Here is a 56,371-nt window from a genome sequence, read left to right as displayed (position 1 = left end):
AGCTCTCCGGTTCCCTCCGGCGCTCCGGGTCTGTGGTTCAGTCAGGATTCAGAGAAAGAGTGCTTAGTCCATCTCAACGATGGTAGCGCAGCCCATGCCGCCGCCGATGCACAGGGTAGCCAGACCCTTGTGAGCACCACGGTGCTTCATAGCGTACAGCAGGGTGACCAGAATACGAGCGCCGGAAGCGCCGACCGGGTGACCCAAAGCGATTGCGCCGCCGTTGACGTTCAGCTTGTCCTTATCGAAGCCCAGAGCCTCGCCGACAGCGATGGACTGTGCTGCGAATGCCTCGTTGGCCTCGACCAGATCCATATCAGCAACGGTCATGCCGGTCTTGGCCATGACCTTCTTGGTAGCAGCGATGGGGCCCAGACCCATGACCTCGGGCTCAACGCCTGCCAGAGCACCGGCAACCCAAGTTGCCAGAGGCTTCACGCCCAGCTCCTTAGCCTTCTCCTCGCTCATGACGACCAGAGCAGCAGCGCCGTCGTTGATGGCGGAAGAGTTACCAGCGGTGACGATGCCGTCTTTGGTGAAGGCGGGCTTCAGCTTTGCCAGAACCTCGGGAGCGCTCAGACGGGGGCCCTCATCGGTATCGAACACGGTGTCGCCCTTCTTGCCCTTGATGACAACAGGAACGATCTCGTCCTTGAAGGCGCCGTCCTTGATGGCCTTGTCAGCCTTCAGCTGGCTGTTGTATGAGAACTCGTCCAGCATCTCGCGGGTGATGGGGCTGTAGCCGTACTTCTTCTGATAGGTCTCGTTGGTGCAGACGTTCTCAGCGGTCATGCCCATGTGCTTGTTGAAGCCGCAGGCATCCCACAGTGCATCGTTGACCATGGTATCCACGATCTCGCTCTTGCCCATGGGAGCGCCCATGCGGTAGCCGTAGCGAGCCTTCTGCAGTGCGAAGGGAGCCATATCCATGTTCTCCATGCCGCCTGCAACAACGATATCAGCATCGCCTGCCTCGATCATCTGAGCAGCCATGTTCACGCAGTTCAGACCAGAGCCGCAGACCACGTTGACGGTGACGGCGGGGGTCTCGATGGGCAGACCAGCCTTCAGGGCAGCCTGACGAGCGACGTTCTGGCCCAGACCAGCCTGAATGACGCAGCCCATGTAAACATGATCGACCTGCTCGGGCTTGACGTTTGCACGGTTCAGAGCCTCCTTGATGACGATGGAGCCCAGCTCAGCAGCGGGAACGTTGGCCAGAGTGCCACCGAACTTGCCGATGGCGGTGCGGCATGCAGATGCGATAACGATCTTTTTCATGTGAATAGCCTCCTGAATTGTGTATGTGTGTTACTTATCGGTTACCCATTTATCAAAACGCCCTGCGGCATTTTTGCGGTATCAGATCTCTTTCCTCTCCCGGAGCTGTGCGTATTTTTCGCTGACGGCCTTTTCCACATTGGGTGTGACGAACTTGCTGATGTCACTGCCGTAGTACGCTGCTTCCTTTACGATGGTGGAGGAAAGATAACTCCATTTGATGCTGGTGGCAAGGAACATGGTCTCGATGCCGGGCATCAGTGCGTGGTTGGTTTGCGCAAGCTGGATCTCGTTTTCAAAGTCCGTTACTGCCCGCAGTCCCCGCACCATTACGGATGCGTGGCGCTTTTTTGCGAACTCCACGGTCAGGCCGTCGAAGCTTTCCACGGTCACATTGGGGATGTTCTTGCAGCATTCCTGCAGCATAGCCACCCGCTCCTCCACTGTGAACAGCGGATGCTTGGCGCTGTTGATCAGCACCGCCACAATGAGGTGGTCGTTGATCTTTGCTGCGCGTTTGATGATATCAAGGTGTCCCTTGGTGACCGGATCGAACGACCCGGGATAAACTGCTGTTGCCATCGGTCAGTGTCCTCCTTATGCGCTGCAATTATTAAGCGCGATGTGGTTCTGCCATGATAGCACTTTCCAGCCTTGGGTGCAACCTGAAACTGCTGCGGTGCGTTTTATCGTTAAATTTTAAACGAATCATCTCGCACTGCTCCGCAGTTGCTTCCCACGCTATTAGTAAAGCACATCGTCAAAATTTTATCAAGTCTTTTTCTCAACTTTTTTGTTTTTTGCGTACCAAACAATCCCCACATAAAGCCAAGAAAACTGTTTATTATGCTATACTGGTTGTTTTTTAGCCAAAACTATTGATTCTACACTTTGTTAATGTTATAACTAAGTTGAGCTGTTCTGCGCAGAGCGGAGCACACACTGCTGCCTTGTTTATAAGGTTACCATACAGATGTGGCAAAACGGTGTGCATTCCGCAAAACAGGCGTAAAACAGCCGCATAATTTGTCCGCACAGAATTGTTTACAATTCTTTTATGTATTTTAAGAGAGGATGGTTTATAATGGATTGCAAGGAACTGTACGCACAGAAGCTTATGACTGCTGCGCAGGCTGCCGCTCTGGTCAAAAGCGGCGACTGGGTGGATTACGGCTGGGCCGTGAACACCCCTGTGGCCGTGGACGCCGAGCTAGCAAAACGCCTGCCGGAGTTGGAAGGAGTCAACTTCCGGGGCGGCATTCTGATGTGGGTGCCGGAGATCTTCCAGATCGACGACCCTGCTGCCCACATGACCTGGAACAGCTGGCACATGGGCGGCATTGAGCGCAAGGCCATTGCGCAAGGTTTCTCCTTCTACTCCCCCATCCGCTACTCTGAGCTGCCCCGCTACTACCGCGAGAGCAGCGACCCCGTGGATGTGGCAGTATTTCAGGTGACCCCCATGGACGAGCATGGCTACTTCAACTTCGGTCCCAGCGCTTCGCATCTGGGTGCTGTGTGCGAAAAGGCCAAGAAGATCATTGTGGAGGTCAACACCAATATGCCGCGCTGCCTTGGCGGCATGGAGAACAGCGTACACGTTTCTCAGGTAAGTGGCATTGTGGAGGGCACAAATCCCCCCATCGGCCAGATGGCAGCTGCCGGTGCCGCTACCGAGGTTGACCTGAAGGTAGCCAACCTCATCGTGCCGCAGATTCCTAACGGTGCCTGCCTGCAACTGGGCATCGGCGGTATGCCCAATGCCATCGGCGGGCTGATCGCGCAGAGCGATCTGAAGGATCTGGGCGTGCACACCGAGATGTATGTGGATGCCTTTGTGGATATTGCCAAGGCCGGCAAGATCAACGGCAGCCGCAAGCAGCTGGACAAGGGCCGTCAGGTCTACGCCTTTGGTGCCGGCACCCAGAAGATGTACGATTACCTGAACGATAACCCGGAGTGTATGTCTGCCCCGGTGGACTACACCAACGACATCCGCAGCATTTCCGCACTGGACAACTTTATTTCCATCAACAATGCCGTGGATATCGACCTGTTTGGTCAGGTGAATGCCGAAAGCGCCGGTGTGAAGCACATTTCCGGCGCAGGCGGTCAGCTGGACTTCGTGCTGGGCGCATACCTTTCCAAGGGCGGCAAGAGCTTTATCTGCCTGTCCTCCACCTTCTTTAATAAAAAGACCGGCCAGCTGGAAAGCCGTATCCGTCCCACGCTGGAGAACGGCAGCATCGTTACCGACACCCGCGCCAACGTGCACTATCTGTGCACCGAGTATGGCTGCGTGAATCTGAAGGGCCTGACCTCTTGGGAAAAGGCCGAGGCTCTGATCAGCGTGGCACACCCGGACTTCCGTGAAGAGTTGATCCGCGAGGCTGAAAAACTGCACATCTGGCGCAGAAGCAACAAAATTTAATAAGCGCTGTGGGTATTCCCGCTGCCCGCAGCAGGAATGGAGTTTGTCATGATGGACAAAAAGCCGCACATCAAACCGTATCTCTATGGGATGCTCGCAGGGTTTGGTGCCATTGCACTGAGCATCATCTTCTTTTTCCTCATTTACCGCTTTGACGGCTTCGGCTCGGCCATCTCTACCCTGACCGGCATCTTGATGCCCTTTATCTACGGTGCCGTCATTGCCTATCTGCTCAAGCCGGTGTGCAACAGCATCGAAAACTTTCTGCGCCGGTTCATCCCGGAAAAGATGAACGGTCTGATCAACGCGCTGTCCGTGGCGCTTACCATCCTGTTCGGGCTTTTGCTGGTGTATGCGCTTGTCATGATGATCGTGCCGCAGCTGATCACCAGCGTGACTACCCTGTACTACACCGCGCAGGCCAACATTACAAAGTTCATGAACTGGGCAAACCATCTGGAGTTTATTGAAAAGAACGAACAGATCACGGAGCTGCTCAATTCGGCTTACGCTGCCCTGAATACCAATCTGGACACATGGAACACATGGCTCAAGAACACCCTGCTGCCCTCCATGCAGAATATCGTAAGTGGTGCAGCCATTGGTGTGCTGAACGTGGTGACGGTGGCCAAAAACCTGATCATCGGCATCATCGTGGCGGTGTATATGCTGGCCAGCCGCAAGCGGTTCGTGCAGCAAGGCAAGCTGGTGCTGCACAGCATCGTCCGCCCCCGCTGGGCGCAGCTGATCACTGAGGAAGTGAAGTACGCAGACAAAATGTTCGGCGGCTTCATCAACGGCAAGATCATGGACTCTGCCATCATCGGCGTGCTGTGCTATATCGGCTGCCTGATTTTCAAGTTCCCCAGTGCGCTGCTGGTATCGGTGATCATTGGTGTGACCAACGTGATTCCCTTCTTCGGTCCCTTCATCGGTGCCATTCCCGCCACGCTGCTCATCCTCATCCAGAGCCCCATCAAGGCGCTGTGGTTCGTGCTGTTCGTGCTGGTTTTGCAGCAGCTGGACGGCAACATCATCGGACCTAAAATTCTGGGCAACACCACCGGCCTTTCCAGCTTCTGGGTACTGTTCGCCATCCTGCTGTTTGGCGGCCTGTGGGGCTTCGTGGGCATGATCGTGGGTGTGCCGCTGTTTGCCGTTATCTACGATGTCATCAAAAAGCTGGTCATCCACGGCTTGCAGCGCCATCAGGAGCTGACCCTGCTGAACAGCTATCACGACCAGTTCGGCGACCCCGCAGACGATGCAGCCGCACAGCCCACTGCACCGCAATCTGCTGAGAACCAGTAAACCTTCCCTGCCCCGCATCAGAGCACTTCCGATGCGGGGTATTTTTTAGCCATGCCGTATCATAAGAACGTATATAAAGGAGAACGATTTAATGGGTATTAAAATGATGTTATTGGGTATCGCCGTTATTCTGGCTGGGATTGCCTTATCTATAAGTAATATTTTTGCTTTTGTTGGTGGAGCCGCAGGTCTTTTAATCACAATTGCCGGTATGCTTGTACGGGGCAAAAACACAACCGAGAAATAATTCACGAAGGTTTGACAAATGACTTACACAATCGCGATCATTTCTACTTTAGCGGCATGGTTTGTTGGACTATTTGCAGACGTAAACATCGATTTTGGAGACCCACAAGGTTTTTTAGCTCTCAGAGTGCTGTTTCCTGTTTTAGCTATGGGAATTTGTATTCTAAAGGCAATTAAAGAAAGCGATAAGAAATAAATAGCCGCCAACATGCACAGCAAGACCCCCGCCTTATGTTCCGGGAAGGAACACAAAGCGGGGGTCGTTTATTGCTTTGATTCAGATTTCAGCTCAGTCCAGCGGATGAGAGGGCTTCCAGTCCTTATAGTTTTCGTACCGGCTCTCGCGGACCTTGTGGTGGGACCACACTTCGTCAGCGGTGGGCTGCCAGTTGGCGGCGTAGCTCTTGCACTTCTCACACAGGTGCTCGACGCTTTCCGGGGACTGCAGGTCGGTGTTGTGGGCACCGGTCTCGTGCACCATCTTTTCCAGCAGCTCGGGGTTTTCCAGCATCGGGCAGGGACGCAGATGGTTCTTGTTGAAGGGCTGACCGTTGTGGTAAGCCCTGAACAGCGGGCTGTGCAGAATTTCCAGAATAGACTGGTCGTGGATATTGGCGTTGGAGTAGTGGATGAACACGCAGGGCTCAGCATCACCGGCAGAGTTGATATGGAAGTAGTTGCGGCCACCGGCGATGCAGCCGCCCACGAACTCGCCATCGTTCTGGAAGTCCATGGGGTAGAACGGGATATCGCACGCAGAAGAGCGCAGATAGCGGATACGGTCAATCATATACTTGCGCTGTTCCGGGGTGGGCATCAGCTCCGGGGCGGCCTCATTGCCCACCGGCATATAGTGGAAGTAGAAGCCGAAGTGTGCCCCCTTCTCGCACAGGAGCCGCATGAACGCATCGTTGGTGACGGCCTCGATGTTCTGGCGGGTGTAGCAGATGGAGGTGCCGAAGATAATGCCGTACTTCTTGAGCAGATCCATGGCGTGCATCACAGCGGCATAGTGGCCTTCGCCGCGGCGGGCATCGTTGGTCTCCGGGGTACCCTCGATGGACAGCATAAAGGCGATATTGCCCAGACGCTGCACTTCTTCACAGAAGGGCTCGTCGATGAGGGTGGAGTTGGTGTAGATGGCAAACTGCACATCGTTGTGCTTTTCTGCCAGCTTGAGCACGTCCATCTTGCGCACCAGCGGCTCGCCGCCGGTCAGCATATACAGGTACACGCCCAGCTCCTTGCCCTGCGTGACGATCTTGTCCATATCCTCAAAGCTGAGGTTGTTCTTGTGGCCGTACTCGCCTGCCCAGCAGCCCACGCAGTGCATATTGCAGGCAGAGGTGGGGTCGAACAAGATCAGCCAGGGGATGTTGCACTGGTACTTGACACGGTTCTCACGGATCATCTTAGTGCCGCGGAAGAAGGCTTCGTAGCCCAGATTCAGCGCGGTGGTACGCGCCACATGGGGGTCGGTCTGATCCAGCACGCAGTTGATAAGTTTCGTCCACTTGCTGTCGGGGTCGGTCAGCACCTTTTTGGCGTTCTCGTAGGTCTCATCGCTGAAGCCGCTGCCGTAGAACTGCTTTGCAGCATCTACCAGCTGGTTCATCGTCTTTTCACGGTCTTGCTCGGCGCGGGAAAGCGCCACGTCCACTATTTTACCAAGCGCAGCACGCTGCATCTTGTGAGTCAGATTATCAAGAGATGTATTCATAACTTTTTCCTCCCGAAATGATTCCTTTGGAAATCCTTATTTTGCTTGACCACATCCTACCACTTTGCGCGTTTTTGTGCCATAAACAGAAAATACGCCGTGATGGAAAACCCATCACGGCGTATCCTTTGATAAAATTTTATTGAAGCCGCACAGCCACAAAGCACATCATTCCTCTATTTTCAAGCTGCCGCTGCTCAGGCGGCACAGCGCCCGGCGGAAATCTCCGTGGATCATGGTGCTCACGCGCTCCACCATCTTCTTGGGGTCGCCTTTCATATCCCGGCGGGTCCATTCCAGCGTCATACCCACCAGTGCATACTTGTAAAAATCGACAACAAACTGCTTATCTGCGTCCTGCACGGTGATATCGTGGCATTCACGGTCCGCAAAATCCTTCAGGATGGGGTCCAGCAGCCTATAAAGGTACTGCTCCACCTGTTCCCTGCCCACCGAGCGGTAAACGTTGAGCACAAGGGTCTTGTTATCCTGCAGTTGGCGCAGAACGTCCAGATAGGCTTCGCTCCATGTACCAAAGCCCCGGCGGCCTTCCATCGCCTTGGCGGCATCCTCCGCTAAGATCCAGTCCACCAGATCGTAAATATCCTTGAAATGGTAATAAAAGGTCATGCGGTTTACCCCGCAGTCCTCGGTGATATCGTTGATCGTGATCTTGTTCAGGGGCTTTTCCAGCAGCAGCTTCTTGAAAGATGCCTCCAGTGCCCGTTTTGTCGTTTGTGACACAAAAACCCATCCTTTCCCGGCAGACTCCTCTGCCGTTTCCGTAAATGATACCCCATAGTTTATTTTACCGCAAAATACGACCTTATTTCAAGTAGAGATTCTTACCTTTTTATGAAGTTTGTGTGTGCGCTGCCCGCCCCGAAAGTGCTGTTTTTACATTATATCCGCCCAAAATAAGACAAAAGTCTTGATTTTCTCCCAGCGGTTGCTTAGAATGAATAAGAAGCAGAATTTTATGCAGTACATACCTGCCGAGGGAGGGTTATTATTATGATGAAAACCATTGGGTTTTTAGGCTGTGGAAACATGGGCGGCGCTATTGCACGCGCCGTATGCAAGGCTACCGAGCCTGAGAATGTATTTCTGGCCAACCGCACGGCGGCCAAGGCCGAAGCGCTGGCTGCAGAGCTGGGCTGTCAGACAGCCACCAACGCCGAGGTGGCCGGGAACTGCGACCTGATCTTTCTGGCGGTGAAGCCCCAGATGATGGAGGCCATGCTGGAGCCCCTGCGGTTCATCCTTGCCGAGCGCACCAAGCGGTTCGTGCTGTGCACCATGGCCGCCGGCCTGCCGGTGGCACGCATTCAGGAGATGGCGGGCGGCGACTACCCTGTCATCCGCATCATGCCCAACACCCCGGCATCGGTAGGCGAAGGCATGATCCAGTATTGCTCTGCCAACGTGACCGCCGAGGAAGAGGCTGCATTCTGCCGGCTGATGGCTCCCGCCGGGCGTCTGGACGCCGTAGCCGAGGGCATGATCGATGCTGCAAGCTGCGTCTCCGGCTGCGGCCCGGCATGGGTGTACCAGTTTATTGAAGCGCTGGCCGATGGCGGCGTGGCCTGCGGTCTGCCCCGGGCAAAGGCACAGGAATACGCCGCACAGATGGTGCTGGGCAGCGCAAAGCTGGTGCTGGAAAGCGGCAAGCACCCCGGTGCGCTGAAGGATGCTGTGTGCAGCCCCGGCGGCAGCACCATTCAGGGCGTGCGGGTACTGGAAGAACATGGGCTGCGCGGTGCGGTGATGGATGCCGTGCTGGCTGCTTACGACAAAACAAAGGAAATGGGAAAGGGTTAATGGAATCATGCGCATCGTTGTGAAAGTGGGCACCTCCACATTGGCATACCCCACCGGGCGGTTGAACATCCGCCATGCAGAGGAACTGGTCAAGGTATTGAGCGATTTAAAGAACGAGGGACACGAGGTCATTCTGGTGTCCTCCGGCGCTATCGGCATGGGCGTGGGCAAGCTTTCGCTGCCTGCACGCCCAAAGGATACCACCACCAAGCAGGCCTGCGCTGCCGTGGGACAGTGCGAGCTGATGTACACCTACGACCGGCTGTTCAGTGCCTACGATCACACGGTAGCGCAAATTCTGCTTACCGGCGTGGACGTGGAGCACACCGAGCGCCGGGTGAACATCCAGAATACCCTGACCCGTCTGCTGGAACTGGGTGCACTGCCCATCATCAATGAAAATGATAGCGTTGCCACCGATGAGATCACTTCCATTGGCGACAACGACACGCTGGCCGCTATTGTGGCCTGCTGCTGCAAGGCCGACTTGCTGGTGCTGCTGAGCGACATCGACGGCCTGTACACTGCCAACCCCCACACCCACCCGGATGCGGCGCTCATCCCACTGGTGGAGGAGATCACCCCGGAGGTGATGGCGCTGGCAGACGGTGCAGGCTCTGCACTGGGCACCGGCGGCATGGCAACCAAGCTGCGGGCTGCCCGCATGGTGACCGGCAGCGGTGCGGATATGGTCATCGCCAACGGCGCACACCCGGAACTGCTGTATGATATCGCTGCGGGCAAGCCCATCGGCACCCGCTTTGCCGGGCACAAGCAGCCCGCGCTGTCCACACAGGAGGTTTGAGCTATGACCACACAGGAAATTCTGGAAGCCGCCCGCGGGGCAAAGGCTGCGCTGGCACTGGCTGATAGCGCCAGCCGCGCACAGGCACTGTGCAGTATGGCTGCGCAGCTGTGCAGCCCGGCAAACATGACGGCTATCCTTGCCGCCAACGCTGACGATATGGCCGCCGCAAAGGGACACATCAGCGAGGTGATGCTGGATCGTCTTGCCCTGACCGAGGAGCGCATCCGCGCCATGGCAAAGGGCATTGAAGAGGTCGCTGCCCTGCCCGACCCGGTGGGCCGGGTGCTGAAGCGGGTGGAGCGCCCCAACGGGCTGGTGATCGAAAAGACCGCCGTGCCCATGGGTGTGATTGCTATCATCTACGAGAGCCGTCCCAACGTGACCAGCGATGCCGCTGCCCTTGCCATCAAGAGCGGCAACGCCTGCATCTTGCGCTGCGGCAAGGAGGCATGGCGCAGCGCCAACGCCATTGTACAGGCGCTGCGGCAGGGACTGCGGGAGAACAGCCTGCCGGAAAACGCGGTCTGCCTGATCGAGGACACCACCCACGCCTCTGCCAACGCCCTGATGACCGCCGTGGGCTATGTGGATCTGCTGATCCCCCGGGGCGGTGCAGGGCTGATCCGCGCCTGCGTGGAGAACGCCAAGGTACCCTGCATCCAGACCGGTACCGGCATCTGCCACATTTTTGTGGACAACACCGCTGATCAGGCCAAGGCGCTGGACATTATTGAAAACGCCAAGGCCAGCCGCCCCAGCGTGTGCAACGCCGAGGAGGTGTGTCTAGTGCACTCTGCCATTGCGCAGGAGTTTCTGCCCAAGCTTGCACAGCGTCTTGGCCCCGACCGCGTGGCTGCGGGCAAGCTGCCGGTAGAACTGCGGCTGGACGCACGCGCCGCCGCCATCATTCCCGGCATGCCTGCCGGCCCTGCGGACTTTGACACCGAGTTTTTGGACTACATCCTTGCCGTCAAGGTGGTGGACAGTGTAGATGAGGCCATTGCCCACATTGCGCAGCACTCCACCGGCCATAGCGAGGCCATCCTGACCCAGACGCAGGCAGACGCCGACCGGTTCACCGCTGCGGTAGACAGCGCCGCTGTGTATGTGAACTGCTCCACCCGCTTTACCGACGGCGGCGAGTTTGGTCTGGGCTGCGAGATGGGCATCTCTACCCAGAAGCTGCACGCCCGGGGACCCATGGGGCTGGAGGAGCTTTGCAGCTACAAGTACGTTATCCACGGTGACGGGCAGATTCGCTGATCTCCCCTGCCCCGGCTTCTTCATAATTTTTTTACAATTCTGTCCGGCCTGCGGGCGCGGCAGAGCAAGTTTTTCACAGTTGAAAAAAATTTCCTGTACAGGCCGATGCAAGCTGCTTCGACCTGTATTTTTGTTTTACCGGGATGGACTGTATTTTAAAATGAATATGAAAACTGAAAAATTTTTCACCTTTCCCATAAAACGAGCGTTCTTGGATAGCGGTATGTATCCAAGAATTCGCCGTTTCTCACAATGTAAAAGTAGTACTTTTATGTTTTTATAGGTCAAAAAAGCAAAATTTTCTCTTGACAGAGCTTTTTTTGTGCGGTAAAATTATAGTGTAAGATTTGATATCGATTTCACTCTCGTTTCACAGAACTTCAAAAATTCGTACATCACAACTGGTACTATGTAAAAATAAGTAAAGGAGAGAGCATCCTATGACGATCGCAATTCTTGCCCACGATTCCCGCAAAGAACTGGCTCTGCAGTTCTGTACCGCTTACAGTGCCATCCTTTCCCGCAATAATGTTATCGCCACCGGTACCACCGGCCGGATGCTTGCGCAGACCACTGGTCTGCCGGTGCATTGCTACCTCTCCGGCAAGCTGGGCGGTGTACAGCAGATCACCTCCCGCGTTGCCTGTGATGAAGTGGATTTGGTGCTGTTCTTCCGCGACCCGCTGAAGGCCGATGCCGCCAGCCTGACCGAACAGAATCTGCTGCGCCTGTGCGATATGCACAGCGTACCCATTGCCACCAACATTGCTACTGCAGAGGTGCTGCTGCGTGGTCTGGATCAGGGAGATCTGGACTACCGCGAAGGGATGCACCCGGCTATGATCGAGCCGATCCCCGCCATGCAGGCCCGTGCCGTGTAAGCGTTTATTTGTGTGTTACTTTGTGTATAGAGGGAAAAAAGGAGCTATCGCAGCGTGTTGTGCGATAGCTCCTTTTGTTATAATGATATCCTGCCCGCAGGGCAAACATTACTCCTTAAAATAAGCTTTCTGGACAGCCAGCAGCACACCGGCGCGGCTGGCGGCAAAGTTCAAGCCGCCCTGCAAATAACAGGTATAAGGGGCGCGCAGAGGACCGTCGCAGGAAAGCTCGATGGTGCTGCCCTGCGTAAAGCTGCCGCTGGCCATGACCACCTCGTCGGTGTAGCCCGGCTCCGGGCTGGGTTCCGGGGCGGCGTAGCTGTCCACGGGGCTGGCGGCCTGAATGCCCTGACAGAAGCCGATGAGCGCTTCTGCCGTACCGGCATCAAAGCAGGTGACGATATCGTTGTGATCCTCGCAGTAGCGCGGGATGGGCTTTTTGCCCAGCAGCTCCAGCATACACTGGGCATAGATGGCGGTCTTGATGGCCTCGCACACCACGCCGGGGGCGTAGTAGAAGCCCAGATACATATCCCGGGGGGTCTCCAGCGTGCAGCCCAGCTCCTTGCCAAGGCCGGGGGCGTTCAGGCGGTAAGCGCACAGCTCCACCAGATCCCTGCGTCCCACGATGTAGCCGCCGGTGGGTGCAATGCCGCCGCCGGGGTTTTTGATCAGGCTGCCCACGGCGATATCCGCGCCCACCTGACAGGGCTCCTGTGTCTGGGTGAACTCGCCATAGCAGTTGTCCACAAAGATGATGATCTCCGGGTTTGCGGCGCGGGCGGTATCGGCGATCTTGCGGATTGTAGACAGATCAAAGGCGTTGCGCTGTAAATAACCGCGGCTGCGCTGGATGTGACACACCTTTGCGCCGGGGGCTTTCTGGGCGATCAGATCGTAGTCCGGGGTGAAGTCGGCCTTGAGGGGAGCTTCGTCGTAGTTTACGCCGTAGTCCATCAGGGTGCCGGTACCCTTGCCCTTGCCGTCCAGACCGATGACGCCCTCCAGCGTATCGTAGGGGCGGCCGGTGGCGGCCAGCAGGGTGTCCCCTGCCCGCAGCAGACCGAACAGTGCCACCGCCAGCGTGTGGGTGCCGCTCTGGAACTGGCTGCGCACCAGCGCGTCCTCTGCGCCCATGACCTGCGCAAAGATCTGCTCCAGCTTGGCGCGGCCGGTATCCCACAGACCGTAACCGGTGGTGCCCAGCATATCGGTGGAGGACATCTGGGTATCGGCAAAAGCCTTGAGCATCTTCAGCTGGTTGAAATCCCGGATCTCCTCCATCTGGCGGAAGTAGGGCTGGCACATCTCCATAGCCTTTTCGTCCAGCGCCAGCACCTCGGGCTTATAATCAAAAAAGTGGTTCAGAATCGACATTATAACGTGATAGTTCCTTCCTGTTATTTTTGGGTTCTTGCATTGCAATGCCAGTTCTTCCTTTCGGGAGAACTGGCATTTTGCGTAAAAAGCTTTATCATTTCTCGGGCACATAGCGGGCGTACTCGGCCTGCTTTGCAAAGCCGAGACGGCTATAAAACCGCACCCGCTCCGGTGCACAGAGGAATACCGGGTGCAAGCCTTCGGCGGCAAGACTGTTTGCCATTTCCACAATGAGCAGCCCGCCGATGCCCTTGCCCCGCAGCGGCTCTGCGGTCTGCCCGCAGGCCATATAGGCTTGCCCATTGCACAGGGCATAAGCGCCTACGGTGCAGACGACTGTACTTCCCTGCTCCAGCGTCCATGCCACTGCCCTGCCCCGGCTGCGCTTTGTGCACAGTTCTGAGTAAAAGTCTGCCTGCCGGGCGGAGTCTGCAGGGTAAAGCGCCTGTGCCACCCGGGCGGCGGGCGCTTCCCGGCAGAGGGTCAGCTGCGCCCACAAAGCTTCGTCCACGGCAGGCAGGGGCAGCAGCCCGCCCTGCGGCAAGCCGAACACCGTCAACGTTTCTGCCTTGTGCCAGCCGTCCGGCGGCGGGCAGACGGCTTCGTCCAGAATGGCACCCTCGCACCCGCAGAAGGATAAAAAGCTTGCCAGCTCTGCGGGGTTTGCGTGCCCGGCCAGCCATGCCGTGCTGCCGGAAAGTTCCAGTGCCAGCGTAGGGCCGGCATAGAACCGCCATGGCTGGCTATTGCGAAAGAGCGCGCAGTCCAGCGGCAGCAGAGCGTCCAGCACCGGCAGACCCCGGCAGGCATTCGCAAACCGGGTACGGCGCTTTGCATCCTTTACCTGTGCGATCACTTGAGCGCGTTGACGATCTTTTTGAACTCGCGGCCGCGCACCTCAAAGTTGGGGTACAGGTCAAAGGAGGCGCTTGCCGGAGACAGGATGATGATATCTCCGGGCTTTGCGGCGGCGCGCGCCAACTCTACGGCGTGCTGCATATCATCTGCGTGCTGAATGGGCAGCGCAGTCTCGTCAAAGCCGGGGCACTCCCGCACAGCCTTTTCGATGCGTGGGCCGGTAGCGCCCATCAGCACCAAGTCCTTGACATGGGCAATGATCTCCGGTGCCAGCGGCTCGTAGGGGATGTGCTTATCGTAGCCGCCTGCGATGAGGATAACCTTCTGGTCAAAGCTGCGCAGACCGGCAATGGTGCGGGTGGGGCTGGTGCCGATGGAATCGTTATAGTACAGCACACCGTCCAGAGTGCGCACCGGCTCGATGCGGTGCTCCACACCGGTGAAGGTGCTGCCCACCTGACGGATGGCTTCTACGGGCACCTCGCCCCACACGGCAGCGGCAGCAGCCAGCAGGTTTTCGATGTTGTGCAGACCGCGCAGCTTGACATCCTTCTGGGCAAGGAAGGGAGTCACGACGCCATCCTCGGCCATGCAGAGCATCCCATCCTTGCGCAGGAAGGCACCGTTGTCGGTATCATGCAGGCGGGTAAACCACACCTGCTTGCCCTTGCAGTCTGCCTGCATGGAGCGGCTGATCTCGTTCTCATACCCCAGCACGGCGCGGCAGGGCTGCTTCTGGTACAGCAGGATATTGCGCTTGGCATCAATGTATTCCTGCATATCCTTGTGGTGATCCAGATGGTTCGGGGTCACATTGGTGACCACGGCAATGTTGGGGCTTGCGTGCATACTGATCAGCTGGAAGCTGGAAAGCTCCACCACAGCCACGTCCTCCGGGGACACCTCCGGCAGCATGGGCAGCAGGGCTGCGCCGATGTTGCCGCCCAGATGCACCTTGCGGCCTGCAGCCTCGTAGAACTTGGAGATGAGGGTGGTGGTGGTGGTTTTGCCGTCCGAGCCGGTCACTGCCACGATCTCGCAGGGGCAGAAGTCGAAGAATAGTTCCACCTCACTGGTAACCATGGTGCCGGCAGCCATGGCATCCTGCAGGGGCTTTTCAAAGTAGCCCACAAAGCCCGGGGTGCGCATGATGATGTCCTGTCCCTTGAAGCCGTCCAGATAGTTTTCGCCAAGGCTCAGGTCGATGCCCAGTTCCCGGATGGTGGCAGCGTAATCGCCAAAGTCCTCCACGCTCTTTTTCTGGTCGCACAGGGTCACATGAGCGCCCAGTTCCACAAACTCCTTGATGAGGGTCTTATGGCTGACGCCTGCGCCGATAAAGGCGACCTTTTTGCCCTGAATAAGCTGGGCAAGCTTCTGCTGATCTTTCTGCATAAAAACAGTTCCTCCTCTATAGGATCATGGTATAACACCGCGCCGCACGGGCAGCGCGGGGATCACTTTGCTGTACCATTATAGTCCATTTGCGCGCAATTGGCAACGGAAAACCGCACAGTCTGCTTCAAAAAGCTCGGTAAATTCACAAAAAGGCAATTGTTTTTTCTGCTGCTTTCTGCTACACTTGTCGTTGCAGAGCGTTTTTTGCCGTTTCTGCGCGAAGATGAACGGAATGAGGTTGTTCTTTTTGAAACGATGGTTGCGTTTTACCGCAGCGGTGCTGGCTGCTGCGTTTCTTTTTGCCCTGACCGGCTGCGGCAGCTCCACAAACTCTGCTAGCTTTACATGGTTCGTGGACAGCATCCCCGCAAATCTGGACCCGCAGGTGGCTTCCGGTGCGTCGGACGTGATCGCCTGTGAGAATCTGTACGGCACGCTGGTGCGCAAAGACCCGGACGGCGAGCTTGTGCCGGGGCTCTGCGAAGAGTGGACGGTGTCCCCGGACGGGCTGACCTACACCTTTACCCTGAAGGACGGCCTGCGCTATGCAGCCGCCAAGGGTGCAGCTACAGAGTACGATATTACCGCCGAGGATTTTGTGTTTGCGTTCCGGCGCATTTTCCGCGCCGATACCGCCTCGCCCTATGCGGTGGAGTTTTCGGCTATTCAGAACAGCGCCGCCGTGCTGGCGGGGCTGGCGGACGAAAGCAGTCTGGGCGTTTCAGCCAATGGGGCACTGTCGTTGGTGTTCCGGCTGAGCGAGCGGGACGATAACTTTTTAGCAAAGCTGGCCATGCCCGGTGCAGCCCCCTGTGACGAGGCCTTTTTTGAGAGCACCCGGGGCACCTATGGGCTGACCGACAAGACTACGCTTTCCAGCGGGAGCTTTTATCTGTATAACTGGACGGCAAACGGCCTGTTTTTGCGCCGCACTGTGGAAAGCCCGCTGGTCGGCAGTCTGCGTCTGGTGCAGGACACCAGCGGCAGCGGCAAGAGCGCAGCCCAGCTTATTGCCGATGGCAAATGCTCTGCCGCGCTGGACGAGAGCGGCGAAGCCACCAGCTTACAGACGGTGAGCTATTCCGACACCACATGGGCGCTGCTGTTCAACGCGGCGGAGGGGTCGGTGTTCCAGAACCAGCAGCTGCGGCAGGCGCTGACCGGTATTGCCCGGGAAAACGCCGATGTGCCCTCCAGCGGCCTATACACAGCCGCAAAGGGGCTTGTGCCGGAGGGACTGACCGTGGATGGGCTGGACTACCGCGAAACTGCCGGCGATCCCCTGCCCGCTATCCCGGAGCCGAAGGCCCTGTATCTGGCTGCCCGGCAGGGCATGGCTACCTCGGATTTTTCCGGCGTGACCCTGCTGCTGCCCAAGAACGCCGGACTGAGCGAGCTGGCCGACCAGATCAACAGCGCATGGCAGAAGGAGTGCTCCCTGTTCTTCTCGGTGGAAGAGGTAGAGCAGGACGAGTTTGACGCCCGCATTGCCGCCGGGAAATACACCATTGCCCTTGCGCCCATCCGTGCCGAGGGCGGCAGCGTGTACCAGATGCTGCAGCAGTTCACCACCGCAGGCGGCAGTCTGACCGGCTATGCCGATCCCGTTTATGCCGACCGGCTGGCACTGAGCGCCCAGCAGACCGGCAAAGCCCGCTGCGCCCTGCTGGCGCAGTGTGAGCAGCAGCTGCTGGAAAGCTGTACCGTGGTGCCCCTGATGGCGCAGCAAAAGCGTCTGCTGCTGGCAAACGATGTGCGTGACCTTGTATTCGACCCGTTTTTCCCGGTGCTGGACCTGACATGGGCCAAAATGAGCTGACCGCAAATTTCGTGCGGAAAAGCCTTGACATTCCTGCCCTGCTTTGTTACAATAGTGGAGCACTTGCAGGGTTAGCTCATCCGGTAGAGCGACTGCTTCCCAAGCAGTAGGCGGCGGGTTCGAGTCCCGTATCCTGCTCCAAAATATAGCGGTGAAACGTTCAGAATTTGTTCGTTTCACCGCTTTTTTGTTTGTTGACATTTCAAAAAACGACGTAAAAATTCGTGTTTTTCGCTCATAATCCAGCAGATAATCAAACAAACAAAGGAACAAAAAACACTCCCGGGCTTTTGCAGAAAGTCCGGGAGTGTTTGCGTTCAACTGATTTTATATCGTGTTACTTTGCCACGAGTTCGGCGGCAAGGGCGTCCATCTGTGCTTCGGCGGCGGCGTTGGCAGCAGAACGGATGGTGACCACGTTCTCGCAGAGGGTAATGTTCTTCATGCTCTCCAGCTCGGCACGCATAAGCTTTGCAGCCATGGGTGCCCAAGTGCCGTTTTCCATCAGGCCAACGGTGCGGTTCTGGAAGCTTTTGGTCTTGAGGTGAGCCAGCAGGTTTTCCATCGGCGGGAAGAGGAAACCATCATAGGTGGCACAGGCCAGCACGATCTTGCCGCAGCGGAAGGCTTCGGTAACGGCGTAGGAAACATCGGTACGGGTCAAGTCCATCTCCACCACCTTTGCGCCCTTTGCGCGCAGCTTTTCAGCCATGGTGTGGGCGGCAGCGCGGGTGTGGCCATGGATGGAGGCGCTGGCTACCAGAACCTTTTCCGGCTCCTCGGCCTTGTAGCTGGACCAGAGATCGTAGTAGTTCAGGTACTTGCCCAGATCACCGGTAAGCACCGGACCGTGCAGCGGGCAGATGGTCTTGATGTCCAGTGCCGCAGCCTTTTTGAGCAGTGCCTGCACCTGCGGGCCGTACTTGCCCACAATGTTCAGGTAGTAGCGGCGGGCTTCGCTTGCCCAGTCGGCATTTTCGTCAAACTTTGCCACCGCGCCAAAGCGGCCAAAGCCATCGGCGGAGAACAGCACCTTCTCGCTGCTCTCGTAGCTGACCATGACCTCCGGCCAGTGCACCATGGGGGCAAACACAAAGGTAAGGGTGTGGGTGCCAAGGCTCAGGCTCTCGCCGTCCTTTACCACCACGCGGCGCTCCGGGGCAATGGCATCTGCACCAAAGAACTGCTCCATATACTGGAAGGTCTTGGCGTTGCCCACCACCTGCATCTCCGGGTAGAGGGCTGCCAGCTTTGCCACGTTGGCGCCGTGGTCCGGCTCCATGTGGGAGACCACCAGATAGGCGGGCTTGCAGCCGCCCAGTGCTTCGGCAAGATTTTCCAGCCAAGGCTCAGTGGCGCGGGCGTCCACCGTATCAAGAATGGTGGTCTTTTCGTCCAGAATAACATAGGAATTATAGCTGACCCCGGTGGGCACCGGATACTGGCTCTCGAACAGGTCGATGGTGGTATCGTCCACGCCCACACCAAGGATGGCTTCGCTGATTTTTTTCATGCTCATACCGTTCAGACTCCTTTTGGGTTTATCTTGTGCCGTGAATTGGCAAATATTTCTGATAACAATTCCTATTGTAGCACATCGTCAGAAATTTCGCAAGGGATAATGCGGGGAGCTTCTGCGCATCAAAGCTCTTCCCCGCTCTCCGGCAGACGTGCCGTTACCGGTCTGCCCGGCTCGGTGTCCAGTTCCAGCAGGGTGGCGGCAGTGTTTTCGTCCAGCGTCTGCACCGCACGCAGCTTGCGGCTGATGGCGCGGCTGCGCACCCCGATGAGGTTATCCAGCTCTTCATCGGTCTGGCGCAGGCGCTGCTGCATCTTGGAAAGCCCCTGCCCGAACTTATCGAACTCGGTCTTGACCGCGCCCAGCAGCTGCCACACCTCGCCGGAGCGCTTCTGGATGGCAAGGGTCTTGAAGCCCATTTGCAGGCTGTTGAGCAACGCCGCCATGGTGCTGGGGCCGGCCACGTTCACCTGATAATCCCGCTGCAAAACTTCCAGCAGCCCGGCGTTCACCACCTCGGCATACAGACCCTCAAAGGGCAGAAACAGGATACCGAAGGCCGTGGTATAGGGCGGCTCCACATATTTTTCCCGGATATCCTTTGCTTCGCTGCGCAGCACCAGTTCCAGCGCGTGGCGGGCGTTTTCCACCGCCTGCGCATCGCCGGAAGCCTGTGCGTCCTGCAAGTGGGCGTAGGTATCGCCGGGAAATTTGGAGTCGATGGGCAGCCAGACGCTGTTGCCATCCACACCGGGCATACGGATGGCGTACTCCACCCGCTGGGTGCTGCCGGGGATGGTGGCTACGTTGGTGTCGTACTGCTCCGGCGCAAGGATCTCTTCCAGAATCGCGCCCAGCTGGATCTCGCCCAGAATGCCACGGGTCTTGACGCCGGAAAGTACCTGCTTCAGTCCGCCCACATCTGCGGCAAGGCTCTGCATCTCGCCCAAGCCCTTGTACACCTGCTCCAGCTGGTCGTTGACCGCCTTAAAGCTTTCAGTCACCCGCTTTTGCAGCGCGTCCTGCAATTGCTCGTCCACAGTGTGGCGGATCTCGTCCAGCTTCTGGGCGTTCTGTGCCTGCATGGCGGCAAGACCGTCTGCCAGCGCTTTGCGCATTTCCTCCAGCTTGCGGGCATTAGAGACTTCCAGTCCCTGCAGCCGCTGTTCCATGGTCTGCTGCTGGGTGTTCTGTCCTGCCGTCAGGGTGCTGCTCATGCCCTGCACTGCGGTTTGCAGGGTATCGCTGATGTGCGCCATTGCGGTCAGATTCTGCTGTGCCTGCTGCGCCTGCTTTTCTTCCAGCACCCGCGCCTGCGCTTCCAGCTGCTGGCGCAGCCACTCCTTCAGGGCTTCGTCGTCCTGCCGGGCGGCGGGCTTGCCGGTGCGGTACAGCAAAAGCGCCTGCAGCAGGCAGATGGCCACCAGCAGAAGCGTGTACAGTCCTGCCAAAAATTCCATAGACATTCTCCTTTTAACTCAAAAATCCGGGTCTTGCGGTAATGGCAGACCCGGATGTGCTTATACTTCCTGATGCTTTACGATCTCCTGTGTGGTCTCCACCTGCTGGCCGTACAGACCCACACCGTCTACCTCCATCTCGCCTACCTGATTATCACAGGGGTCGGCGCGGAAGGAGCACATAGGCGGGTCGAAGGGGGCGCAGATGTCACTGTTGGCCACCATGCGGTCGGTGTCCAGATTGCCGAAGTAGTGCAGGCGCATCTTCTCGTTGCCCGCACGCGCCATGGAGGCACCGGCAGAGCAATCGGCGTACATCCAGCCCTTGGGGGCAATATAGAACATTGCCCAGTCGTGGCAGCCGGCTGTCTCCGGCCGTGCCACCATGCCGCTCTGCCACTTTGCCGGGATGCCTGCAATGCGGCAAAGGGTGATGAAGGTGGCGGCCATCACGCCGCAATCGCCCCGGCGGCTGCGGGCGCAATTATCGGTGATATTCTCGTGCACAAAATACATGGGCTGGAAGTGGTAGTGCACATTCAGGGTGACAAAATCATAAATGCGCTTTGCCTTCTGCACCGGGTCGGTGATACCCTCGGTCAGCTGCGCAGCCAGTGCCTTCATATAGGGGGTAAAGGCGATGTGGGGCAGCTGCTCGGCGGTGTCAAAATCCGGCTGCACCGGGTCGGCCTGCATTTCCAGCGGGGCAGCGTAGTACGCAGTGCTGCGGTAGCTGTACTGTGCCCCAAAGCGGCAGTTCTCGGCAAGGTCTGCCTCCCAGTACGCGGTGCGCTGGGGTGCGGTTTCCGGCGCAATATAAGTGGGCTGGGCGGTAAAGCTGTCCAGCGTAATGTTGCTCTGTGCCGGGCAGGCAGCAGGCAGCGGCAGCCACACCTTGACGTGCACGGTGTTTCTGCCCTCAGCCTTTGCAGCGGCAAGGGCACGGGCAAAGGTCTCGTCAGTCATGCCGATGCTGGTGCGCAGGGTGATGTCTGCGCTGGCTGCACCGGTGCGCACCATCTGGTCGTGCTGGGGCTCAAAACGATCCCAGCTGCGCTCCGGGACGGGCGGGTCCAGCTGACGGGCGGCAAGGTCGGGATGGGTAGCCACCAGCGTTTCGGCGGCGCGGTAGATATAGCGCTTCTGCCCTTCCACAAAGCGCCAGTCCATCTGCCCGGCAGCGTCCAGTGCGGCGAACTCCTCTGCGGTAAAGTCCCGCAGGGTGGCCTGCAGCTTGTTCAGCAGCTGGTCGGCGGTGAGAGTGTAGTCCCGCGGCAGACGGCGCAAAATTTCCCGGTGCGCCAACAGACCCTGCCGCCATGCGTCCACGCCGTGGGGGGTGGGGTTTACCGGCAGCGCGCCCTGCGGGTGCAGGGGCTGGTTCTGACTGGCAGTCCAGTCCTCAGCCAGACAGGCATCAATGCGCGCAATGGCGGCGTCGTAGTAACCGGCCTCTTTCAGGCGGCGGATATCGTCCGGCAGCTCCATGTTCAGGTATGCAAAACAAGTATTCTGATCCATCATGTTCTACTCCTTTTTTATTTATGGTCAGGCAGCGGTCTGCTGCTCCCAGAAAGCCACGGCATCTGTCAGCCAGCCCTCGGCATCGGTGGTATAGCCCACCCCGATACTATGCGGCGCAGACTCAAACACCTTCATAACATAAGGTACCTTGTGGGCTTCCAGCGCCGCTTGCAGCGCCGGGCCCTGCACCTGATTGATCATCCAAGGCAGCACCTTGTCGTCCTTTCCGTACCAGAAAAATACCGGCGGATAATCGTCCGTGACAAGATCTGCCACACTGGAGCAGTAATAGTGCCACCCATAGTTGCCGGTATCCATAAGCGCCTGATACGCGATCTTTACCTCTGAAAAGTTCACTACCGGATAAGCCAACAGCAGTGCACCGGGTTTTGCAGCGCCGTAATAGCCGTAGCCGCGCTCCTTATTTGCGAACACGCCCACAAGCTGGCCGCCAGAGGAGTAGCCCACCAGCACATAGCCCTGTGTATGGATGGAAAGCTCCTCGTCAAGGCTTGTCACCAGCTGCACCGCCCTTGCCAGATCCTCCAGCGGGGCGTTATTGCCCAGATCCAAAAAGGTGCGGTAGCGCAGCACGAACACGGCATAGCCCCGGTTATGCAGCTCGTAGGCCGTGGAGCCGCCCTCACCCATCTCCGAGGTTGCGGTCAAGGCGTTGCCGGGCACTACGATAGCGGTTTTGGCGTTGGGGGTCTCGGCCGGATAATAAAACAGCTGCACACAGCCCAGACTGGAATTGTGTTCGATCTCCTCAGGCGTGTAGACCTGATAGGTGACCTTGACGCCCTTATTATAGTTATCAATGATAAGGTTCAGCGCAGCAATGCCGGATTCCCGGTCGGTGTCGCCAAAATAATCGTGCAAGGTCTTGTTTTTCCAGCGTTCCACCATCAGCGGCGTCATCTCACGGCAATATGTATAATAGCCGCTTCCCTGGATCGCCGGGTTTGCGCGCAGCTGAGCCATTGTAGTTTCTGCCGTGACATGGGGTGCGCTCTCTGCGCCAAAGGCAGGCAGCGCCGCGCAAAGCATAAGCCAAACCATACACAGCAGTACCCGGACAGTTTTTCTCATACATCCTCCATGAGAGACGGCGCATTCCCCGCCGCATTCCTGTTCCCTTATTGTATCACAAACAGGTGAGATGTCAAAACAATTTCTGTGCAGTCCGCTTCTTGTACCGCGCGGCAAATTCTGCTATACTGAAATTTATCCGGGAGTGGAAAGAGAATGCGGGCAATTTTCGGCCCGCCGAGGATGAAAGTATGGATAAGATCATCATCCGGCCTATGACGCCGGAGGACTGGGGCGCGGTCTCCAGAATTTATGTTGAGGGCATTGCCACGGAATACGCCACCTTCCAGACCGAATGCCCGCCCTATACCGCGTGGGACGCTTCCCACACAAAGGAGTGCCGTCTGGTCATCCTTTCCGGCGGGGTGCTGGCAGGGTGGTGTGCTTTGCACCGGGTAGACCCCCGGTGGTGTTACCGGGGCGTGGCCGAGGTAAGCATCTATGTAGGCGAGCAGTTTCGTGGGCACGGACTGGGCTTTCAGCTGTTGAGCGCCCTGTGCGCCGCTGCCGAAAAAGCCGGGTACTGGACGCTGCAATCCACCGTTTTACAGGACAACGCCGCCAGCCGCGCCCTGCACGCCAAGTGCGGCTTCCGGCTGGTAGGACGCCGAGAGCGCATTGCACGGGACTGCCACGGCCACTGGCTGGACACCTATCTGATGGAGCGCCGCGCCGCCGCAGACGAACCGGAGGGGTTCAAAAAGCTGTGACCAGCTGCCGAGTGCAGGCCAACGATTGGATATGGTCTCCGCTGCGCTCTGACCACTTTTAGCGGAATGATCATTTTTATTTGCAGAGTAGAAGCAGAAGGAGCCGCTGCACTTTTTGGGTGCAGCGGCTCCTGTTATTTGTGATGATTCAGTTTTACCACTCGTCGTATTCGCCGTTGGCGTTTTGGGCGGCAGCCACACGGCTGTGCTTGAACATACTTTCCACCACAGCGCAGTACTTATCGGCAAGGCAGACGATGATGGCCTCGCGGCAGCTGGGCACATGACGGAAGGTCAGCGGCCACATATGGCTGGAAATGATGCTCTGTTCCTTTTTGGTGATATGGAACACCTTTTCTGCGTTGACGCAGGCGCAGCCCGGGTGGGAGAAGCCGTGCATCTCGAACAGGCGGCGGATGCCATGGAAGGTACCTTTTTTATGCCAGTCGTACAGATAAAAATCGTGCAGGAAAGCACCGACAGCCAGTGAGGTCTCGTCTGCACCCAAATGCAGCCGATGGTTCAGCCAACAGCTGACCAGCACCACATTCTTGCAGTGCTGATAGGTGGTAACGTCCCCGTGCTGGATGAACTCCCGCATCTGCTGCACCTTGGGGTTTTGATCGTATTTTTCCAAAATGGCATAAAGCCGTTCGCGTTCCGTAACAGAAAGCTGCATGAGCAAAATTTCCTTTCAACTCAATACGTTAACGTTTGTTTCAGGAGCGGAGCTGCACCGGGTTGGAATTGCCGAAGTTTTCAGCCTCGGAAGGGTTTGCCCGCTTGAGGGTCAGGTCTACCAGATACTGCTTGCCGTCGCCCAGTTCTTCCAGCTGGGCAAGCTTTGCATTGGCAGAAGCCTCGTCCGGGTACCACTGGATCAGGAAGAAGTTTTCTGCTTCCACCCCGTAGTACAGCCAGAAGCCGTCCGCGCGCAGCAGATCGTCCAGATGATCCACCTCTTCGCCGTCCGGCAGGCCAAGACCCTCCTCTGCGTAGAGGTTTTCCGGCTCTACCTGCAGCATCTCAATGACCTGAATGGAACTTTGCAGGTACTCGTCCTGTGAGGTGCTCTTATCGGAGCGCTCCCAGCCGGTGAGAAATGCCTGCATGAGCAGATCGCGCACCTTGATGCGCGGCAGTGTGGGATCCATAACCATTTTTGTTTCCTTCTTTCGTGGTTTTATCCCCGTTGGACAGTATACGGCATACGCCTGTGCAAGTCAACGGTTTATTTGTGAATTTTTTGTAGGTATGACTAAAATTTACACACGCTTTTCCGGTTTCAGTCGGTTATCTCAAGCATGGAAAGAAAAGGTATCGTCCAGCCACTCCACCGCAAGCTTGACCCAGCGGTTGCGGTGGGCGCTGTCGGCGTCCACCTCCGGGGTGGAGATGCTAGTGCCGTGGCAGCCTTTTTCAAACAAGTGTGCTTCGCACGGCACGCCCGCCTTGTGCAGAGCGTTCAGTAACAGCAGGGTGTTTTCCACCGGGACGGTCTCGTCCTCCATGGTATGCCAGACGAACACCGGCGGTGTGGCCGGGGTGATCTTATCCTCCAGCGTAAAGCGCTGGTGGGCGGCAACGTCCTGCGTGCCGGTCAGCTGCACAAAGCTGTCCCTGTGGGCGTATTCTCCGGCGGTGACCACCGGGTATGCCAGCAGCAAGGCATTGGGCCGCGGCTGGTCTGCCATGCCGGGGATCTCCCACACTGCACCGGACAGTGCCAGATGCCCGCCCGCCGAAAAACCGCACAAAGCGATCTTATCCGGCAAAATATTCCACTGTTCTGCGTGCTGCCGCACAAGGCCGATGGCCTGTGCCAGCTGCCGCATGGGCAGCGCATCCCGGGCGCTGTCCCCTACTGCGTAGTGCAGTACCGCCGTGTGGTAGCCAGCTGCCGCAAATTGCAGCGCTACGGGGTCACCCTCCCGGGGGCTGACGTGGGTATAGCCGCCGCCGGGCACCACCAGCACCAGCGGACGCTGCCGGAAATGCGGCATGGCCTCCACGCTCTCCCGCAGGTAGAGCGTCAGCGTACCGCCGCCGGTCAATTCCAGTTGTTCAAGCTGCATTTACGCATCCTCCTTATATAGTCCGTGCCGTCCCTCCGGGTGCGCCGCAATAAATTCTGCACACAGGTCGGCGCAGATGCGGCACAGCTCCGGGCAGGGGCGCTTTTTATAATAGTCTGCGGTGCGGTCCTCTGCCGCCGTGCCCCCAGTAGGAGCAGCACCCGCCTTTGCCAGCAGCTCCCGGCAGATAATGCTGCCGCCGTTGCGGCTGCGGTACTGCTCCGCAGCCTCCTGTACCAGTGCGTACATCCGGGATTTATCCTTGGGGTCAGCAGGGTCGGCGTAGACCATGCTCAGCACGGTCACCACACCGCAGAACGCCCCGCACACCTCCCGCATCCGGCCAATACCTGCGCCAAAGCCTGCAGAAAGGCGCAGCGCTGTTTCTTCGGTCAGGCCAAGCTGGGGTGCAAACGCCGCCACCACGCTCTGACTGCAATTATAGCCCTTTAAGAACCATGCGTAGGCGGCATCGCCCTGTTTTGACATTTTCTCACATCCTTCCGGCATACTCGTTCCATTATAGCACAGTCTGCGCAAAAGTGGGAAAGACTTTGCAAGAAATTTTATTTTCCATATAAGAAACGAATCCGGAGCGCCGCTTCGCGCACAGGAGAACAAATTTTAACTTTTTATGAAAAGCCTTGATTTTCCCTGCAAGTCGTTGTATATTAGCACTCAGAAGTTATGAGTGCTAAGTATTCCGGCAGTTTACCGGGTACGGTGCACCAAATATGTGATAAAAGAGGTTTTGTATTATGGCCAAGAAAGAATTTCAGGCAGAGAGCAAAAAACTGATGGACATGATGATCAACTCCATCTATACCAATAAAGAGATCTTCCTGCGGGAACTGATCTCCAATGCTTCGGACGCCATTGATAAGCTGTATTATAAGAGCCTGACCGACACCTCCGTGGGCATGAACAAGGGCGATTTCCGTATTCTCATCACCCGCGATAAGGAAAACCGCATCCTGACCGTGGAGGATAACGGCATTGGTATGACCAAGGAAGAGCTGGAGCAGAATCTGGGCACCATTGCACACTCCGGTTCTCTGGATTTCAAGAAGGACAACAAGGACGAGAACATTGATATCATCGGTCAGTTCGGCGTGGGCTTCTACTCCGCCTTTATGGTGGCCGATAAGCTGACGGTTATCTCCAAGGCTTATGGCTCGGACGAGGCATGGCAGTGGGAGTCCTCCGGTGTGGACGGCTACGAGATGACCCCCGCCCAGAAGGATACCGTGGGCACCCAGGTCATTCTGCACATCAAGCCGGATACCGACACTGAGAAATACGACAACTTCCTGGATGAATACGGCATTGTGGCCATCGTGAAGAAGTACAGCGACTATGTGCGCTACCCCATCCAGATGGAGCGCGAAAAGAGCCGTCAGAAGCCGGAACCGGACCCCAAGCCCGAGGACTACAAGCCCGAGTGGGAGACCTACACCGAGCTGGAGACCCTGAACAGCATGATCCCCATCTGGAAGAAGCAGAAGAGCGAAGTGACCGATGAGGAGTACAACAGCTTCTACAAGGATAAGTTCGGTGATTACGCTGACCCCGCCCGGGTCATCGTGAGCCGCACCGAGGGTACCGCCAACTACAATGCCCTGCTGTTCGTGCCCAGCCACCGTCCCTACGACTTCTACACCAAGGACTACGAGAAGGGTCTGGCGCTGTACGCTTCCGGTGTGCTCATTATGGAAAAGTGTGCCGACCTGCTGCCGGATTACTTCAGCTTTGTAAAGGGCATTGTGGACAGTCAGGATCTGAGCCTGAATATCAGCCGTGAGATGCTGCAGAAGGACAGCCAGCTGAAGCTGATCCATAACGCACTGGAAAAGAAGATCAAGAACGAGCTGCACGCCATGCTAAACAACGACCGTGCGAAGTACGAGGAGTTCTGGAAGGAGTTCGGTCGTCAGATCAAGTTTGGTGCTTATTCTGACTACGGAATGCACGCCGAACTGCTGCGCGACCTGCTGCTGTTCTGGTCCGCCAAGGAGCAGAAGATGGTCACCCTGCAGGAGTACATCGACAAGATGCCCGCTGAGCAGAAGTACATCTACTTTGCCGCAGGCGATTCCACCGACCGTCTGGCAAAGCTGCCCTCCGCAGAGCTTGTGCTGGACAAGGGCTTTGACGTACTGCTGCTGACCGAGGATGTGGATGAGTTCTGCCTGCAGATCCTGCACAGCTACCCCCGCAAGGATGCCGAGGGCAAGGACGGCACCGTGGAGTTCAAGAACGTGAACAGCGGTGATCTGGGTCTGGAATCCGAAGAGGAGAAGAAGGCCGCCGAGGATGCCACTGCCGAGAACAAGGCTCTGTTCGATGCCATGAAGGACGCCTTGAACGGCAAGGTGAAGGAGGTCAAGGTCTCCACTCGCCTGAAGGATCACCCCGTCTGCCTGAGCGCTGACGGCCCGCTGTCCATTGAGATGGAGAAGGTGCTGTCCAAGCAGCCCGGCAGCGAGGGCGTGAAGAGCGACAAGGTGCTGGAGCTGAACGTGAACCACCCCGTGTTTGCCGCCCTGAAGGCCGCACAGGAGGCTGGCGACACCGAGAAGCTGAACAAGTACAGCGCCCTGCTGTACGCACAGGCACAGCTGATCGAGGGTCTGCCCGTGGATGACCCCGCCGCTTATGCCGAGGCCGTTTGCAGCCTGATGAAGTAAACTTTTATGGAGAGGCCGCTGTGCATTTGCGTAGCGGCCTCTTTGTGGAAGAGATGTTTTAATTTTGCGCTTGTCACGGTCTGTGGACCGTTCCAAGCGCATTTTCACGAGAACAGAAATACCCCCTTAACAAAAAGGCCGCGCTCCGCTATAATAGAGTGGAACGCGGTCTTATTTTTATCTTTCTGTGAAAGGAATTCTGTTTCATGGAGCCGAGAAAACATTATTTTGCAAAGATCCCCACCATTGCCATCTTTATCGTCATGGCGATGTCCGGGCCGTTGGGGGTGCTGCTGTTCATCCTGAAGGGTATCGACCAAAAGATGCAGAAGGAGGAGCAGGAGGCTGCCCGTGACCGGGGCGACTACCGCCCCTCCCCAAATCCCGCACCTATGCCTAAAACGCCGCCTTTCCCCGGGCAGGATGTTCCCACGGCAGAGCAGAAAAGTGCAAAGGAATGGCATAAAAACATTGCCGTCCTCTGCACCATCATGGGTGCCGTTTTCCTGTTTGCCGGGATGACGGATGCGGTGGATATCATCGGCGCATGGCAGGTGCTGCCTGACCCCGGGGAGCTGTTTTCCGATATCGTCATGGCCATTGGCGGCGGCGGTGCGCTGCTGACCGGTCTGCGGATGAACCGCACCCGCAAGCTGGAGCAGCTGCTGGATAAGGTTGTGGGCGAGCGCGATAATATCCCCCTGCCGGAACTGTTTGCCGCCGCCGGGGTGGACGCCGCCCGGGGACGCGCTGCCGTGAAAAGTGCCATCGAGCACGGATACTTCGGCGCGGATGCCTATATTGACAACCGCACCGACACGCTGGTGGTGCGGGGTGCGGCACCACAGCCGAAAAAGCCCGCGCAAGCCCCGACACCTAAAGCTCATCCCGCTGCAGAGGACGAGTACGCCGCCCTGCTGCGCCAGCTGCGGGAGGTGAACGATGCCATCCCAGACCCGGTGATGAGCCAGAAGATCTCCCGTCTGGAAGAAGTCAGCGGGCGTATCTTTGCGCTGGCGCAGAAGGACCCGGACAAAAAAGCACAGCTGCAAAAATTTATGAACTACTATCTGCCCACTGCGCTCAAGCTGCTGAACACCTACGCCAGCCTTTCCCGGCAGGCGGTGGAGGGCACGAACATTACCGAGGCCAAGCACAGCATCGAGCGCAGCATGGACCTGCTGGTGACCGCCTTTGAAAACCAGCTGGACAAGCTGTTCCAAGCCGATGCGCTGGACGTGAACGCCGACATTGCCGCACTGGAAGGAATGCTGAACCTCGACGGCCTGACCGGCAGCGAATTTACCCGCTGAACCACACTCCCGCACCCGATGGCTGCATCGGTGCGGGGGTATTTTTTTGTGCAAAGTGCAATTTTCCATCCCGTCTTTTTTGGGCGCTGCGCTCAAAATTCCGGGATTTGTGTGCATTTATGCCAAGCATTTCGATTCGCCCGAAAAACTTTTATTTTATTTGTTCGACAGCAGTCGATTGAGCTGCACAGGCGCTTTTTGCAACTTTTCATCGAGATGCAACAATAACACATGGTTTTTTGCGTTGCGTTTGACTATTATAGAAGCAGCTACTGCAGCTGCGAACGGCTGCATCGACTTTTCCGATCATAATAGTAGGAGGAAATTTCCATGATGAAGTCCATTTCCACCTGGAAGCAGGAGCTGACCAAGGGCGCACACGCTGCGCGTCTGGCTGCGCTGTACTGCTGCACCCCCGACGAGACCCCTGCACAGGCAGCCCGCTATGCGGCTGTTCTGGACGGGTTAGAGACCACCTTCGGCGCACATACCGAGGCCGGTTTGTATAGTGCCCCTGGCCGCACCGAGATCGGCGGCAACCACACCGACCACCAGCATGGCCGCGTGCTGGCAGGCAGCGTGAACATTGATATGATCGCTGCTGCCGCCCCCAACAGCCTGAACCAGCTGCGCGTGCAGAGCGAGGGCTACGACCTGTGCGTTATCGACCTTGACGACCTGACCGCCCGCAAGGAGGAGGAGAACACCACTGCTTCCCTGCTGCGCGGCGAGTGCGAGGCTTTCCGTCAGCGTGGCGCAAAGCTGTCCGGTCTGGACGTGTACATTTCCTCCAATGTGCCCAAGGGCAGCGGCGTTTCTTCCTCTGCCGCATTTGAGGTGCTGGTCGGCGTGATTCTGAACGACTGCTTCATGGATGAAAAAGTCTCCCCCATTGCCATTGCACAGATCGGCCAGTGGGCTGAAAATGTGTACTTTGGCAAGCCCTGCGGCCTGATGGATCAGATGGCTTCCAGCGTGGGCAACATTATCACCATCGACTTTGCCGACAAGGCAAACCCCGACGTGGAGCCGGTGCAGGTGGACTTTTCCAAGGCCGGTCTAGCGCTGTGCATTCTGGACTCCGGCGCAGACCATGCCGACCTGACCGACGAGTACGCCGCCATCCCCAATGAGTGCCGCGCTGTGGCCGCTGTGTGCGGCGGCGAGGTGCTGCGGGACGTGCCCTTTGAAACCTTCCTTGCAAATATTCCGGCCTGCCGCAAGCAGTGCGGCGACCGCGCTGTGCTGCGCGCCTTCCACTTCTACGCCGATAACGACCGTGTGCCCCAGCAGGTGGCCGCCCTGCGCGAGGGCGATTTTGATGCCTTTTTGCAGATGGTAACTGCCTCCGGCGACAGCAGCTGGGAGTATTTGCAGAACGTCATCCCCGCCGGTTACAAGGAGCATCAGGAGGTGGCTGTGACCATCGCCGCTGCCAAGCATTATCTGGGCGGCAAGGGTGCTGTGCGCGTGCACGGCGGCGGTTTTGCCGGTACGGTGCAGGCCTTTGTGCCGGTGGAGATGCTGGCAGACTTTAAGGCAAACATGGAAAAGATCCTCGGCGCTGGCCGCTGCCATGTGCTGAACATCCGTCCTGAGGGAGGTGCTGTGCTGTGATCTCCACCGCCATCCAGCAGCTCGTGAACTACGGGCTGGACACCGGGCTGATTTTGCCTGATGACGAGATCTATATCCGCAATCAGCTGCTGATGACCATGCAGCTGGACGACTTTACCGCCCCGGAGGGCGAGGTGTGCTATACCGATCTGGAAAGCATCCTCAAGACCCTTGTGGACGATGCCGTTGCCCGCGGCGTGTGCGAGGATAACTCCACCGCACGCGATCTGTTCGACACCAAGCTGATGGGCGTGCTGACCCCGCGCCCCAGCATCGTGCGCGCCAACTTTGAGGAGCGGTACGAAAACGAGGGCCCGCAGGCCGCTACCGACTGGTTCTACAAGTTCAGTCAGGACACCGACTACATCCGCCGCTACCGTATCAAGCGCGATCTGAAGTGGGTCACCAAGACCGAGTACGGCGATCTGGATATCACCATCAACCTGTCCAAGCCGGAAAAAGATCCCAAGGCCATTGCCGCCGCAAAGCTTGCACCCCAGAGTGCTTACCCCAAGTGCCAGCTGTGCGTGGAGAACGAGGGCTACGCCGGCCGCATGAACCACCCTGCGCGCGAAAATCACCGCATCATCCCGCTGACCATCAACGACAGCGCGTGGAATTTGCAGTACAGCCCCTACGTTTACTACAACGAGCACTGCATCGTATTCAACAACCAGCATACCCCCATGAAGATCGAGCGGGCAACCTTCCGCAAGCTGCTGGATTTTGTGGGTCTGTTCCCCCACTATTTTGTGGGCAGCAACGCCGACCTGCCTATCGTGGGCGGCAGCATCCTGAGCCATGACCATTTCCAGGGCGGTCATTACGAGTTTGCCATGGCCAAAGCTCCCATTGAAAAGACGTGGGTGTTCCCCGGCTTTGAGGACGTGGAGGCCGGCATCGTGCACTGGCCCATGAGCTGCATCCGTCTGACCTGTGCGGACGATGCACGCCTTGTGGAGCTGGCCGATAAGCTGCTGGCTGCTTGGCGCAGCTACACCGACGAGAGCTGCTTTATCTTTGCCGAGACCGACGGCGAGCCCCACAACACCATTACCCCCATCGCCCGGATGCGGGACGGCAAGTATCAGCTGGATCTGGTGCTGCGCAACAACATCACCACTCCGGAGCATCCGCTGGGCGTGTACCACCCCCATGCAAAGCTGCACCACATCAAAAAAGAGAACATCGGCCTGATTGAGGTGATGGGTCTGGCCGTGCTGCCCAGCCGCCTGAAGCAGGAGCTGTTCGACCTTGCTGATGTGCTGGTGGCGCACCTGCCCACCGCAGAGTACCCCGAAGCCCTGCAAAAGCATGCTGCGTGGGCAGAGGAAATCCTTGCAAAGCACCCGGAGCTGAACGCCGACAATGTGCACCTGATCTTGCAGGACGAGGTAGGCCATGTGTTCGCACAGGTGCTGGCCGATGCCGGTGTGTATAAGCTGGATGAAGCAGGCCGCGCCGGTTTTGTCCGCTTCCTTGAAAGCGTAAAATAAACCATAAATCCCCGAGGCTGTTGCACATATCATGGCGCAACAGCCTTTTTTAGAGCACAGCATTGAGCAAAAGCACTTTTCCTTTGCTCTCCCCCCTGTGAAAAAATCAATGGGAAAATCCGCAGATTTTCCCATTGATAAATTAAAGTATTCATTCCGCTGAAAATGGCCAAAGCAGCGCGGCGGCCATTCAAAATCGTTTTTTGTAGATGGAGGTATCGCTATGCACTGCACTTTGGAAGTTTGCGTAGACAGCACCGCCAGCGCACTGGCGGCAAAACGCGGCGGCGCTGACCGGCTGGAGCTGTGCGCCGACCTTATCATCGGCGGCACCACTCCTTCCCCTGCCCTGCTGCGTCAGGTCAAGGCTGAGACCGGTCTGCCGGTGCGGGCGCTTATCCGTCCCCGCTTCGGCGATTTCTGCTACGACCGTTACGAGCTTGCACAGATGGCCGAGTGCGCCGCCGAGCTGGTAGCCGCCGGTGCCGACGGCATCGTGACCGGTGTGCTGACCCCGGCGGGCGCACTGGACACCGATGCTCTGTGCCCTATCTACGCCGCCGCCCGGCAGGCGGCAGAAAAAGCACACCGCACCGTGGACTGCACCCTGCACCGTGCTTTTGATGTCTGCTGCGACCCCTTTGCCGCACTGGAAGCCGCAAAGCAGCTAGGGCTTGCTACCATTCTGACCAGCGGACAGGCAGCAAGTGCCCCACAGGGCGCTGCCCTGCTGCGGCAGCTGGTGGAAGCTGCCGGGCAGGAGGTGGAGATTCTGGTTGGTGCAGGCGTATCTGCTGCCAACATCCCCGCCCTTGCCGCCCAGACTGGTGCCCGGGCGTTCCACCTTTCCGGCAAGCAGGTGCTGGACAGCCGCATGACCTTCCGGCGGGAAGGCGTGCCCATGGGGCTGCCGGGCTTTTCGGAGTTTGAGATCTGGCAGACCAGTGAAGCAAATATCCGCGCCGCCCGTACCGCATTGGATGCGCTGTAACTGCAAAAAACATCGTTCTTCCCGCAGTGCCTGTTTCCGCAGGAAACAGGCACTGCATCCTGCTGTTTTCCATTACGCCCCTCTCCCGTGAAAATGCAAAATCGGGCAGCCCGCAGGCTGCCCGATTTTGTTCTAATAAAGTTTTTCCCACTTTAGTGCAGGGCGGCAAACCGGGCTGCGCCGCGGGTGCATAGCCAGCGGTGCAGCAGCAAGTCCAGCCCCAGCAGCGCGGCCAGACAAGCACCTTGCGCGGCCAGCGGCGGCACGGCATAATCCAGTAAGGTCAGGGGCAAAAACAGCACCCCGCCCGCCAGCAGCCACCCGCCGAACATTGCCAGCATACTGGCGGCGCTCCGCTTGACCACGGCGGCCTCACTTACCCAGTGGAGGTTGGGCAGGCACAATCCCAAGGCAAGGCCCATTTGCGCCGTCAGCCACACAAAAGCTGCCAGCACAGCAAGCACCAGCAGCCCCTGCCCTGCCGGAATGCGCAGCGCCGCCATGGCGCACCCGGCGCAAAACCACGCCCCCGGCAGCGTGAGCAGCAGCTGCAGCTCCACCTTTACCCGCAGAACCTGCTGCGGGGCAACCGGCAGGCTTTGCAGCAGCCAGAGGGTGCCGCCCTCCAGCGACACCGACGGCGCTGTGATAAAGTTCATGGTGGCTATGGCGCACACCATCCCGCACACCAGCATGGGCAGGCTCTCCGGCAGGTAAGCAGCAGTAAAGGCGCGCAGGTCTGCGGCCTTCCACAGTGCTACCACGCCCAGCACCGGCAGCAGCAGACTGCTCAGTGCACAGTTGAGCAGCCACATGGGGCAAGCGCCCAGATGCAGCAGTTCCCGCCGCAGTAATGCCCGGCGCGGGGGCTGCTTTTTTTGCGTCTTTGCGCGGTATTCCGCTTTGGCTCTGCCCGGTTCAAGGGTCAAAAGCCGCAGATAGGGCTTTGCCAGCGCCTTACCGCACAGCGCCATACAGGCCGCAGCCAGCGCCAGAAACAGCAGCAGCGCCGGGACGTTGCCCACTGCCGCCAGACCCAGCAGACGCAACGGTGCAGCAACACGACCGGCGGTTGCGCCTGCCTGTACGGCATCCACCGCAAGGGCCTCCACTGCGTTGCTCACCCAGCAGAACGCTGCATAGTAGACCGCCAGAAAGAGCAGCGTACCCACCACAGTGACAAGGCTTTTATGCTGGGCGCGGCGGTTGAGCAGCGCCACCGCCCAGCCCAGCAGAACGGCCAGCACCATGGAAACTCCCGCCAGCGCCAGTGCTACCGGCAGCGCCGCCAACAGGGCTCCGCCGGGGCGGGGTGCCGCCAGCGCATAGCAGACCACCGAGGGCACCCACGCCAGCAGCAGATAAATAAGCCCGGTCAGGTACACCCCGCCGCAGCGCACCGCAAAAATAGCGCCCGGCGGGATGGGCAGCGCCAGCAGCTGCTGGTTATCCCGGCAGCGGAACAAATGCCCGTAGCTGGTAAAGGCGCTTGCCAGCACACTGACCGTCAGCGCCGAAAGCTCCATCAGCACAAAATAGAGCCAGTCCAGCCCCTGCGGCACCAGCGTCACTGCCAGCGGCAGCGCCATAGAGCCAAAGCTGAGCATGACCAGCAGCATCAGCACCGCAAACAGCAATGCATACCCGAATGCTCCTGCCCGGGAGCGCCGCTTGCCGGTCTTGCTGCTGCGCACAAAGGCCGCACCCAGTTCCAGAAGCTGTTTTTTGAGCAATGCACGGATCATAGCGCTTCCCCCCTATCCTCCAGTTCCAGAAAGACCTCTTCCAGCGTGTCGTCACCACGTACCTGCTCCATGGCACCCTCGCGCACCAGCTGACCTTTACGCAGAATAGCTACCCTGTCGCAAAGCTTTTCGGCCACCTCCAGCACATGGGTGGAGAAAAAGATCGCCCCGCCTTGCGCACAAAAGGCCTTCATCTGGGTCTTGAGTTGATGGGAAGCCAGCGGATCCAGCCCGACAAAGGGCTCGTCCATTAAAATCAGCTTCGGCTCGTGCAGCAGCGCCGCAATAATGGCAAGCTTCTGCTTCATGCCGTGGGAGTATGCCCCGATGGACTGCGCCAAATCCTGCGTCAGGCCAAAGGCATCGCCGTACTGCCGGATGCGCTGCGTCCGCTGTGCGGCGCTTACGCCAAAGATATCCGCAATAAAATCAAGGTACCGGATACCGGTCATATACTCGTACAGCTGCGGGTCATCCGGCAGATAGGCCAAGCGGCGCTTGCATTCCAGCGGGTTCTCCCGCACGGAAATGCCGTCCACATAAATTTCTCCGGCATCAAATTGCTGGATACCGCAGCAGCATTTTAAGGTAGTGGTCTTGCCCGCGCCGTTGTGCCCGATAAAGGCACACAACTCCCCCGGGCGGATGTGCAGGCAAAGGTCCTGCACGGCGGGCTTGCCGCCGTAGGTTTTGGTCAGATGCTCGATCTTTAACATGGGCTGCCTCCTTGCTTTCAGTTTCGAGCTAAGTATACACCTTCCGGCAGGGGGAAGGTCAAGCATTTCTCCGTTTTTTCTTGCGTTTTGTATAGGGCTGTGCTATACTTTTTGACGAACTGAACAGAAAACAGCAGGTGCGTTCCGTCACTTTGCCCCACCGGGCGGCGGCAGGGACGTTAAAAGGGAAGCGGGTGTCAATCCCGCACGATCTCGTCACTGTGATAAGGGAGTCCACTGTCAGGGTGCTTTTGCACCGGTCACTGAGCCATCCGGCTTGGGAAGGCGGCAGCGGGCGTTGAGCTTTCAGTCAGGAAACCTGCCCGCTGTTGGTACCGGGGCTTTGCCGCCCCAGATCACGAGGAATTGGTTGTACCAAAAAGCCTGTAAGATACGGGGTCTTTTTGCTTTGCCATTTCGCAAGCGGAAGACCCCGTTTTTTGCCGATTCTCTTTCCTGTACCCTTCTGTTCGGTGCCGTATTTCACCCACATCAGGAAAGGAAAACAAGATGAAAAAACGCAACATCCGCAAAACGGCGGCCGCTCTGACCGCTCTGGCTCTGTGCGCCGGTGTACTGACCGGCTGCGGCGGGGCTGCATCCAGCACTGCTTCCTCTGTTGCTGCCAGCTCTGCCGCCAGCAGCGAAGCTTCCAGCGCAGACGCTGACGCACTGGCCGCACAGAACGTGGCAGACTTGATTGACGCCATCTATGTGCAGCAGCGCACCGATGACACCGATGCCCAGTGCGAAGCCGCAAAGGCTGCATGGGACGCTTTGACCGATGCCCAGAAGGAGCTGGTGGAGGGCGAGAACGCCGACCCCGACTACTTTGGCCGCGACACCGGCGATGCCTCCAAGGACGATGCCCGCAACGCCGATGAGATCGGTGAGAACGAGCTGCTGGTGGTGTCCTTCGGCACCTCCTTCAACGACAGCCGCGCCGCCGACATCAAGGGCATTGAGGACGCTTTGCAGGCCGCATACCCCGACTGGAGCGTGCGCCGCGCCTTTACCGCACAGATCATCATCAACCATGTGCAGGCACGCGATGGCGAGAAGATCGACAATATGCAGCAGGCGCTGGACCGCGCTGTGGCAAACGGCGTGAAGAACCTGATCGTGCAGCCCACCCATCTGATGCACGGTGCAGAGTACGACGAGATGAACGAGATGCTGGACCAGTACCGCGACAAGTTTGAGAGCGTTGCTGTGGCCGAGCCCCTGCTGGGCGAGGTCGGCGCGGATGCTTCCGTCATCAATGCAGATAAGGAAGCTGTTGCCAAGGCTGTTACCGCTGCCGCTGTGAAGGAAGCCGGTTACGACAGCGCCGCTGCTGCCGCCGCCGATAAGACCGCTTTCGTCTTTATGGGTCACGGCACCTCTCACACCGCCAAGGTGAGTTACAGCCAGATGCAGACCACCATGCAGACGCTGGGCTACGACAACGTGTTCATCGGCACGGTGGAGGGCGAGCCTGAGGACACCTCCTGCGAGGCCGTCATCGAGGCTGTGAAGGCTGCCGGTTACACCAAGGTCATCCTGCGCCCGCTGATGGTGGTGGCAGGCGACCACGCCAACAACGACATGGCCGGTGAGGACGCCGACAGCTGGCTGAGCCAGTTTACCGCCGCAGGCTGCTTTGAGAGTGTGGACTGCCAGATCTCCGGTCTGGGCCGCATTGCGGATGTCCAGCAGCTGTACATTGCACATACCAAGGCCGCTATGGATCTTCTGAACGGCTAATGGATTCAGAAGCCCTCTCCGGCGCTGCCAAGCATACGGAGAGGGCTTCTTTTATGGGCGCATTCCCCGCACGAGGAGAACGTGCCCCCTGCCCCGGCAGCTTAGACGCCGGGCAAAAATTTAGGATACTGAGGTATTTATTTTATGCGTTGCAAACAGTTTATCATCGTTTCTCTGGCCGGTGTGGTGCTGGCTGCTTCTCTGGCAAGCTGCGGCGGGGCTGTCCCTGCCTCCTCCGCTGCGGCAAGCTCTGTTGCTTCTTCCGTGGTGGCTTCCTCTGCTGTGGCCGAAGCTGCCCTGCCGGATGGCGTATATACCGCTGATTTCGAGACCGACAGCAGTATGTTCCACCCCAATGAAGCCTGCAACGGCAAGGGCACCCTGACCGTGGAAAACGGCGTGATGACCTTCCACGTCAGTCTGGCTTCCAAAAAGATCGTGAACCTCTACCCCGGCCTTGCCGCCGATGCCGAGGCCAACAAGACCGCTTGGCTCATCCCCACCGTGGACACGGTTACCTACGCAGACGGCACCACTGAGGAAGTGTACGGCTACGACATCCCGGTAGAAGCACTGGATACCGACTTCCAGCTGGCGTTGCTTGGCACTAAGGGCAAGTGGTACGACCATATCGTGAGCGTGCGCAACGCCGAGCCCAAGACCGAGCAGGCCGTCGAGACCCCCGCAGACGGCGCATACACCGCTGCCGTAGTGCTGGAGGGCGGCTCCGGCCGCGCCACCGTAGAAAGCCCCGCTGCCCTGACCGTGGCAGAGGGCAAGATGACCGCCACCATCGTGTGGAGCAGCCCCAACTACGACTACATGATCGTGGACGGCGAGAAGTATCTGCCCACCAATACCGAGGGCAACTCCACCTTTGAAATTCCTGTAGCTGCACTGGGCACTCCGCTGGCTGTTACCGCCGACACTGTTGCCATGAGCAAGCCCCACGAGATCGAATACACCCTGACTTTTACCTTGGAGTAATCTTCCATGAAGCTGACCCGCGCTCAATTTTTAAAGGCTCTGCCCGCCGCCGCGCTGGTGCTTGCAGGCTGCACCGCCGCGCCCACCGCACCCGCCGATACGGACGAGTTGGTGTTTGACCACGCCTACCCGCTGGACTATGCCACCCAGTTTACCGCCGACTGCTATGCAGACGGCTCTACCCTGCTGACCATCCCGGACGCACAGGCAAAGTTTCTTGTCCGGCCGGAGGGCGCTGCCACCTTGCACACCGTGCCCGAGGGAGTGACCGTTTTACAGCAGCCGGTGCAGAACATCTATCTGGTGTCCACCTCTGCCATGGACTTATTCCTCCATCTGGACGCGCTGGACAGCATTGCCCTTTCCGGCACCCGCGCCGAGGGCTGGTATCTGGATGAGGCAAAGCAGGCCATGCAGGCCGGACGCATTGCCTACGCGGGCAAGTACAGCGCCCCGGACTACGAGCGCATCCTGACCGCAGAATGCGGCCTTGCGGTGGAAAATACCATGATCTACCACACCCCGGAGGTAAAGGAACAGCTGGAACGGTTCGGTATCCCGGTGCTGGTGGAGCGCTCCAGCTACGAGAGCAGCCCGCTGGCGCGGATGGAATGGATCAAACTGTACGGCATCTTGCTGGGCAAAGAAGCCCTTGCCGAGGAGGTGTTCGCCCGGCAGGCGCAGCGCATTGCACCGCTGCTGGAGCAGCCCTCCACCGGCAAACGCTGCGCGTTTTTCTCCATTACTTCCAGCGGCCTTGCCACTGTGCGCAAAAGCGGAGACTATGTGGCGCAGATGATCGGCATGGCCGGGGGCGAATATGTTTTTGCAGACCTTGCCGACAGCGGCAACAGTCTTTCCACCATGAATATCCCACTGGAGGATCTTTACGCTGGGGTCAAGGATGCCGATGTGCTTATTTATAACGGCACCATCGAGGGCAGCATCTCCACAAAAGAAGAACTGCTTGCCCGCTGCGCGTTGCTGGCAGAATGCAAGGCGGTGCAAAGCGGGAACATCTGGTGCACGACGCCCAGCTTTTTCCAGCAGAGCATGGCACTGGCAGATTTTATGCTGGACCTCCACGCTGTTTTTACCGGGGAGACTGCCGACCCCGACACCCTGCATTTTTTGACCAAAATTACCTGAGGAGCCGCTTATGACCAGCCGCAAACGCCTTGTTTTTTCCTATTGCTGCCTTGCCCTGCTGCTGGCGATGCTGTTTGCCGTGAGCCTGTTCTGGGGCAGCGTTGCGCTTACCCCGCAGGCCGTGCTTGCAGCCCTGACCGGACGCGGACAGGACGCGCTGAGCGTAGGCATTATCACACAGCTGCGCCTGCCCCGCGCGGTGATGGCCGTGTTGCTGGGCGCTGCGCTCTCGGCAGCAGGCTATCTGTTGCAGACCTTTTTTGCAAACCCCATTGCCGGCCCCTTTGTGATGGGCATTTCCAGCGGGGCTAAGCTGGCGGTGGCGCTGGTGATGGTGCTGTTTTTGAACTACGGCCTACTGACAAGCTCTGCCGTACTCATCCTTGCAGCCTTTGCGGGCGCTATGGCGGCCATGGCCTTTGTGCTGGCCGCTGCGCGCCGGGTACAGCGCATGAGCATTCTTGTAATATGCGGCGTGATGATCGGCTATATCTGCTCTGCCATCACCGAGTTTGTGGTGGCCTTTGCGCAGGACAGCAGCATCGTCAACCTGCACAATTGGTCGCAGGGCAGCTTTTCCGGCATGACGTGGGGCAACGTGCGCACGGCAGCGCTGGTGGTGCTGCCCGCGCTGGCGGCGGCCTTCTGCCTTGCAAAGCCCATGGCCGCTTACCAGATGGGTGAAGCCTACGCCCGCAGTGTGGGTGTGGATGTGCGGCGGTTTTCCCGGCTGCTGGTGCTGCTTTCCAGCCTGCTGGCCGCCTGCGTTACCGCCTTTGCCGGGCCTATCTCCTTTGTAGGCATTGCCGTGCCGCACCTTGTCAAGCAGCTGCTGGGCAGCGCCCGCCCGCTGTATGTGCTGCCCGGGTGCTGCTTGGGCGGGGCGGCGTTCTGCCTGCTGTGTGATCTGATCGCCCGCAGCTTGTTTGCGCCCATGGAGCTTTCCATCAGCGCGGTCACCGCTGTATTCGGCGCGCCGGTGGTCATTGGGCTGCTGCTGCGCCGCAACCGGGAGGATGTGCGATGAAGTACTCTGTTGAAACCAACGCCCTTGCCATCGGCTACGGCAAAGCTGCCCTTGCCCGGGATATCGCGCTGGGCGCTGCCAAGGGGCAGGTGCTGGCGCTCATCGGCCCGAACGGCGCAGGCAAATCCACCCTGCTCAAAACCTTGGCCGGGCAGCTTGCCCCTTTGGGCGGCGCGGTACTGCTGGACGAGCAGGAGCTGGCACGCATCCCCGGCAACGCCCGGGCGCAAAAGCTGGCGCTGATGCTGCCCCACACCCGCCGCACCGAGCTGACCACCTGCTTTGAGTTTGCGGCGGCAGGACGCATCCCCTACACCGGGCGGCTGGGTATCCTTTCCGCCGAGGACAAAAAACAGGTACAGAGCGCGCTGGAGCTGGTGGGCGCAGCGCATCTGGCCGACCGGGACTTCAACTGCGTCAGTGACGGACAGCGGCAGCGCATTCTGCTGGCGCGGGCAGTCTGTCAGCAGCCGCAGGTGCTTTTGCTGGACGAGCCCACCTCTTTTCTGGATATCAAGGGCAAGATCGAACTACTGACCATTTTGCAAAAGCTGGCGCATGAGCAGCAGCTTGCGGTCATCGTGACCCTGCACGAGCTGGATATGGCGCAGAAGATCGCGGACGCGGTGGTCTGCGTTTCGCCGCACGGCGTTTCTGCGCCCATGTCCCCGGCACAGGCCTTTGCCCGGGAAAATATCAAAGCACTCTACGGCCTGACCGAGGAACAGTACAGCGCTGTTTTTGGTCCACCAAAGCCGGAAAAGCCCCAATTTGAGCACTATGTGCGCAGCGGGCAGAAGCTGCTACGCTGCGGCTACACCACCGGCACCTGTGCGGCACTGGCCGCTGCCGGGGCCGCTCGTCTGCTGCTGACTGACACTGCACCGGAAACCGTCGCCCTGCGCACGCCGAAAGGCATTGTGGTGGAGGTGGCTCCCCTGTTCTGCCGCACCGTTGCCGAGGGCGCGGAATGCGCCATTGAAAAGGACGGCGGCGACGATGTGGACGTGACCACCGGTCTGCCGGTGACCGCCACGGTGACGCTGCTGCCCGGCACGCCCGAGGTACGCATTACCGGCGGCGCGGGAGTGGGCCGGGTGACGAAACCCGGGCTGGACCAGCCGGTCGGGCAGGCCGCCATCAACCATGTGCCCCGGCAGATGATCACCGAGGCGCTGCGCCGGGAGGCGGAAGCCGCCTGTTATCCCGGCGGCTTTGCCGTGACTATCTCTATCCCCGGCGGCGAGGAGGTGGCCCGGCGCACCTTCAACCCCCATATCGGGGTGGAGGGCGGACTGTCGGTGCTGGGCACCAGCGGTATCGTAGAGCCCATGAGCCAGCAGGCCATTCTGGACACCATCCAGCTGGAGATGAATCAGGCGGCGCTGCGGACAAACGACCGCCGGCGGCTCATCCTCGCCCCGGGCAACTACGGGCTGGACTACCTGCACGAAACGTATCCGCAGTTTGCCGCTATCCCGGTGGTCAAAACGTCCAACTTTATCGGAGATACGCTGGATATGGCAGCAGCGGCACACTTTGAACAGGTGCTGCTGGTGGGGCATATCGGCAAGCTGTGCAAGCTGGCGGGCGGCATTATGAACACCCACTCCCACACGGCAGACTGCCGCACGGAGCTGTTCTGCACCCACGCCGCCCTGTGCGGTGCTGACCGGAAGGTGTGCACTGCGCTGTACAATGCAGCCACCACGGATGCCTGTCTGGAGATTCTGGATACAGCCGGGCTGCGGGAGCCGGTGCTGCAAAGCCTGCTTGCCGCCATCCAGCTGCATCTTGACCGCCGCGCGGGCGGGGCGTTCCGGGTGGGCGCGGTGCTGTTTTCAAACCAGCACGGCCCGCTGGGACAGACCGAGACTGCCGCCCGCCTGTTAGACGAATGGAAGGAGTAACGCACATGGTACATTTTGTGGGCGCAGGCCCCGGCGCGCCGGATCTGATCACCCAGCGCGGTGCAGCATTTTTACAGGCCGCAGACTGTATTATTTACGCAGGCAGTCTGGTCAATCCGGCGCTGCTGGGGCTGGCAAAGCCGGGCTGTGCTATCTATAACAGCGCCGAGATGACGCTGGAGCAGGTACTGGACGTGATGCGCCGGATGGAAGCTGCCGGTAAAAACACTGTGCGGTTACACACCGGCGACCCCTGCCTGTACGGTGCCATCCGGGAGCAGATGGATGCGCTGGACGCAGACGGAGTTTGTTACGATGATACCCCCGGTGTTTCCAGCTTTTGCGGCGCTGCCGCTGCGCTGAACGCCGAGTATACCCTGCCCATGGTCAGCCAGACGGTCATCATCACCCGCATGGAGGGGCGCACCCCCGTACCGGAGCGGGAAAGGCTGGCAAGCCTTGCCGCCCACGGCGCGACCATGGTGATCTTCCTGTCCATCGGGCTGATTGACAAGGTGCAGACGGCGCTTTTGCAGGGCGCATACACACCGGAAACGCCCGCCGCCGTGGTGTACAAGGCCAGCTGGCCGGAAGAAAAAATCGTGCGATGCACAGTTGGTTCTTTGGCTGAGAGCACCCGTGCAGCGGGCATTACCAAGACGGCACTTATCGTAGTGGGAGATTTTCTCGGCACGCAGTACGAGCGCAGCAAGCTGTACGACCCCGCCTTTACCACCGAATTCCGCAAAGGAGAACCGGTATGACCCGCGCTTACCTTGCCTTTACGGAAACTGGCCTTGCGCTTGCAAAGCGTCTTTCCGCCGCCTTGCCCGGCAGTGTTGCCCGGTGCGGGCGGGATGGTGTTTCTCTTGCAGAATGGTCAAGCGCACAGTTTGTGCAGTCGGATGCACTGATATTTGTAGGGGCTGCGGGTATTGCGGTGCGGGCCATCGCGCCCCACTGCAAGAGCAAGACTACCGACCCGGCTGTGGTAGTGGTGGACGAATGCGGGCGGTTTGCCGTACCCATTCTGTCCGGACATCTGGGCGGTGCGAATGATCTGGCGCGGGCCATTGCCACCGTATGCGGTGCGGTGCCGGTGATCACCACCGCCACCGATGCCCACGGCATTTTTGCGGTGGACGAGTGGGCAAAGCACCAGAACTGCATGGTGCTGGAGCCGGAGCGCATCAAGCTGGTCAGCGGCAAATTACTGGCCGGGCAGCCGGTATATTACCGGGCTGATTTCCCGGTAACAGGCACCGTGCCCGCAGGGTTATTCCCCGCTGATCCCCCGGAAAAAGCCGACTTTGCACTCACCCTTTGCCCCACCGGGCAGGCACTGCATCTTGTGCCGCGCATCGGAGTGCTGGGCATCGGCTGCAAGCGGGGCACAAGCGCCGACACGCTGGAAGCTGCCTTTGCCGCCTTCTGCACCCGACACAGCCTTGCTGCGCAGGCAGTTACCGCCGCCGCAAGCATCGACCTGAAGCAGAATGAACCGGGCTTGCTGGCCTTCTGTCAGGCGCGTGGCTGGCCGGTGCGGTTTTACTCTGCCGCACAGCTGCGCAGCTTGCCCGGGCAGTTCACTCCCTCCCCTTTTGTACAACGCGTGACCGGAGTGGATAATGTTTGTGAGCGGGCGGCTGTGCTGGACGCAGACGGCAGCCTGTTTTACCCGAAATTTGCCTGCAGCGGCGTGACCCTTGCGCTGGCGTGCAGGCCCTTTGCCCCGGACTGGAGGTGGCAGAATGCTTGACGTGATGGAAATCGATATTGACCGTCCCGAGAAGATAGTCTATGTCGTGGGGCTTGGCCCCGGCGAGCCTTTTTATATGACCCAGCAGGCCGCGAATACGCTGGAAAGCGTTGACGCGATTTGTGGATATAAGGTCTATCTTGACCTCATCCGCGATGAATTCCCCTGCGAGGAATACTATGCCACCGGCATGACGCAGGAGCTTGACCGCTGCCGCTGGGCGCTGGAAAAGGCACGCACCGGCAAGCGGGTGGCGCTGGTCTGCTCCGGCGATGCCGGGGTGTACGGCATGGCAAGTCCCCTGCTGGAACTTACCCCGGACTACCCGGATGTTGCCGTGGAAGTCGTGCCCGGGCTGACCGCTGCCCTCAGCGGCGGGGCAGTGCTGGGCGCACCGCTGGCGCACGATTTTTGCGTCATTTCCCTTTCCGACCGGCTGACCCCGTGGGAGGTCATCGAGAAGCGGCTGGCTTGCGCCGCTATGGGAGATTTCTGCGTTGCGTTGTACAATCCCTCCTCCAAGGGCAGGCCGGACTATCTGGCAAAGGCGGTGTGCATCCTGCTGGAAAACGGCAAAAGTGCCGATACCGTCTGCGGCATCGTGCGCAACATCGGCCGGGAGGGTCAGACCGCCCGAATCCTGACCCTTGCCCAGCTGAAAGACACTGCGGTGGATATGTTTACCACCGTGTACATCGGCAACGCCGCCACAAAGCAGCTGGGCGGCAGAATGGTCACCCCACGGGGGTACCGCAGATGAAGGCAGTGGTTTTTAGCGGCACTACCGAGGGGCGGGTGTTCTCCCGGCAGCTGGCGGCGCTGGGAGCAGAGGTTCTGGTCAGTGTTGCCACCCCGCTGGGTGCAGAGGAACAGGGCAAAGCAGACGGCATCACCGTGCACTGCGGGCGGCTGACCCCCGAGGAAATGACCGCTCTTTTACAGGGCGCTGCCCTGTGCATAGACGCCACCCACCCCTACGCGGTGGACGCCACAAAAAACATCCGGGCTGCATGTGCCGTGGCCGGGGTGGAGTATCACCGACTGCTGCGGGAAGAAAGCCCCTTGCCTGCCGGGAGCATGGTGTTTGCCACCGCCGCCCACGCGGCTGCATTTCTGGCCGGGTGCAGCGGCAATGTACTGCTGGCTACCGGCGCGAAAGAGCTTGCCGCCTTTGCGGCGCTCAGCCCGGAGCGGCTGTTCCCCCGGGTGCTGCCCACGCGGGAGGGCATTGCCGCCTGCGAGGCCGCCGGTATCCCACATAAGAACATCATTGCCATGCAGGGGCCATTCAGCTATGCGCTGAACTGCGCCCTGATAAAACAATTCTCCATCCGGTATCTGGTCACCAAGGACGGCGGTGCCGTGGGCGGCTTTGCCGAAAAAGCACAGGCCGCACAGGATACCGGTGCACAGCTGATCGTGGTGCGCCGCCCGGCCGAAAACGGACAAACTGCTGCACAAATTCTGGCACGCTGCAAGGAGGTTCTGGTATGATCTCTCTGATCGGAATGGGCTCCGGCTGCCCGGAAAGCCTGACCGCGCAAGGACTGGCTGCACTGCAAGGAGCAGGGCTCATCCTTGGGGCAAATCGCCTGTTGGAGCATTTACCGGCGGGGTGCACTGACAACTGCAAAGCCGTGTATAAACCGGAGGAAATCCTTGCGTGTCTTGCCGCACAGCCGGATACAGACACCGCTGTTTTGTACAGCGGCGACACCGGGTTTTACTCCGGCGCGGCAAAGCTGCTGCCCCTGCTGCGGGTCATGGGATACTCCGTCCGGGTGCTGCCCGGGCTTTCCAGCGTGCAGCTTTTAGCCGCAGCAGTGGGACGCCCTTGGCAGGACTGGAAACTGGTATCGGCCCATGGCCGTGCCTGCGACCCGGTAGCCGAGGTTTTGGCGCATCCACAGGTGTTTTTCCTCACCGGCGGCGGGGACACCCCTGCCACCCTTTGCGCCAAACTGACCGCCGCCGGGCTGGGCGCTGCTCACGCCCTTGTGGGCGAAAACCTTGGCACCCCTGCAGAAGCCATCCGCTTTGGCCTTGCCCGGGAACTGGCAGAGCAAAGCTTTGCACCGCTGAGCGTATTGCTCATCGAACGGGAGGCTTTGCCGTCCCGCCGCACCCCCGGCCTGCCGGACGATGCTTTTATCCGGGGCGCTGTGCCCATGACCAAGCAGGAGGTGCGCGCCGCCGCACTGGCAAAGCTGGCGGTCACCCCCACGGACACCCTATGGGACGTGGGCGCGGGCACCGGCAGCGTGAGCGTGGAGCTGGCGCTTGCCGCCCCTGCCGGACAGGTATATGCCGTAGAATGTGACCCGGAAGCCTGTGCACTGATCCAGCAAAACCGGGAGAAATTTGCTGCTTACAATCTGACCTTGATTGAGGGCAAAGCCCCTGAAGCTTTGGACACGTTGCCCGCCCCGGATGCTGTATTCATCGGCGGCACAAAGGGCAATATGGACGCTGTTATAGACGCCGTACTGCACAAAAATCCAGTCGCCCGGCTGTGCATTACCGCCATTGCGTTGGAAACGCTCAGCGCTGCCGTAGCTGCCCTGACCGCCCACGGCCTTTCTGCGGAGGTGACACAGATTGCCGTCAACCGCACAAAAACGGCGGGCAGTCTGCATTTGCTGATGGCTAACAACCCTGTGTTTCTCATTACGGGGGCACGGACATGATGCAGTTTCTCATCGCCGCACCGCGCTCCGGCAGCGGCAAGACCACCGTTACCTGTGCCGTGCTTACCGCATTGCAGCGGCGCGGGACTGACCCTTGCGCCTTCAAATGCGGGCCGGACTACATCGACCCTATGTTTCACCGCAGCGCGCTTGGGGTGGAAAGCCACAATTTAGACCTCTACCTCTCTGCCCCGGATACGGTGCGCACGCTTTACGCCCGCTATGCCGCCGGGCACGGCGCTGCCGTATGCGAGGGTGCCATGGGCTTTTACGATGGGCAGGGACTGACAACCCGTGCAAGCGCTTGGGAGCTGGCCGATACGCTGACGCTGCCGGTGCTGCTGGTAGTGCAGCCAAAAGGGGCAAGTATCACCCTTGCTGCCGAGCTGCAGGGGCTTTTGCAGTTCCGCACGCCCAGCCATATCGTGGGCATTCTGCTCAATGATTGCTCTGAGTCCTTGTACAAAACGCTGCGCCCGATGCTGGAAGCCGAGACCGGTCTGCCGGTGGTGGGGTATCTGCCCCATCTGCCGGGATGCGCCATTGAGAGCCGCCACCTCGGGCTGAAAACCGCTGGAGAGATATCGGACTTACAGCAAAAGCTGGTCAAGCTTGCCGATGCCCTTGTGCTGGACTGGGCACAGCTGGCAGTGTTGACCGACCGTCCTGCCCCGGCTGCGCCGCCGCTTGCCGCGCCGTGCACGCCCTCCGTTCGCATTGCCGTAGCGCGGGATGAAGCCTTCTGCTTTGCCTACGCCGAAACATTGGACGCCTTGCGGGACGCGGGTGCGGAACTTGTGTTTTTCAGCCCGCTGCGGGACGCCACCCTGCCGGAAAATATCGGCGGGTTGTACCTGCCCGGGGGCTACCCAGAGCTGTACGCCCGTCAGCTGAGTGAGAACCGCGCCCTGCGTACTGCTATCCGGGACGCAGTGCAAGAGGGTCTGCCCACTGCTGCCGAGTGCGGCGGCTTTCTGTACTTAGGGCAGACGCTGGAGGGTACAGACAGCAAGGTTTACCCCATGGCGGGTGTGCTGCCGGGCAGCGGGCACAATACCGGGCGGCTGGTGCGCTTTGGCTATGCCGTCATGACGGCAAAGGCTGGCAGTATGCTTTTCCACGCCGGAGAAGCGCTGCCCATCCATGAATTTCACCACTGGGATTCCTCCGAAAATGGCGCAGACTTTTCTGTGCGCAAAACCGAAAAAAGGCAGTGGGAATGCGGCTTTGCAAACACGCATTTGTATGCCGGTTTCCCGCATCTTTACTGGGCAGGTACTGCCCTGCCCCGCCGCTTTGTGCAGGCGGCGCAGCACTTTTTGAAACACAAAGGATGACGAAAATGACCGAAGCTGAACTGATGCAGCTGCTTGCTGCCATCACCCCGCCGGACGAAGCCGCCCGCGCCGCCGCCCACGCCCACTGGGCAAGCCTTGCCAAACCCTTGGGCGGACTGGGTGCACTGGAGACGATGCTGGAGGATGCCGCCGCGCTGACCGGCACGGCGCAGTTTGATTTTTCCCGCCGAGCGGTGGTGGTGCTCTGTGCGGACAACGGCGTAGTGGCGCAGGGCATAAGCCAGACCGACCAGAGCGTGACTCGCGCCGTAGCCGAGAACCTTGCTGCGCGGCGCACCAGCGTATGCAGGATGGCACAGGCGGCGCACTGCGATGTGCTGCCGGTGGATTTGGGCATTGTCGGTGCGCCCGTACCCGGCGTGCGGGACTGCCGCATTGCCGCCGGGACTGCGGACTTTACCAAAGGCCCTGCCATGACCCGCGCCGAGGCAGTGGAGGCCATTGGCCGGGGCATCGCCCTGACCCGGCAGCTTGCCGCCGAGGGCTACGGGCTTGTGGCCACCGGTGAGATGGGCATTGGCAACACCACCACCTCCAGCGCTGTTGCTGCCGTGCTGCTGGCACAGCCGGTACAGACCATGACTGGGCGCGGTGCAGGGCTTTCCGATGCAGGGCTTGCCCGCAAGGTGGAGGCCATCCGGCGGGGCATTGCCTGCAATGCCCCCGACCCCGATGACGTATTGGACGTACTGGGCAAACTGGGCGGCTTTGATATCGCCGGTCTGTGCGGGATGTTCCTGGGCGGGGCGCTGGCGGGTGTGCCCGTGCTGATGGATGGCTTCATCAGCGGGGTGGCAGCGCTGTGCGCCGTGCGGCTGTGCCCGGCAGCGGCCAAGGCCGTGTTTGCCAGCCACTGCTCCACCGAGCCTGCCGCCCGGCTGGTGCTGGACGCGCTGGGCAAAACGCCCCTGCTTACCGCCGGGCTGCATCTGGGCGAGGGTACCGGCGCAGTGGCCAGTATCCCACTGTGGGACATGGCGCTGGCGGTGTACGAGGGGTGCTATTCCTTTGCGGAGGGCGGCATTGCGCCGTATACGCCCCAATGCTGACGCTGGTACTGGGCGGCGCTGCCAGCGGCAAAAGCGAATACGCCGAAGCTCTCGTGCTGCGCAGTGCTTTGCCGCGGTATTATCTGGCCACCATGCAGGTGTGGGATGCCGAGTGCGCCGCCCGGGTGGAAAAGCACCGCAAAATGCGCGCTGCAAAGCAGTTTGAGACCCTCGAGTGCCCGCTGCATTTAGAGACGGTGCATTTGCCCCGCAGGGGTACCGCACTGCTGGAGGACTTGGGCAACCTGACCGCCAACGAGCTGTACGACCCCGCCGGAGCGGGCGATGCCGCCGCCGAGCACATTTTGCAGGGGCTGGAGAGCCTTGCCGCGCAGTGCGAAAACTTGATCGTTGTCTCCAACGAGGTATTCAGCGGCGGCGCGGACTATGCCGGGGATACCGACCGCTATCTGCTGGCGCTGGCACGGGTGAACAACGCCCTTGCCGCCCGGGCAGACGCCGTAGTGCGGGTGGTGTGCGGCATCCCTGTCTATTATAAAGGAGTGGAAAAATGATCGTTTTGCAGACCATTGCGGTGGCCTTTGCCATGTTTTCGGCGGTGCCGGTGCCGCAGTTTGCGTGGAACGAAAAGAATATGCGGTACGCGCTGTGCGCCTTTCCGCTGGTGGGGCTTTTATGCGGGGCACTGTGGTGCGTGTGCGGTGTGCTGCCGCTGCCCGCCCCGGCGCGGGCGGCAGGGTTCTGCCTTGTGCCGGTGTGGGTGACCGGCGGCATCCATCTGGACGGCTATGCCGACACCTGTGACGCCCTTGCCAGCTACGGCGACCGGGAAAAGAAGCTGGAAATTTTAAAGGACCCGCACTGCGGTGCCTTTGCGGTCATCCGGCTGTGCAGCTATTTTGCGGCTTACCTCTGCCTCGCCGCCTGTGTGCAGTTCACCCCCCGGGTGGGCGCGCTGTGGACGCTGGCGCTGGTGCTGGAGCGGGCACTTTCCGGCCTTGCGGTGGCGGCCTTTCCCATGGCTAAAAACACCGGCCTTGCCCACACCTTTGCCTCCGCTGCCGACCGTACCGCTGTGCGCAATGTGCTGGCAGTGCTGGCGATACTGCTTTGTGGGGCGCTGCTGGCTTTAGGCGGCGGAGCACTGGCGGCAGTTGCAATCTTGCTGTTTTTGTGGTATCACCATGTAGCCGTACAGCAGCTGGGCGGCATTACCGGCGATCTCGCCGGGTGGTTTTTGCAAAAGACTGAGCTGTGGATGCTGGCGGCGCTGTGCGCCTGCCAATGGGGAGGGCTGTTATGATCTTTATCACCGGGCCGCTGTACAGCGGCAAGCGCACCTTTGCCCGCACCCTGCCCGGCCGCTGCATCACAGATGCGCAGCAGCTTGCCGCCGGGTGCAAGGACAATGCTGAGCTTGAGAAACTTGCGGACAAATTATCCGCTTATGATATCGTGCTGTCCACCGAGGTGGGCGGCGGTGTGGTGCCCATAGACCCGGCCGAGCGTGCCGCGCGGGAAAACGCCGGGCGGCTGGCCTGTATGCTGGCGGCACGCGCTAAGTGCGTGGTGCAGATGTTCTGCGGCATCCCCACCGTTTTGAAAGGAGAATTGCCGGAATGCTGATCTATTTATTACGTCACGGCCTGACCGAATACAACGCCGAAAAGCGCTATCAGGGGCAGCGGGATATCCCGCTTTCTGCCGCCGGGCGCGCTATGCTGTGCCGGGCAGATATTTCCCCTAAGACTGTGTATATTACCCCGCTTTGCCGCACCCGGCAGACCGCTGAGGTGCTGTTTCCGGGCGCAAGGCTCGTAGAAATAGACGGGCTGAAGGAGATGTGCTTTGGCAGCTTTGAGGGGAGAAATTATATTGAAATGGAGCACGACCCGGACTACCTTGCATGGGTAGCCGCCAACTGTGAAAGCCCCTGTCCGGACGGCGAGACCAAGGCTGCATTCTGTGAGCGCATTTGCGCGGCTTTTTCTGCGCTGGTGGACAAAAGCCTTGCGGATGGCGAAGAGATGCTGGTCATCTTAGCCCACGGCGGCACCCAAATGGCCGCCATGGAGCGTTATGCCCTGCCCCACAAAAATTATTACGAATGGTGCGCCCCCAACGCCGGCGGCTTTGTGCTGGACGCTAAGGACTGGGCGGCAAAGCGGGTACTGCATTTGGTAAAGACCGTACAGTACACAAAGGAGGCGCAGGCATGATCGGCTACGCGGTACTGGGCGGCTTTGTGCTGGATGCCGTTTTCGGCGACCCTGCGTGGCTGCCGCACCCGGTAGTGTATATGGGCAAAGCCATCTCTGCGCTGGAAAAAGGGCTGCGTGCCCGCCTGCCCAAAACGCCAAAGGGTGAGCTTTGGGGCGGGCACATCTTGGCCTTTTGCTTACCGGTGGGCACCTTTGCGATCACAAGCCTTGTCTGCATGGGAGCCGCCGCCCTGCACCCGCTGCTGGGACTGGCAGTGCAGATGTTCTGGTGCGGACAGGCCCTGGCGGCAAAGGGGCTTGTGCAGGAGAGTATGAACGTCTACCAGGAGCTGACAAAGCCCGACCTGCCTGCCGCCCGCATTGCCGTGAGCCGCATCGTGGGGCGGGATACGCAGGCACTGACTGCGGAAGGCGTGACCAAAGCCACTGTGGAGACCGTGGCGGAAAACGCCAGCGACGGGGTGATCGCACCGCTGTTGTATATGCTGCTGGGCGGCGCTCCGCTGGCACTGACCTACAAGGCCATCAACACCATGGACAGCATGGTGGGCTACAAAAACGAGCGATATCTGCGCTTTGGGCGTGCAGCGGCAAAGCTGGATGATATTGCGAACTTTTTGCCCAGCCGCATTGCCGCCCTGCTGTGGGTGGCGGCTGCTGCCCTGACCGGCAACGATGCCCGCAGCGCGTGGCGCATCTGGCGGCGGGACAGGCGCAACCATGCCAGCCCAAACAGTGCCCAGACCGAGAGCGCCTGCGCCGGTGCACTAAACGTGCAGCTGGCGGGGCCTGCCTACTATTTTGGTCAATACTACCCTAAGCCCACCATCGGCGATGCCGTGCGTCCCATTGAGCCGGAGGATATCCGCCGCGCTGACCGCATGATGTACGCCGAAAGCCTGCTGGCGCTGGCGCTTGGGCTGGTGATACGAGGTATTTTATGATGCAGCTTGTACATGGCGGCGACTGGGCAGGTTACCGGGCGCAGTACGGACAGGACGCGCTGGACTTTTCGGCCAATGTCAGCCCGCTGGGACTGCCGGAGGGGGTGGCAAAGGCCATCACCGCCGCGCTTGCCACCGCAGACCGCTATCCTGACCCCCTCTGCCGCGCTTTGCGGGCAAAGCTGGCAGTGCACGAAACCGTGCCTGCAGCGCATATCCTGTGCGGCAACGGCGCGGCAGACCTGATCTTCCGGCTGGTGTGGGCGGCAAAGCCCCGCACTGCCCTGCTGCCCGCCCCTACCTTTGCGGAGTATGCCGCCGCGCTGGAAACCGCGGGCTGCACCGTCCGGCGGCATTTCCTGCGTGAAAGCGAAGATTTTGCAGTGACGGAAGCGTTTGTTTCCGCTGTGGATGAGGACACCGACATGGTATTCCTCTGTCAGCCCAATAACCCCACCGGACAGCTGACGCCGCTAGCACTGGTAGAGGCGCTGCTGCGCCGGTGTGAAGCTTGCGGTGCGCTGCTGGTGGTGGACGAGTGCTTTCTGGACTTTTTACCGGAAAGCGAAGCGCTGTCTGCCAAAAAGCTGCTGGCAAGCCCGAACCTCATCATCCTGAAAGCTTTTACAAAGCTGTACGGCATGGCCGGAGTGCGGCTGGGCTACTGCCTGTGCAGCAACATCGCCCTGCTGGATAAGATGCAGGCCGCCGGGCAGCCGTGGGCAGTTTCCAGCCTTGCACAGGCGGCGGGGCTGGCGGCGCTGGACGAGACCGCCTATGTAGCCCGGGTGCAAGTGCTTATCGCGCAGCAGCGTCCTGTTTTGCGGGACGGGCTGCACGCACTGGGGCTGCGGGTGCTGGATGGCAGCGCGAATTACCTGCTGTTTCAGGCGCCGGAAACGCTGGGCGATGCCCTGCGGCCGCGCGGCATCGTGCTGCGCAGCTGCGGCAACTACCCCGGACTGGACGGCAGCTGGTACCGCACCGCCGTGCGCACCGCGCCGGAAAACCAGCAGCTTTTAAAAACCTTACAGGAGGTGCTTGCATGAGCCGGGCAAAATGTATCATGGTGCAGGGCACGATGAGCGGGGCGGGCAAAAGCCTGCTGTGCACCGCGCTGTGCCGTATTTTTGCACAGGACGGCTACCGGGTAGCCCCCTTTAAAAGTCAGAACATGGCGCTGAACAGCTTTGTCACCCGGGATGGGCTGGAAATGGGCCGCGCACAGGTAGTACAGGCACAGGCTGCCGGCATAGAACCGGATGTGCGCATGAACCCCATTCTGCTCAAACCCAGCAGCGATGTGGGCAGTCAGGTCATCGTGAACGGCGAGGTGCGCGGACAGATGCCCGCAGCCGCCTACTTCAAACTGAAAAAGAGCCTGATCCCGGACATTTTAGCCGCATACAATAGTCTGGCCGAAGAGGTAGACATCATCGTCATCGAGGGCGCAGGCAGCCCGGCAGAGATCAACTTAAAAGCGGACGATATCGTCAATATGGGGCTGGCAAAGCTGGTGGATGCACCGGTACTGCTGGCGGGAGATATCGACCGGGGCGGCGTGTTTGCGCAGCTGTACGGCACGGTAGAGCTGCTGGAACCCGCCGAGCGGGCACGCATCAAGGGGCTGGTCATCAACAAGTTCCGGGGCGATGCCGCCATCCTGAAACCCGGCCTTACCATGCTGGAGGAAAAGACCCATCTGCCGGTGCTGGGCGTTGTGCCCTACCTGCGGGTAGATATCGAGGACGAGGACTCCCTCTCCTCCCGGCTGGAAAGCAGCACCGCCGTCAAGCCGCTGGATGCTGCCATTCTGCGGCTGCCGCATATCTCCAATTTTACGGATTTTATGCCGCTGGAGCAGCACCCGCTGCTGAGCGTGCGGTATGTGCAAAGCCCCCGGCAGCTGGGCGCACCAGATGTGGTCATACTGCCGGGCACAAAAAACACCATAGACGACCTGCTCTGGCTGCGGCAATGCGGGCTGGAAGCTGCGGTGCAAAAGCTGGCAGCTGCCGGCACGCCGGTGCTGGGCGTATGCGGCGGCTACCAGATGCTGGGCGAGACCCTTGCCGACCCCGAGGGCACCGAGAGCGGACGCAGCCAGACCGTGCGCGGGCTGGGGCTGCTGCCCATCCAGACTGTGTTTACGGACGCCAAGCACCGCACACAGGATACTGCCACCGTCACCGCGCCGCAGCTGGCGGGGGCAGTGCTGACCGGTTACCAGATCCATACCGGGCGCACTACCGTGCAGGGTGTGCCCTTCTGCCGCCTTGCAGACGGCAGCGCCGAGGGCTGCGTGCAGGGCAACGTGGCGGGCACTTATCTGCACGGCCTGTTTGATACCGGGGAGCTGACCGAAAAACTGGTGCAGTTGCTGTGCAGCCGCAAGGGCATCTCCCCTGCCGATGCACCGCTGCTCTCCATGCAGGAGTACCGTCAGCAGCAGTTTGACCTGCTGGCCGACGGCGTGCGCCGGGCGCTGGACATGAACGCCCTGTACGCCGCCATGGGACTGGAAGGGAGGAACACTGTATGACCCCACAGCACCATCTGCCCGCCGATATCGAGCGGACGAGCCTTTCTATCATCACCGCAGAGCTGGACGCAATGGGCCTGACCCCACCGCCGGAGACTGCCGCCGTGGTCAAGCGGGTCATCCACACCACCGCCGATTTTGACTACGCCCGCAACCTGCGCTTTACCCCCGGCGCGGTGGCGGCGGGCGTGGCGGCATTGCAAGCCGCTGCACCCATCGTTACCGACACCAACATGGCGCTTTCCGGCATTACAAAGCCGGGCCTTGCGCGGCTGAGCAGCACAGCGCTGTGCTACATGGCAGACCCGGAGGTAGCCGCGCTGGCAAAGGCCAACGGCACTACCCGGGCGGTGGCGTCCATGCAAAGAGCCGCCGCCGAACACCCCGGTGCCATCCTTGCGGTGGGCAACGCACCCACGGCGCTGCTGACCATTGCCGACCTGATCGAAACCGCCGGGCTGCGCCCTGCGCTGGTCATCGGGGTGCCGGTGGGCTTTGTGAACGTGGTGGAGAGCAAGGAGCGGCTGTTCAGCGTCTGCACCGCCCACGGTGTGCCCGCTATCGTTGCCATGGGGCGCAAGGGCGGCAGCAATGTTGCCGCTGCCATCTGCAACGCGCTGGTGTATTCCGCCGCCGGGATGCTGGACCCCACCGACCGGGGATGGAAATAATATTTTTATTGTTCGCGTTCAAAGTGCTCTGCGGCGCACTTTGAACGCTTTTTTTAACCAATTCTCCCCTAGAGGGGTATTCTTTCATTGGCTGGTATGGTATACTCGGCTTAGTTCAACAAATCGGAATTGACGGAGGAACAGTTATGGATATATTAGTAAGAGATGCAAAGCTTGAAGATGCTGAACGTATTTTA

General features: G+C 59.5%; 53 protein-coding genes, 1 tRNA gene and 1 riboswitch. Of the genes, 36 read left to right on the top strand and 18 right to left on the bottom strand.

Going from position 1 to position 56,371, the window contains the following annotated elements; all coding sequences use genetic code 11:
- Window positions 1–63: 63 nt before the first annotated feature.
- Window positions 64–1,281, bottom strand: coding sequence for an acetyl-CoA C-acetyltransferase (locus C7J97_RS01600; RefSeq protein ID WP_113991855.1), 1,218 nt, complete (start codon window positions 1,279–1,281; stop codon window positions 64–66).
- An 81-nt stretch (window positions 1,282–1,362) separates the two neighbouring features.
- Window positions 1,363–1,863, bottom strand: coding sequence for a pantetheine-phosphate adenylyltransferase (gene coaD / locus C7J97_RS01595; RefSeq protein ID WP_113991854.1), 501 nt, complete (start codon window positions 1,861–1,863; stop codon window positions 1,363–1,365).
- A 502-nt stretch (window positions 1,864–2,365) separates the two neighbouring features.
- Between coaD and C7J97_RS01590 the strand changes: the two genes are divergently transcribed.
- From C7J97_RS01590 to C7J97_RS14940, 4 genes are all read left to right on the top strand, one after another.
- A complete protein-coding gene (locus tag C7J97_RS01590) occupies window positions 2,366–3,712 on the top strand; it encodes a butyryl-CoA:acetate CoA-transferase (RefSeq protein WP_113991853.1) in 1,347 nt (448 codons plus the stop codon).
- A gap of 48 nt (window positions 3,713–3,760) precedes the next feature.
- Complete coding sequence (locus tag C7J97_RS01585; protein WP_170126614.1) at window positions 3,761–5,023, top strand: AI-2E family transporter; 1,263 nt, start codon at window positions 3,761–3,763, stop codon at window positions 5,021–5,023.
- A 91-nt stretch (window positions 5,024–5,114) separates the two neighbouring features.
- The gene (locus C7J97_RS14945; RefSeq protein WP_154251456.1) at window positions 5,115–5,270 is read left to right on the top strand and encodes a hypothetical protein; all 156 of its coding nucleotides are present in this window, start codon (window positions 5,115–5,117) and stop codon (window positions 5,268–5,270) included.
- Between the two features lie 18 nt (window positions 5,271–5,288).
- The gene (locus tag C7J97_RS14940; RefSeq protein ID WP_170126613.1) at window positions 5,289–5,465 is read left to right on the top strand and encodes a hypothetical protein; all 177 of its coding nucleotides are present in this window, start codon (window positions 5,289–5,291) and stop codon (window positions 5,463–5,465) included.
- A gap of 93 nt (window positions 5,466–5,558) precedes the next feature.
- On the opposite strand, the gene C7J97_RS01580 is transcribed toward C7J97_RS14940, so the two are convergent.
- Together C7J97_RS01580 and C7J97_RS01575 are read right to left on the bottom strand one after the other, a co-directional pair.
- Complete coding sequence (locus C7J97_RS01580; RefSeq protein WP_113991852.1) at window positions 5,559–6,989, bottom strand: radical SAM/SPASM domain-containing protein; 1,431 nt, start codon at window positions 6,987–6,989, stop codon at window positions 5,559–5,561.
- A 168-nt stretch (window positions 6,990–7,157) separates the two neighbouring features.
- Window positions 7,158–7,733: a TetR/AcrR family transcriptional regulator gene (locus C7J97_RS01575; protein ID WP_097783896.1), complete on the bottom strand. Its 576-nt coding sequence runs from the start codon at window positions 7,731–7,733 to the stop codon at window positions 7,158–7,160.
- A 270-nt stretch (window positions 7,734–8,003) separates the two neighbouring features.
- On the opposite strand from C7J97_RS01575, the gene proC reads away from it, so the two are divergent.
- The 4 genes from proC to C7J97_RS01555 all read left to right on the top strand — a co-directional run bounded on the left by proC (window position 8,004) and on the right by C7J97_RS01555 (window position 11,762).
- Window positions 8,004–8,810 (top strand): pyrroline-5-carboxylate reductase, encoded by an 807-nt coding sequence (gene proC / locus C7J97_RS01570; protein WP_113991851.1) that lies wholly within the window; start codon window positions 8,004–8,006, stop codon window positions 8,808–8,810.
- Window positions 8,811–8,817: 7 nt separating this feature from the next.
- Window positions 8,818–9,615, top strand: a complete 798-nt coding sequence (gene proB, locus C7J97_RS01565) for a glutamate 5-kinase (RefSeq protein ID WP_015538439.1) — start codon at window positions 8,818–8,820, stop codon at window positions 9,613–9,615.
- Window positions 9,616–9,618: 3 nt separating this feature from the next.
- The gene (locus C7J97_RS01560) at window positions 9,619–10,881 is read left to right on the top strand and encodes a glutamate-5-semialdehyde dehydrogenase (protein WP_113991850.1); all 1,263 of its coding nucleotides are present in this window, start codon (window positions 9,619–9,621) and stop codon (window positions 10,879–10,881) included.
- A gap of 440 nt (window positions 10,882–11,321) precedes the next feature.
- On the top strand, window positions 11,322–11,762 hold the full coding sequence (locus C7J97_RS01555) for a methylglyoxal synthase (protein ID WP_005926266.1): 441 nt from the start codon (window positions 11,322–11,324) through the stop codon (window positions 11,760–11,762).
- 108 nt (window positions 11,763–11,870) lie between these two features.
- Here the strand turns inward: C7J97_RS01555 and C7J97_RS01550 are convergent, their stop codons facing one another.
- The 3 genes from C7J97_RS01550 to murD all read right to left on the bottom strand — a co-directional run bounded on the left by C7J97_RS01550 (window position 11,871) and on the right by murD (window position 15,395).
- Window positions 11,871–13,139: a methionine gamma-lyase family protein gene (locus C7J97_RS01550; RefSeq protein ID WP_113991849.1), complete on the bottom strand. Its 1,269-nt coding sequence runs from the start codon at window positions 13,137–13,139 to the stop codon at window positions 11,871–11,873.
- 97 nt (window positions 13,140–13,236) lie between these two features.
- Window positions 13,237–13,998 carry a GNAT family N-acetyltransferase gene (locus C7J97_RS01545; protein WP_113991848.1) on the bottom strand — a complete coding sequence of 254 codons (762 nt, stop codon included), beginning with the start codon at window positions 13,996–13,998 and terminating at the stop codon, window positions 13,237–13,239.
- Entirely contained in the window at window positions 13,995–15,395 is a 1,401-nt protein-coding gene (gene murD, locus C7J97_RS01540) for a UDP-N-acetylmuramoyl-L-alanine--D-glutamate ligase (protein ID WP_113991847.1), read from the bottom strand. Before murD ends, C7J97_RS01545 begins: the two co-directional genes overlap by 4 nt.
- 250 nt (window positions 15,396–15,645) lie before the next feature.
- On the opposite strand from murD, the gene C7J97_RS01535 reads away from it, so the two are divergent.
- Together C7J97_RS01535 and C7J97_RS01530 are read left to right on the top strand one after the other, a co-directional pair.
- Window positions 15,646–17,217, top strand: a complete 1,572-nt coding sequence (locus C7J97_RS01535; RefSeq protein WP_242983410.1) for an ABC transporter substrate-binding protein — start codon at window positions 15,646–15,648, stop codon at window positions 17,215–17,217.
- A gap of 65 nt (window positions 17,218–17,282) precedes the next feature.
- Window positions 17,283–17,358: transfer RNA gene (locus C7J97_RS01530), tRNA-Gly, on the top strand.
- Window positions 17,359–17,554: 196 nt separating this feature from the next.
- Here C7J97_RS01530 and C7J97_RS01525 read toward each other — a convergent pair.
- The 4 genes from C7J97_RS01525 to C7J97_RS01510 form a co-directional block, all read right to left on the bottom strand.
- Window positions 17,555–18,736 carry an FprA family A-type flavoprotein gene (locus tag C7J97_RS01525; protein ID WP_113991845.1) on the bottom strand — a complete coding sequence of 394 codons (1,182 nt, stop codon included), beginning with the start codon at window positions 18,734–18,736 and terminating at the stop codon, window positions 17,555–17,557.
- A gap of 122 nt (window positions 18,737–18,858) precedes the next feature.
- Window positions 18,859–20,196: a DNA recombination protein RmuC gene (locus tag C7J97_RS01520; RefSeq protein ID WP_113991844.1), complete on the bottom strand. Its 1,338-nt coding sequence runs from the start codon at window positions 20,194–20,196 to the stop codon at window positions 18,859–18,861.
- A gap of 60 nt (window positions 20,197–20,256) precedes the next feature.
- A complete protein-coding gene (locus C7J97_RS01515) occupies window positions 20,257–21,720 on the bottom strand; it encodes a transglutaminase-like domain-containing protein (RefSeq protein WP_113991843.1) in 1,464 nt (487 codons plus the stop codon).
- Between the two features lie 24 nt (window positions 21,721–21,744).
- Complete coding sequence (locus C7J97_RS01510) at window positions 21,745–22,812, bottom strand: alpha/beta hydrolase (RefSeq protein ID WP_113991842.1); 1,068 nt, start codon at window positions 22,810–22,812, stop codon at window positions 21,745–21,747.
- Window positions 22,813–23,003: 191 nt separating this feature from the next.
- Here C7J97_RS01510 and C7J97_RS01505 point away from each other — a divergent pair, with 191 nt between their 5' ends.
- Window positions 23,004–23,522 carry a GNAT family N-acetyltransferase gene (locus tag C7J97_RS01505; protein WP_113991841.1) on the top strand — a complete coding sequence of 173 codons (519 nt, stop codon included), beginning with the start codon at window positions 23,004–23,006 and terminating at the stop codon, window positions 23,520–23,522.
- A 154-nt stretch (window positions 23,523–23,676) separates the two neighbouring features.
- On the opposite strand, the gene C7J97_RS01500 is transcribed toward C7J97_RS01505, so the two are convergent.
- From C7J97_RS01500 to C7J97_RS01485, 4 genes are all read right to left on the bottom strand, one after another.
- Complete coding sequence (locus C7J97_RS01500) at window positions 23,677–24,201, bottom strand: HD domain-containing protein (RefSeq protein WP_113991840.1); 525 nt, start codon at window positions 24,199–24,201, stop codon at window positions 23,677–23,679.
- A 40-nt stretch (window positions 24,202–24,241) separates the two neighbouring features.
- The gene (locus tag C7J97_RS01495) at window positions 24,242–24,676 is read right to left on the bottom strand and encodes a hypothetical protein (protein ID WP_015538432.1); all 435 of its coding nucleotides are present in this window, start codon (window positions 24,674–24,676) and stop codon (window positions 24,242–24,244) included.
- Window positions 24,677–24,820: 144 nt separating this feature from the next.
- A complete protein-coding gene (locus C7J97_RS01490; protein ID WP_113991839.1) occupies window positions 24,821–25,597 on the bottom strand; it encodes an alpha/beta hydrolase in 777 nt (258 codons plus the stop codon).
- On the bottom strand, window positions 25,598–26,086 hold the full coding sequence (locus C7J97_RS01485) for a C-GCAxxG-C-C family protein (RefSeq protein ID WP_113991838.1): 489 nt from the start codon (window positions 26,084–26,086) through the stop codon (window positions 25,598–25,600). It abuts the gene before it with no gap.
- A gap of 269 nt (window positions 26,087–26,355) precedes the next feature.
- Between C7J97_RS01485 and htpG the strand changes: the two genes are divergently transcribed.
- The 4 genes from htpG to galT all read left to right on the top strand — a co-directional run bounded on the left by htpG (window position 26,356) and on the right by galT (window position 32,710).
- Window positions 26,356–28,284, top strand: coding sequence for a molecular chaperone HtpG (gene htpG / locus C7J97_RS01480; RefSeq protein WP_005926307.1), 1,929 nt, complete (start codon window positions 26,356–26,358; stop codon window positions 28,282–28,284).
- 206 nt (window positions 28,285–28,490) lie between these two features.
- Window positions 28,491–29,597, top strand: a complete 1,107-nt coding sequence (locus C7J97_RS01475) for a 5-bromo-4-chloroindolyl phosphate hydrolysis family protein (RefSeq protein ID WP_015538430.1) — start codon at window positions 28,491–28,493, stop codon at window positions 29,595–29,597.
- A 330-nt stretch (window positions 29,598–29,927) separates the two neighbouring features.
- A complete protein-coding gene (locus C7J97_RS01470) occupies window positions 29,928–31,214 on the top strand; it encodes a galactokinase (protein ID WP_015538429.1) in 1,287 nt (428 codons plus the stop codon).
- Window positions 31,211–32,710, top strand: a complete 1,500-nt coding sequence (gene galT / locus C7J97_RS01465) for a UDP-glucose--hexose-1-phosphate uridylyltransferase (protein ID WP_113991837.1) — start codon at window positions 31,211–31,213, stop codon at window positions 32,708–32,710. Before C7J97_RS01470 ends, galT begins: the two co-directional genes overlap by 4 nt.
- A gap of 29 nt (window positions 32,711–32,739) precedes the next feature.
- Here the strand turns inward: galT and C7J97_RS15155 are convergent, their stop codons facing one another.
- Window positions 32,740–32,904, bottom strand: a complete 165-nt coding sequence (locus C7J97_RS15155) for a hypothetical protein (RefSeq protein ID WP_207657554.1) — start codon at window positions 32,902–32,904, stop codon at window positions 32,740–32,742.
- 29 nt (window positions 32,905–32,933) lie between these two features.
- Here C7J97_RS15155 and C7J97_RS01460 point away from each other — a divergent pair, with 29 nt between their 5' ends.
- A complete protein-coding gene (locus C7J97_RS01460; RefSeq protein WP_015538428.1) occupies window positions 32,934–33,701 on the top strand; it encodes a copper homeostasis protein CutC in 768 nt (255 codons plus the stop codon).
- A 152-nt stretch (window positions 33,702–33,853) separates the two neighbouring features.
- Here the strand turns inward: C7J97_RS01460 and C7J97_RS01455 are convergent, their stop codons facing one another.
- Together C7J97_RS01455 and C7J97_RS01450 are read right to left on the bottom strand one after the other, a co-directional pair.
- Entirely contained in the window at window positions 33,854–35,446 is a 1,593-nt protein-coding gene (locus C7J97_RS01455) for a hypothetical protein (protein ID WP_015538427.1), read from the bottom strand.
- Window positions 35,443–36,162 carry an ABC transporter ATP-binding protein gene (locus tag C7J97_RS01450; protein ID WP_113991836.1) on the bottom strand — a complete coding sequence of 240 codons (720 nt, stop codon included), beginning with the start codon at window positions 36,160–36,162 and terminating at the stop codon, window positions 35,443–35,445. Before C7J97_RS01450 ends, C7J97_RS01455 begins: the two co-directional genes overlap by 4 nt.
- A 118-nt stretch (window positions 36,163–36,280) precedes the next feature.
- Window positions 36,281–36,503, top strand: a riboswitch (cobalamin riboswitch).
- A 169-nt stretch (window positions 36,504–36,672) separates the two neighbouring features.
- Here C7J97_RS01450 and C7J97_RS01445 point away from each other — a divergent pair.
- The 20 genes from C7J97_RS01445 (at window position 36,673) to C7J97_RS01350 (ending at window position 56,174) form a co-directional block, all read left to right on the top strand.
- Window positions 36,673–37,908, top strand: a complete 1,236-nt coding sequence (locus tag C7J97_RS01445) for a sirohydrochlorin cobaltochelatase (RefSeq protein WP_113991835.1) — start codon at window positions 36,673–36,675, stop codon at window positions 37,906–37,908.
- A 144-nt stretch (window positions 37,909–38,052) separates the two neighbouring features.
- Window positions 38,053–38,895, top strand: a complete 843-nt coding sequence (locus tag C7J97_RS01440; RefSeq protein ID WP_113991834.1) for an iron transporter — start codon at window positions 38,053–38,055, stop codon at window positions 38,893–38,895.
- A 6-nt stretch (window positions 38,896–38,901) separates the two neighbouring features.
- Entirely contained in the window at window positions 38,902–40,044 is a 1,143-nt protein-coding gene (locus C7J97_RS01435) for an ABC transporter substrate-binding protein (protein ID WP_113991833.1), read from the top strand.
- A gap of 10 nt (window positions 40,045–40,054) precedes the next feature.
- Window positions 40,055–41,071 carry a FecCD family ABC transporter permease gene (locus C7J97_RS01430; RefSeq protein ID WP_113991832.1) on the top strand — a complete coding sequence of 339 codons (1,017 nt, stop codon included), beginning with the start codon at window positions 40,055–40,057 and terminating at the stop codon, window positions 41,069–41,071.
- The gene (cbiD, locus tag C7J97_RS01425; protein ID WP_113991831.1) at window positions 41,068–42,981 is read left to right on the top strand and encodes a cobalt-precorrin-5B (C(1))-methyltransferase CbiD; all 1,914 of its coding nucleotides are present in this window, start codon (window positions 41,068–41,070) and stop codon (window positions 42,979–42,981) included. Before C7J97_RS01430 ends, cbiD begins: the two co-directional genes overlap by 4 nt.
- Before the next feature lie 5 nt (window positions 42,982–42,986).
- A complete protein-coding gene (cobM, locus tag C7J97_RS01420; protein WP_113991830.1) occupies window positions 42,987–43,745 on the top strand; it encodes a precorrin-4 C(11)-methyltransferase in 759 nt (252 codons plus the stop codon).
- Window positions 43,742–44,740, top strand: a complete 999-nt coding sequence (locus tag C7J97_RS01415; protein WP_113991829.1) for a cobalt-precorrin 5A hydrolase — start codon at window positions 43,742–43,744, stop codon at window positions 44,738–44,740. The genes cobM and C7J97_RS01415 overlap by 4 nt, the downstream gene beginning before the upstream one ends.
- Window positions 44,733–45,500, top strand: coding sequence for a precorrin-3B C(17)-methyltransferase (gene cobJ, locus C7J97_RS01410; protein WP_005926359.1), 768 nt, complete (start codon window positions 44,733–44,735; stop codon window positions 45,498–45,500). The genes C7J97_RS01415 and cobJ overlap by 8 nt, the downstream gene beginning before the upstream one ends.
- Window positions 45,497–46,234 carry a precorrin-6A reductase gene (cobK, locus tag C7J97_RS01405; RefSeq protein WP_005926362.1) on the top strand — a complete coding sequence of 246 codons (738 nt, stop codon included), beginning with the start codon at window positions 45,497–45,499 and terminating at the stop codon, window positions 46,232–46,234. The genes cobJ and cobK overlap by 4 nt, the downstream gene beginning before the upstream one ends.
- On the top strand, window positions 46,231–47,427 hold the full coding sequence (cbiE, locus tag C7J97_RS01400) for a precorrin-6y C5,15-methyltransferase (decarboxylating) subunit CbiE (protein WP_005926366.1): 1,197 nt from the start codon (window positions 46,231–46,233) through the stop codon (window positions 47,425–47,427). The genes cobK and cbiE overlap by 4 nt, the downstream gene beginning before the upstream one ends.
- Window positions 47,424–48,764: a cobyrinic acid a,c-diamide synthase CobB gene (locus tag C7J97_RS01395; RefSeq protein ID WP_005926369.1), complete on the top strand. Its 1,341-nt coding sequence runs from the start codon at window positions 47,424–47,426 to the stop codon at window positions 48,762–48,764. Before cbiE ends, C7J97_RS01395 begins: the two co-directional genes overlap by 4 nt.
- A gap of 5 nt (window positions 48,765–48,769) precedes the next feature.
- Window positions 48,770–49,834 (top strand): nicotinate-nucleotide--dimethylbenzimidazole phosphoribosyltransferase, encoded by a 1,065-nt coding sequence (gene cobT / locus C7J97_RS01390; RefSeq protein ID WP_113991828.1) that lies wholly within the window; start codon window positions 48,770–48,772, stop codon window positions 49,832–49,834.
- Complete coding sequence (locus C7J97_RS01385) at window positions 49,828–50,349, top strand: bifunctional adenosylcobinamide kinase/adenosylcobinamide-phosphate guanylyltransferase (RefSeq protein WP_005926375.1); 522 nt, start codon at window positions 49,828–49,830, stop codon at window positions 50,347–50,349. Before cobT ends, C7J97_RS01385 begins: the two co-directional genes overlap by 7 nt.
- Entirely contained in the window at window positions 50,346–51,098 is a 753-nt protein-coding gene (locus C7J97_RS01380) for an adenosylcobinamide-GDP ribazoletransferase (RefSeq protein WP_113991827.1), read from the top strand. The genes C7J97_RS01385 and C7J97_RS01380 overlap by 4 nt, the downstream gene beginning before the upstream one ends.
- Entirely contained in the window at window positions 51,095–51,421 is a 327-nt protein-coding gene (locus C7J97_RS01375) for a bifunctional adenosylcobinamide kinase/adenosylcobinamide-phosphate guanylyltransferase (protein ID WP_113991826.1), read from the top strand. Before C7J97_RS01380 ends, C7J97_RS01375 begins: the two co-directional genes overlap by 4 nt.
- Window positions 51,415–52,014 carry a histidine phosphatase family protein gene (locus C7J97_RS01370; RefSeq protein WP_113991825.1) on the top strand — a complete coding sequence of 200 codons (600 nt, stop codon included), beginning with the start codon at window positions 51,415–51,417 and terminating at the stop codon, window positions 52,012–52,014. Before C7J97_RS01375 ends, C7J97_RS01370 begins: the two co-directional genes overlap by 7 nt.
- Entirely contained in the window at window positions 52,011–52,961 is a 951-nt protein-coding gene (cbiB, locus tag C7J97_RS01365; RefSeq protein WP_113991824.1) for an adenosylcobinamide-phosphate synthase CbiB, read from the top strand. The genes C7J97_RS01370 and cbiB overlap by 4 nt, the downstream gene beginning before the upstream one ends.
- Window positions 52,958–54,010 (top strand): threonine-phosphate decarboxylase CobD, encoded by a 1,053-nt coding sequence (gene cobD / locus C7J97_RS01360; RefSeq protein ID WP_113991823.1) that lies wholly within the window; start codon window positions 52,958–52,960, stop codon window positions 54,008–54,010. Before cbiB ends, cobD begins: the two co-directional genes overlap by 4 nt.
- Complete coding sequence (locus C7J97_RS01355) at window positions 54,007–55,503, top strand: cobyric acid synthase (RefSeq protein ID WP_113991822.1); 1,497 nt, start codon at window positions 54,007–54,009, stop codon at window positions 55,501–55,503. The genes cobD and C7J97_RS01355 overlap by 4 nt, the downstream gene beginning before the upstream one ends.
- A complete protein-coding gene (locus C7J97_RS01350) occupies window positions 55,500–56,174 on the top strand; it encodes a precorrin-8X methylmutase (RefSeq protein ID WP_112120795.1) in 675 nt (224 codons plus the stop codon). The genes C7J97_RS01355 and C7J97_RS01350 overlap by 4 nt, the downstream gene beginning before the upstream one ends.
- Window positions 56,175–56,371: the final 197 nt, after the last annotated feature.

This window comes from Faecalibacterium prausnitzii, from assembly GCF_003324185.1.
GTDB classification, from domain to species: domain Bacteria; phylum Bacillota; class Clostridia; order Oscillospirales; family Ruminococcaceae; genus Faecalibacterium; species Faecalibacterium prausnitzii.
Note: the sequence above shows the minus strand (reverse complement) of the source record. Positions and strands in the feature narration are given on the sequence as shown.

Coding starts and splice junctions, on each gene's coding strand:
- C7J97_RS01600 (WP_113991855.1), bottom strand. CDS start 1,281: ATGAAAAAGATCGTTATCGCATCTGCATGCCGCACCGCCATCGGCAAG.
- coaD (WP_113991854.1), bottom strand. CDS start 1,863: ATGGCAACAGCAGTTTATCCCGGGTCGTTCGATCCGGTCACCAAGGGA.
- C7J97_RS01590 (WP_113991853.1), top strand. CDS start 2,366: ATGGATTGCAAGGAACTGTACGCACAGAAGCTTATGACTGCTGCGCAG.
- C7J97_RS01585 (WP_170126614.1), top strand. CDS start 3,761: ATGATGGACAAAAAGCCGCACATCAAACCGTATCTCTATGGGATGCTC.
- C7J97_RS14945 (WP_154251456.1), top strand. CDS start 5,115: ATGGGTATTAAAATGATGTTATTGGGTATCGCCGTTATTCTGGCTGGG.
- C7J97_RS14940 (WP_170126613.1), top strand. CDS start 5,289: ATGACTTACACAATCGCGATCATTTCTACTTTAGCGGCATGGTTTGTT.
- C7J97_RS01580 (WP_113991852.1), bottom strand. CDS start 6,989: ATGAATACATCTCTTGATAATCTGACTCACAAGATGCAGCGTGCTGCG.
- proC (WP_113991851.1), top strand. CDS start 8,004: ATGATGAAAACCATTGGGTTTTTAGGCTGTGGAAACATGGGCGGCGCT.
- proB (WP_015538439.1), top strand. CDS start 8,818: ATGCGCATCGTTGTGAAAGTGGGCACCTCCACATTGGCATACCCCACC.
- C7J97_RS01560 (WP_113991850.1), top strand. CDS start 9,619: ATGACCACACAGGAAATTCTGGAAGCCGCCCGCGGGGCAAAGGCTGCG.
- C7J97_RS01555 (WP_005926266.1), top strand. CDS start 11,322: ATGACGATCGCAATTCTTGCCCACGATTCCCGCAAAGAACTGGCTCTG.
- C7J97_RS01550 (WP_113991849.1), bottom strand. CDS start 13,139: ATGTCGATTCTGAACCACTTTTTTGATTATAAGCCCGAGGTGCTGGCG.
- murD (WP_113991847.1), bottom strand. CDS start 15,395: ATGCAGAAAGATCAGCAGAAGCTTGCCCAGCTTATTCAGGGCAAAAAG.
- C7J97_RS01525 (WP_113991845.1), bottom strand. CDS start 18,736: ATGAGCATGAAAAAAATCAGCGAAGCCATCCTTGGTGTGGGCGTGGAC.
- C7J97_RS01520 (WP_113991844.1), bottom strand. CDS start 20,196: ATGGAATTTTTGGCAGGACTGTACACGCTTCTGCTGGTGGCCATCTGC.
- C7J97_RS01515 (WP_113991843.1), bottom strand. CDS start 21,720: ATGATGGATCAGAATACTTGTTTTGCATACCTGAACATGGAGCTGCCG.
- C7J97_RS01510 (WP_113991842.1), bottom strand. CDS start 22,812: ATGAGAAAAACTGTCCGGGTACTGCTGTGTATGGTTTGGCTTATGCTT.
- C7J97_RS01505 (WP_113991841.1), top strand. CDS start 23,004: ATGGATAAGATCATCATCCGGCCTATGACGCCGGAGGACTGGGGCGCG.
- C7J97_RS01500 (WP_113991840.1), bottom strand. CDS start 24,201: ATGCAGCTTTCTGTTACGGAACGCGAACGGCTTTATGCCATTTTGGAA.
- C7J97_RS01495 (WP_015538432.1), bottom strand. CDS start 24,676: ATGGATCCCACACTGCCGCGCATCAAGGTGCGCGATCTGCTCATGCAG.
- C7J97_RS01490 (WP_113991839.1), bottom strand. CDS start 25,597: ATGCAGCTTGAACAACTGGAATTGACCGGCGGCGGTACGCTGACGCTC.
- C7J97_RS01485 (WP_113991838.1), bottom strand. CDS start 26,086: ATGTCAAAACAGGGCGATGCCGCCTACGCATGGTTCTTAAAGGGCTAT.
- htpG (WP_005926307.1), top strand. CDS start 26,356: ATGGCCAAGAAAGAATTTCAGGCAGAGAGCAAAAAACTGATGGACATG.
- C7J97_RS01475 (WP_015538430.1), top strand. CDS start 28,491: ATGGAGCCGAGAAAACATTATTTTGCAAAGATCCCCACCATTGCCATC.
- C7J97_RS01470 (WP_015538429.1), top strand. CDS start 29,928: ATGATGAAGTCCATTTCCACCTGGAAGCAGGAGCTGACCAAGGGCGCA.
- C7J97_RS01460 (WP_015538428.1), top strand. CDS start 32,934: ATGCACTGCACTTTGGAAGTTTGCGTAGACAGCACCGCCAGCGCACTG.
- C7J97_RS01455 (WP_015538427.1), bottom strand. CDS start 35,446: ATGATCCGTGCATTGCTCAAAAAACAGCTTCTGGAACTGGGTGCGGCC.
- C7J97_RS01450 (WP_113991836.1), bottom strand. CDS start 36,162: ATGTTAAAGATCGAGCATCTGACCAAAACCTACGGCGGCAAGCCCGCC.
- C7J97_RS01445 (WP_113991835.1), top strand. CDS start 36,673: ATGAAAAAACGCAACATCCGCAAAACGGCGGCCGCTCTGACCGCTCTG.
- C7J97_RS01440 (WP_113991834.1), top strand. CDS start 38,053: ATGCGTTGCAAACAGTTTATCATCGTTTCTCTGGCCGGTGTGGTGCTG.
- C7J97_RS01435 (WP_113991833.1), top strand. CDS start 38,902: ATGAAGCTGACCCGCGCTCAATTTTTAAAGGCTCTGCCCGCCGCCGCG.
- C7J97_RS01430 (WP_113991832.1), top strand. CDS start 40,055: ATGACCAGCCGCAAACGCCTTGTTTTTTCCTATTGCTGCCTTGCCCTG.
- cbiD (WP_113991831.1), top strand. CDS start 41,068: ATGAAGTACTCTGTTGAAACCAACGCCCTTGCCATCGGCTACGGCAAA.
- cobM (WP_113991830.1), top strand. CDS start 42,987: ATGGTACATTTTGTGGGCGCAGGCCCCGGCGCGCCGGATCTGATCACC.
- C7J97_RS01415 (WP_113991829.1), top strand. CDS start 43,742: ATGACCCGCGCTTACCTTGCCTTTACGGAAACTGGCCTTGCGCTTGCA.
- cobJ (WP_005926359.1), top strand. CDS start 44,733: ATGCTTGACGTGATGGAAATCGATATTGACCGTCCCGAGAAGATAGTC.
- cobK (WP_005926362.1), top strand. CDS start 45,497: ATGAAGGCAGTGGTTTTTAGCGGCACTACCGAGGGGCGGGTGTTCTCC.
- cbiE (WP_005926366.1), top strand. CDS start 46,231: ATGATCTCTCTGATCGGAATGGGCTCCGGCTGCCCGGAAAGCCTGACC.
- C7J97_RS01395 (WP_005926369.1), top strand. CDS start 47,424: ATGATGCAGTTTCTCATCGCCGCACCGCGCTCCGGCAGCGGCAAGACC.
- cobT (WP_113991828.1), top strand. CDS start 48,770: ATGACCGAAGCTGAACTGATGCAGCTGCTTGCTGCCATCACCCCGCCG.
- C7J97_RS01385 (WP_005926375.1), top strand. CDS start 49,828: ATGCTGACGCTGGTACTGGGCGGCGCTGCCAGCGGCAAAAGCGAATAC.
- C7J97_RS01380 (WP_113991827.1), top strand. CDS start 50,346: ATGATCGTTTTGCAGACCATTGCGGTGGCCTTTGCCATGTTTTCGGCG.
- C7J97_RS01375 (WP_113991826.1), top strand. CDS start 51,095: ATGATCTTTATCACCGGGCCGCTGTACAGCGGCAAGCGCACCTTTGCC.
- C7J97_RS01370 (WP_113991825.1), top strand. CDS start 51,415: ATGCTGATCTATTTATTACGTCACGGCCTGACCGAATACAACGCCGAA.
- cbiB (WP_113991824.1), top strand. CDS start 52,011: ATGATCGGCTACGCGGTACTGGGCGGCTTTGTGCTGGATGCCGTTTTC.
- cobD (WP_113991823.1), top strand. CDS start 52,958: ATGATGCAGCTTGTACATGGCGGCGACTGGGCAGGTTACCGGGCGCAG.
- C7J97_RS01355 (WP_113991822.1), top strand. CDS start 54,007: ATGAGCCGGGCAAAATGTATCATGGTGCAGGGCACGATGAGCGGGGCG.
- C7J97_RS01350 (WP_112120795.1), top strand. CDS start 55,500: ATGACCCCACAGCACCATCTGCCCGCCGATATCGAGCGGACGAGCCTT.